The organism is Streptomyces sp. NPDC044719 (assembly GCF_056433405.1).
In genome coordinates, this window is the sequence record NZ_JBWKHE010000003.1 from 488,225 (window position 1) to 545,895 (window position 57,671).

The following is a 57,671-nucleotide window of genomic DNA, read 5'->3' on the forward strand; positions in this document are numbered from 1 at the left end:
ACGCCCGGCGTGAGCCTGGGGTCCGTCCTGAGGCCGGTGCCCGGCCGGGGCCTGTGGCTGGGGCTGAGCGTGTGGTCCGGCCTGAGTCCGAGTCCCGGCCCGTGGCCGATGCCCGGCCCGAGCCCGCGGCCGGGTCGGTGGCCGCGTCCGTGGCCGATGCCCGGCCTGAGCCTGCCGCCCGGCCTCAGGCCGGGCCCCGGCCCGAGCCCAAGTCCCGGCTTGAGCCCAGCGCTTCGCCCGAGACCGGCGCCTCGCCCCAGCCCGCGGACGTCGTCGCCGGATCGTTCGGCGAGGAGGCGGATGAGTTCGGGGACGACGCCATCGCGGTCGTCGGTTTGGGTATGGCCGTCGCCGGGGCGAACAGTCCCGATGAGTTCTGGGAGCTGCGGACGACCGGGGACGAACTCTTCGTCAAGGTGCCCCGGGACCGCTGGCGGCACGAGAGTTTCCACTCGGCCGATCTGGCCGCCGAGGACAAGGCGTATGCCGAACAGTGCGTGTTCATCACGGACTTCGACGCCACCGAAGGCGCCCTCGAGGGCATGCCGGGCGGCCCCGGTGAGCAGGAGCTCACCACCCAGTGGCTGCGCCACAGCCTGGTGCAGGCGCTCGACGGCGTCCGCCACCGGGACAGCGACCGCTGCTCCTTCGTGATCGGCTACACCCCGGACGGCAGCCAGCACCTGGAAGAGGCGGGCGTCCTGCAGAGCGCGACCCGGCTGACGCACCGAATCGTCGACGACCTCGCGCTCCCCGACGAGGAGCGGGACACCCTGCGCGAGGGCATCGACCGGACCCTCTCCGAACGGTACTGGCGCGGCGCCCGCTCGCCCGAGCGTTTCCTGCCGCACCGGGTCGGCGAGGTGGCCATGGACGGGCTGCTGCCGCCGTCCACCGAGCTCCACATGGTCGACACCGCGTGCTCCTCGTCCCTGTACGCCGTCGACATCGCGGCCAAGGGCCTGCTCATGGGCAAGCAGGACATCGCCGTGTGCGGCGGGGCGTTCGCGCTGGCGCCGCGCGGCACGGTGCTGTTCTCCAAACTCCAGGGACTGTCGAAGCGGGGCACCGTGCACGCCCTCGACGAGAGCGCCGACGGCGTGATCTTCGCGGACGGCGCCGCCCTGGTCGTCCTCAAGCGGCTGAGCAAGGCCCGCCAGGACGGCGACGAGGTGCTCGGGGTGCTGCGGGCCTTCGGCTCGTCCTCCGACGGCAAGGGCAAGGCGATCTACGCGCCGAACGCCCGCGGGCAGGGCCTCGCCGTGCAGCGGGCACTCCAGGGCGGTGAGGTCGACAGCGCCGACGTCGGGTGGATCAACGCGCACGCGACCGGTACGCCCGCCGGTGACCTGGAGGAGTTCACCACGCTGCGGGAGCACTTCGGTACGTCCGCTCCGACGGCCGTCACCTCCAACAAGTCGCTGCTGGGCCACACCGGCTGGGCCGCGGGTGTCGTCTCACTCATCGAGAGCCTGAAGGGCCTGGAGCACGACACCATCCCCGGTCAGTACCGCCTGGACACGCCGCGCGCCGACTTCCGGCTGGACGATACGGGCCTGGAGGTCACCTCGGAGCCGAGGCAGTGGAAGGCCGACCGGGAGCGCCCCCGGCTGGCGGCCGTGTCCGGTTTCGGCTTCGGCGGCACGAACGCCCATCTCATCGTCTCCGAGAACCGCGCCGACGAGACCGAGACGGCACAGACCCCCGCGACCAAGGCACCGGCGGCCGACAGCCGGGTGGTCCTCGTCGGCTGGTCGGCGCACCTGCCGGGCCTGGAGGGGCGCACGGACGTGACGCGCTGGCTCCGGGGCGGCGACGGACCGCTCGACAGCTTCGGCGCGGACTACCCGGTGCCGCCCTTCAACCGGGTCCGGCTGCCCCCGAAGACGATCCGCGCCCTCGACCGGTGCCAGCTGATGGTTCTGGAGTGCGCGCACGAGCTGCGCGACCAGATGCCGGACTTCTGGAGCGCACAGGCGGCGAAGACCGGGGTGTTCGTGGGGCACATGGGGCCGACCAGGGCGGCGATGCAGTACGCGAACCGGTGCTACCTCGACGACGTCGGGGAGGCGCTCACCGCGTCGCCGCCCGCCGGGTCCGCCGAGGTGCCCAAGGTGCTGGACCGGCTGCGGGAGCAGGTGCGGTCGGCGATCCCGGAGTCCAACGAGGACTCCTTCCCCGGCCAGATGCCCAACATCATCTCCGCCCGGGTCGCCAACTACTTCGACCTCCACGGCTCCAACATGACCCTGGACTCGGGCTTCGCCTCCGCGCTGTCCTCCCTCACCCTGGCGGGCCGCTATCTGCGCACCGGTGAGCTGGACTTCGCCCTGGCCGGCGGCATCAACGGCAACAGCCTCCCCGAGTACCGCTCCCTCATCGGCGACCTGCTGCCCGACCCCCGGACGGAACTCGCCGAGGGCGCCTTCCTGTTCGCCCTGACGACCGAGGAACTGGCGCGGAACGCGGACCTGCCCGTCCTCGCCTACCTGGACGAGAACGTGGACGAGACCGAGACCGAGGGCGGCACGGCCGCGGGCGACGCCGTCCGCTGTGGCGCCGACGCCCCGGAGAACGCCCGCTATCTGGGAGCCTCCGGCGGCCTCGCCGTCCTCCGCGCCCTGCACGGCCCCGCGGGCCGGTCAACGGTGTGCGGCACCGGCGACGCTGGCCGTGCGGGAGCGAGCCTCAGGCTGACGATCCCGGGTGACAAGAGCGATAGCCCGGAGAACACCCCGTCCGCCCCTTTGCGCGCCCCCTTCCGCTCCACCACCCACACCGAAGCCGGTGAGCCGCTGCGCGTCCGGCGGTGTGTGCCGGTGCTGGAGGAGACACCGGCCCGCCCGGTGCGGGAGCGCGTGCCGTTCCTCCCGGACGGGGCCGTCGTCGTCACCGACGCTCCCGGTCTGGTGGCCCGGGCGGCCGGTCCGGACACCGCGATCACGGTGCTGTCCACCCGTCCGCTCGACGCCCCGCGCCCCGGCTGGCATCACCTGGCGCGGGTCACTCCGGAGACGGTCCGTGAGGCGCTGTCGGGCGTGGAAGGGCCGGTCACACGGCTGCGGGTGCTGAGCGACCTCAGCCGCGCCGCACCGCCGGAGCAGACCCTCGCCCCGGACGGCACCCCCGCCCTGCTCGCCCTGCACGACGCGACGTACCTGGCCGTCCAGCACGCCTACGACGATCTGGCCCAACCCGGTTCGGACCTGACGATGCTCCTGCTCGGTGCCGTGCCGGACGGCATCCCGCACCCCTTCTCGGGCCTGTTCACCGGCCTGCTGAAGAGCGCGGGCCTGGAGCTGTCCGAGGGCGGCAGCCTCGCGTTCCTCACCTCCGGCGACGACGTGACGGCGGCGGTCCGCAGCGTCGAGGAAGAGAGCCGCGCCGAGCGGGACTTCCCGGTGGTCGTGGAAGCCGGCGGGACGCGCCGCACGTACCGACTGCGCGAGGAGCCCGTCGCCCTGGACGAGGCGACGCCCGCCGCGCTGGAGCGGGACTCCGTGGTCGTGGTGGCCGGCGGCACCCGGGGCATCACCGCCGAGGTGACCAAGTCCCTCGCCAGGGAGTTCGGCCCGCGCATCCACGTGCTCGGCAGCAACGACCTGGACGCCTACCCGCCGTCCGTCTTCGAGGGAACCGACGAGGAGTTCGCCGCCGGCCGGGCGAAGTTCATCTCCGCCGAACTCGCCAAGGGCGGGGGACGCAACGTCGCGAGCATCACCAAGGACTTCGACCGGATGCTCAACGCCCGCGAGTCCCGCCGGAACCTGCGCGAGATGGCGGAGCACAGCGGCCCCGGGCGCGTCACCTACCGCGCCTGCGACATGCGCGACGGCGCCGAGGTCGAGAAGGCCCTCGGCGAGATCCTCAGGGAGGACGGGCGGGTCGACCTGCTGGTCAACGCCGCCGGGCTGCAGCGGTCGGCGCTCATCAAGGACAAGGACTTCGCCGAGTTCACCGCCATCCGGGACCTGAAGGTGGCGTCGTACCTGAACCTGAAGTACGCCCTGCGCGACACCCCGCCGCGCCTGTGGTGCAACTTCGGTTCGCTGCTCGGGTACTTCGGGCAGCTCGGCGAGGCGGACTACGCCGCCGCCAACGACCTCCTGGGCACGGCGGCCACCTACGCGACGGCCGCCTCGGACCACCCGGAGGTCACCATCGGCTGGACGCTGTGGGCGGGCGTCGGCATGGGCGCCGGCGAGCTGACGAAGGCGTACTACGAACGGGCCGGCTCCTACAGCAGCATGCCGGTGCCCGAGGGCGTCCACCACTTCGTGCAGGAACTGCACACCCCCGTCCGGCGCCCCTCCGTCGTGCACCTGGGCGACGCCGAGGAGGCCACGGTCGAGAAGTTCTACCCCGGCTATCTCGCCGAGGCGCCCGTGGATGCGCCCCGGGCCGGCGGGCCCGCCGGGTTCTTCCTGCGCCGCGAGGTGTCCTCGGACGGCCGCTCGGCCGTGTTCGAGTGCCCCTTCGACCTGCGCACGGACAGCTATCTGGAACACCACACCGTGCGCGGCGAACCCACCCTGCCGGGTACGTTCGTGACCGAACTGGCGGCCCAGGCTGCCCGCCGTCTGGTGCCGGGCCGGCAAGTGGTCGCCTTCGAGGACCTGACGTTCGAGCACTTCCTGCGGGTGTACCGCGACGTCCCCACGGCGCCGAAGCGCATCACCGCCGAGATCGTCGAGGACGAGGGGGAGACGACCGTCGTCCAGGTCCGGGTCTCGGAGGACGTGGTGTCGCCCAGCGGCGTCGTACTCGTCAAGGACAGGCCGCACTTCACGGCCCGGGTGCTGCTGGCGGACACGTATCCGCACGCCCCCCGCTGGGACGCCTGGGACCACGCGGACGACACCCCGATTCCCGACCCGTACCACCAGCCCGGCTCCCCGGTCCGGCTGAGCGGACCGTTCGTCTCGACGAGCGGCACCGCCCTCCACCCCCGGGGCAAGCGGGCCCGCTACGACCTCGGCCTTCCCTCGGACGACCCGGTCTGGCAGGGGTTCACCGTCCCCTGCGTGCTGCTGGACGGCCTGGCCCGGGTCGGCGTGCTGGACCTGGTGGACGACCGGCTGATCCCGGTGGCCGCACCGCTGTCGATCCGCCGGATCGACCTCTATGAGGAGGCCAACGACCACACGCTGTCCACCGGCCGGGACCGCATCGACCTGTACGCGACACCCCCCGGGTTCGGCTTGGCCGCCGAGGGGGCCGAGAACCGGTTCGTGGCGGCCCGGCCCGACGGCCGGATGGTCCTGCAGATGAAGGACCTCAGGGCGGCCCTGATCGGCTATGTCGATGCCCGCACGGGCGAGGCCGTCCCCGCCGACGGCGTCTGACCGGCGCGACGAGGAAGGAACACGCGACATGCTGACGTCCCCGCCACAGTCCCCGCCGCAGTCCCCGCCCGCCCCCACCGGGAGGGCGACGGCCGAGGACCCCTCGGTGCAGCCCACGACCAGGATGGTGTGGCGGCCCGCCGCCCTGCCGCCCCTCACCGGGGTGGCGCCCGGCCTGTCCGGGACGCGGGTCCTGCTGCTCGCCTGCGACGACGAGAGCGCCCGGGCGGTGGAGCGCGAGCTGACCGCCCACGGGGCACGCGTACGCCGGTGCACACCCGCCACGAGCCCGCCGGGCCCCGGCGACGACCCCGTGGACGCGATCGTCGACCTCACGGTGGGCGACGCCACGGACCTGGTGGACGGGTGGCGCGAGCCCCTGCTGCGTACCGTGGCCGCGCTGCGTGGGCAGTACGAGGACTGGTCCGCCGAGACCACCGCGCGGCGGCTGTTCTATCTGGCCGTCACCTATCTCGGCGGCGGCATGGGACACCACCCCGACGACGACCTGGCGCAGCCGCTGGGCGGCATCTGGGCGGGCCTGGCCAAGACGCTGCACCGGGAGTTCCCCAACTGCAACGCCCGGGTCGTCGACACCGCGCTGTCCGCCGCCGCGGATCTGCCCGGCGTCGTCGCGAGCGAGCTGGGCCGGACGGGGGAGATCGAGGTCGGCCACCGCGAGGGCCGCCGCCTGACCCTGTCACCGGCCGCCCGGCCCGTCGGCCCGCCTGCGCTGGACCTGGGCGCCGACGACTGCGTCCTGATCTCCGGCGGCGGCCGGGGCATCGGCTGGGAGCTGGCCCGCACCCTCGCCGAACGGCACGGCTGCCGGGTCCTGGTGACCGGACGGGAGCCGTTCCCCTCCGAGGGCGAACCCTGGTTCGGCGCGGACGAGGCGGAACTGAAGGCGTACGAGAAGCGGCTGTGGTCGGACAGCGGCCGGGGACGCCCGCTGCCCGAGATCCGCCGCGACATCGCCCGCACCCGCCGCCTGTGGGAACTCGCGGGCAACATCACCGCGGCCCGCAAGCGCGGACTGCGCGTCGAGTACGTCCAGTGCGACTTCACCGACCCGGACCAGGTGCGGGCCCTGCTGCGGCGGGAGGGCGGCGCACTCACCGGCGTCGTCCACAACGCGGGCGTGGACCACGCGGCGCGGCTGCCCAAGAAGTCCGACGAGGACATCCTGCGGACGGTGGGGACGAAGATCGGCAGCTTCGTCCACCTCTTCGGCGAACTCGCCGGCAGCGGGCTCAAGTTCTTCTGCAACGTGGGCTCGCTCACCGGACGGCTGGGCGGCATGGTCGGACAGCTCGAGTACGCCGCCGCGAACGAGGGACTCGCCCGGCTGGGCCGGTGGGCCGAACGCCGCGCGGACTTCCCGGTGATGACCCTGGCCTGGCCGACCTGGGACCGCATCGGCCTCATCGCCAACTTCGCGGCGACCCGGCGCTACATGGCCCCGCTCGGCGTCGCCGACGGTCTCGCCAAGTGGCAGGACGAGCTGCTGGCCGGCTCCGCCGGTGAGATCACCTTCGTGGGGCCGCTCGGCGCCGCCGTCGACCCTGGCCAGGCCACCGGCTACCCCGTCGTGCCCGACCTGCCGGGACACTCCGAGGTCTACCCGAAGATCCACCACCTCGGGGAGGTGACCTCCTACGAGCCCCACACACGCCTGGTGTCGCGGGTCCGTTTCGACCGGGACACCGCGCCCGTGCTGACGGACTTCCTGGTGGACGGCGCCGAGGCGGTCCCGGTGAGCCTGCTGCTGGAGAGCGCGGTGCGGGGCGCGGAGTGGGTCGTGCCCCCGGACTTCCCCGAGCTGCGCGTCGACTGCCTGGAGGACATCGTCGTCCCCCTGGGCCTGCTGCGGCTCGACGGCCCGGCGACGGTCCTGGAACGCGAGGTCCGGGGCGCGTACGACGGACGGTCCTGGACCGTCGACGTCCGCTTCCGGCGGCCGGGAGAACCCGGCGGCCCGGAGAGCGGCCAGGACACCGAGGCGAGGGTCCGGATCGTCCACGCGTCGGGCGACACCCGCTCGCCCGCCCCGCCGCGCAGCGGCGTCACCCCGATGACGACCTGGCGTTCAGGTCCGGCCCGGCTGCGCTGGCGGTCGTCGGTGGTGCCCCGCGCGCGGTGGACCCGTGCCGGGCGCGGCGGCTGGCGGGGCGAGGTGCGACCCTGCGCGCCCGGCGACCTGTGGGCGACACCCGCCGCCCCGCGCACCGCCCTCGCCGTGTCCGCGCTGGAGAACGTGGTGCGGCTGTCCGCCCGGCAGGGGGCGGGTCTCTCGGTCGCGGTCGACCCGCTGACCATCGGCCGGATCACCCTCCACGCCGAGGAGGACGGAGACTCCCTCATCGAGGGGGACCCCGTCCTCGGCACCTGGAAGGTGAACAGCGCGTCGTCCGGCATCCGCGTCATGACGCTGATCGGATTCCAGGGCCCGGTCGCGACCGGCTGACGCCCACAGGCCACATTCCCGAGTTTCCGCATTACCGAAGCCTGAGAGAACAGGAGTGAAGAAAATGTCGAACACCCTGAAGAACAAGGCGGTTCTGGAGCGCTACTACGAGGAGTGCCTCAACAAAGGAAACCTCGACGTCATCTACGAGGGTGCGGCCCCCGACCACATCAGCCACGGAACCGCCCCGAACAGCGAGGAGGGCGTGGAGCATCTGAAGGAATGGGTGCGGATTCAGCGTGCCTCCTTCCCCGACCTGCACGTCACGGTGGACGACTGGATCCTGGAGGGCGAGAAGGTCGTCAGCCGTTTCACCGCACGGGGCACCCACACCGGGGAGCCGTACGAGGGGATTCCGGCCCAGGGGCGGGAATTCGCCGTTCCCGGAATCGTCATCGACGAGTTCCGGGACGGGGTGATCGTGGAGAGCTGGTTCTCGCTCGACGCGTTCGACCTCGCGAAGCAGCTCGGTGCCTTCGGCTGAACGCGCGACGGCACCGGCACCCCACGTCCGGGGTGCCGGTGCCGGCCGGGCGTCACAGTGTGGATCTCGGTGATGCGCGCCCACTTGAGGTACATGAACTGGGCCCTGGTCAGCCAGGGACCGCCGGAAATGATGATCTCCTGCGGTTCGAACTCCGCCTCGGGAATGAGCCGGAAGACCCGCTGCCACCACAGGCTCATGGATTCGACGGTGTGCCGTTCGCCGGACAGCGCGTGCTCTCCGTAAAACACATAGGTGAATTCAGGGGCGAGCGTGTCCACCATGGACTGCCAATTGCCGGAGTTGATGTCGGAAAACGCCTTGCGCAGCTTCGCTGCCACGATCCGGTGATACATACCCGCCTCCTCGCCGAAATGCCCTGCCCGAAACGGGAGATGAGGGAGACTTGACCACCAAACCGAACCCGGTACTGATCACGGGTTGTTCATCCGGAATAGGCCGCGCCTGCGCGCTCAGGATGCACCGCGCGGGAATGATCGTGTACGCCACCGCGCGCAGGCCCGAAACGCTCGCCCCGCTGGCCGCCGAGGGCATCCGCACCCTGCGTCTCGACGTCACCGACGAGGACAGCATGCGCGCCGCCGTCGACACCGTCGAAGCCGAACACGGGTCGGTGGGCACGCTCGTGAACAGCGCGGGGTTCGCCGCCTCCGGCGTCGTGGAGGAGATCGGACTGCCGCAGATGCGGCGGCAGTTCGAGACCAACGTGTTCGGGCTGGCCCGCCTGAGCCAGCTGGTCCTGCCCGGCATGCGGGCCGCGGGGCGGGGCACCGTCGTGAACATCTCGTCGATCTTCGGCCGTTACGCGGTCCCCGGCGGCGGCTTCTACCAGGCGTCCAAGCACGCCGTCGAGGCACTCAGCGACGCGCTCCGGCTGGAGACGGCCGACTTCGGCGTCAGGGTCGTCCTCGTCGAGCCCGGCCCGGTACGCACCACCAACTTCGGCACCACGTACGTGGACAACCTCCCGTCCGACGGCGAGGTCTACGACGAGTTCCGCAGGCGCACCGCCGAGTACTTCGAGGCGATCTACACCGGCAACCGCCGCACGCTGGCCGGCACGTTCGCAGTCCAGGCCGACGACGTGGCCCGCGTCGTGGAACGGGCGGTATCGAGGCGACGCCCCCGCGCCCGCTACACCGTCGGCTTCCTCGCCCGGAGCACCATCGCGCTGCGCCGCCTGGCCCCGGACGTCGTCTTCGACCACCTCTTCGTACGGCGTGCCTTCCCCGTGCCGCGCAGGAGCGCCGTACGGCCCGCCCCGGCCGGAGCCGACAGTGCCCAGCGGCCGGCGGCGGCACCCCTGGCCCGCACCGCCTCACCCGACAAGGACCCCCGATGAGCACCCTCACCGCCACTCCCACCGCCCCCGGCCCGAAGGGCGCCCCCCTCCTGGGCAGCCTCGGCCCGTGGCGCCGCAACACCGCGGAGTTCCTGCTCGGCCTCCAGCGCGACCACGGCGAGCTCGTCCGCATGCGGCTCGGGCCGATGACGGTCCACCAGGCCACCAGCCCCGACGCGGTCCACAGGGTGCTGGTGAAGAACAACGCCAACTATGTGCGCGGGCCGCTGTACGAGCAGTTCGGCGTGGTCATGGGCAAGGGGCTGCTCACCACGGACGGCGAGTTCTGGCGCGGGCACCGGCGCGCGGTGCAGCCGGTGTTCCTCAAGAACGCGGTCACCGACATCGTCCCCAACATCGTCTCCGCCACCAGCGAGATGCTCGACGAGTGGGAGGCCAGGGCCGCGCGCGACGAGCCCGTGGACCTGATGGCCGAGATGCTGCGGCTCACCCTGGTCACCCTCAGCCGCTCGCTGTTCGCCTACGACATCAAGCCCGCCTCCCATGTGCTGAAGCAGATCGTCGACGACGTGGTGGAGGTGATGTTCCGGCGGGGCACGCCGTCGGAGATGCTGCCCTCCTGGCTGCCCACCGCCCGCAACCGCAAGATCGCGAACATCCACCAGGTCTTCGACAAGGTCGTCGCCGACGTCCGGGAGAACTACGCGCGCACCGGCGAGGGCCCGCTGATCGCCCTGATGGAGCAGGCCGAGGACCCCGCCACCGGCGAGCCGTGGACCGACCGTCAGCTGCGGGACGAGCTGCTCACCATCTATCTGGCGGGCCACGAGACCACGGCCGTCTCCCTGTGCTGGACGCTGCTGTCGATCGCCAACCACCCGCATGTCCAGGAGGAACTGGACGGCGAGCTCAGCGGTGTGCTGGGCGGCGGCACCCCCGACGCCGACAGCTCGGCCGGGCTGACGTACACGCGGATGGTCGTGGACGAGAGCCTGCGGATGTACCCGCCGATCTGGATCTTCCCGCGGGCCGCCGTCGGCCCCGACACCCTCGACGGCTACGACATCGAGGCCGGCTCGTCGATCCTGCTGTCGCCGCTCGCCTCGCACCACAACCCGCGGCACTGGGACAACCCGGTGGCCTTCGACCCGTACCGCTTCACCCCGCAGGCCGTGCGAGAGCGGCCCCGCATGGCGTACTTCCCCTTCGGGGCGGGTCCGCGGCAGTGTGTCGGCAACTCCATGGCGCTGCTCGAACTGCGGATCATCGTGGCGATGATCAACCAGCGTTTCAAGATCAACCTCGTCCCCGGCGACGCGCTGCGCTACGGCTCCCCGGTCATCTCCCTGCGCCCCCTGCGCGACGTGATGGTCCGCCTGCGCGCACGCGAGGGAAGGCCGGGGACGGTGACGCTGGTGGCGTCAGGTGCCGGGCCGTCCCGCCCGGAGGCCTCGGCGTGCCCGTACACGGCGGGGGAGGCGTAGGCGGGCAGGAGCCGTCGCGGCGAGGCCGTCGAGCGGCCCCGTCGCTCACGCCTCCCTCGGCCTCACCCGCCCTCGCCCGGCGTGACCAGCCCCGCCTCGTACGCCACGATCACCGCCTGGGCCCGGTCGCGGACCTCCAGCTTGGTGAAGAGGCGGTTGATGTGGGTCTTGACCGTGTGGTCGGTGATCGTGAGGTGGTCGGCGATGTCCGCGTTGGAGTGGCCCTGCGCGATGAGGAGGAGGACCTCGATCTCGCGGGCCGTGAGGCGGTCCAGGAGGGGCCCCGGGGTGGTGACCGGGCGGCGGGGGGCGAACTCGGAGATGAGGCGGCGGGTGATGCCGGGGGCGAGCATGGCGTCGCCCGCGGCCACCACCCGCACGGCGTGCAGGAGTTCGGGGAAGGTGGCGTCCTTGAGGAGGAAGCCGCTGGCTCCGGCCGCGAGGGCGTCGAAGACGTACTGGTCGAGGTCGAAGGTGGTGAGCATCAGCGCCTTCGTGGCGCCCTCGGTCTCCCGGAGGATCGTGCGCGCGGCCTGGATGCCGTCCAGCCTGGGCATCCTGATGTCCAGCAGGGCCACGTCGGGCCGGTGGGCCAGCGCGAGGGCGACGGCCTGTTCGCCGTCCTCCGCCTCGCCGACGACGTCGATGTCGTCCTGGGTGGACAGCAGGTTCACGAAGCCGGTTCTCACCACTGCCTGGTCGTCCGCCACGATCGCGCGGATCGGTTCCCCCGCCGTCACTCGTACACACCCTCCGCGAAGCTCTTCGCGCCCGCCCGCACCGGGAGTGCGGCCTCGACCAGGAAGCCGCCCCCGGGGCCGGCAGGCCCGCAGGTCAGACGTCCGCCGAGTAGCGTCGCACGCTCTCGCATACCGCTCAACCCGTGGCCTCCAGAGCCGAGTTGGTGACCCTGCGGGCCGGGGCCGTCATCGGCGATCCGGAGGCGGAGCTCGTCCTCCTCGTAGGTGAGGAGTATGTCGACCGCCGCGCCCCTCGCGTGGCGGCGGGCGTTCGTCAGGGCCTCCTGGACGATGCGGTAGGCGGTGAGTTCGAGGGAGGGCGGAAGCACGGGGGGCCGGGTGCCCTCGGTGTGCAGGGTGACCTCTCCGCCGCCCGACCGGTGGGCCTCCAGCAGGGCGTCCAGGGAGTCGAGCGTGGGCTGCGGCAGCACCGGTGCGGGGTCCTTGGCCCCGGCGTCGTCCGCGTGCAGCACGCTGAGGAGCTGGCGCAGTTCGGTGAGGGCCGAGCGGGCGGACGAGGCGATCTGCTGGAAGCCGTCGCGCGCGGGCGGGGACAGGTCGGGCGTGGTGTACGTGGCGCTCTCCGCCTGGACCGCGATCACCGACACCGAGTGCGCCACGATGTCGTGCAACTCCCGTGCTATGGCCGCTCGTTCCTGAGCTGCCGCCTGCCTGCGCTCCATGGCGATCAGCTCCCGCTGAGCCGCGTCGCGCGCCTGCCGGGACTCCTCGCGGCTGCGGAAGGCGTCCGCGATGCCGACCGTGGCCACGACGCCCACGGCCAGGACGAACGACTCCGTGAAGTACGACAGCGAGCCGTCGGCGCCGAGGGCGGGCGACCGGCCGCCGAGGTCGTACACGCCCGTCGCCACATGGCCCGCGTTGACGAGGAGCGCGCCCGCGATCGCCGCGGCGCTGAGCAGCGCCGGGTGCAGGACGCGGTGACGCGCGAGGGTGTAGAGGCCCATGACCCCGGCCACCGCGACCGCCATCAGCAGCTCGGGCCGGAACAGGAAGTTCAGCAGTGCCGCCGGTACCACCAGGAGCCCGAGCCGGGGTTCGCGCTGCCGCCACAGCAGCGGGAGCAGCACGAAGGGCAGGGTCGCCAGCACCGTCGTCGAGGTGATGCGCGCGTGCAGCACCTCGGTGGCGGCCAGGAGGGTCAGCAGGACGCCGGTGACGTACGGGTAACGGGGGGAGCGCGGCCAGGCGGTGGGGCGCAGGGTCGGCTTCTGACGCATCCCCACATTGTCGGCCAGGGCCCTTTGGACCGCGTCGCCGTACGGGTTGACCCGGGCGCCGGACGAGTACCACGGGTTGACGCCCAGGATCGGAATCCGGTGTGACGCTTCTCGACCGCCCCTTGCGAAGACTTGCCGGCAGTGGACCGACACCGGCCGGCAGGGAACAGGGGGAGCGGGATGCGGGGCGCTTCGAGAGGGCTGTTCGACTCGTTGGTGCCGTCGGCGGTATCCGTGGGGACCGCCCCGCCGGTGCGTGCGGCGGCGCTTCCCGTCTCCCTCCCGAGGCCCGGGCACCGTACGGGCCGTACCTCTAGCCGCCCGTGGGAGACCCTCTGCTGGACCGGCTGCGCGGTGTTCGCGCTGCTGCTCTGTCTGCGGACGACCATCACCCCGCACCAGGTGTGGGGCGCCTGCGCCGCCGCCGGATACGGACTCGCCGCGCTCGTCGCCCACTTCTCCGCGCGGCCCTGGGGCCGGGCGAGCGCGGCGGTGGCCGCCGTCGGGTCGGTGCTGGTGCCCCTGGTGTTCCTGGTCGCCGACGGGGCCCGGCAGATGGAGGTCACGGTCGTCGAGCGGTCCGGCACCCTGCTGCTGGACTCAGGCACCCCGTACGTGCCCGACCCGGCCGAACTGCGTGACTACAACCCGTACCTGCCCGGCATGGCCCTCTTCGGCCTGCCCCACGCATCCCTCGGCGACGTCCCCCTCGCGGACGCCCGGCTCTGGTTCGCCCTGGTGTCACTCGGGGCGATGGGACTCGCGGCGTCCCGGCGGCGCACCGTCCCGCTCTCCGGGGGCGACCCGTCGGCCCGGCGCGGCGCCGCTCTGCCCCTGCTGTGGCTCGCCGCGACCCCCGCCGTCGCGCTGCCCCTCGCCGTCGGTGGGGTCGATCTGCCGGTCATCGCTCTGATGTGTCTCGCGCTCGCCCTCGGGGGCCGGGGCCGTGCTGTCGCCGCCGGGCTCGTGCTCGGTGCCGCGGCGGCGTTGAAGTGGACCGCCTGGCCGCTGCTGCCCGTCGGGCTCGCGCTGCTCGCCGTGACCGCGGGCCGCCGGGCCGCCGTACGGGCCGGTGCCACGGCCGTCGCGCTCGCCGTACTGGCCGTGCTGCCGGTCGCGCTCGCCGGCCCGGGGGCGTTCGCCGAGCATGTGCTGCTCTTCCCGCTCGGCGAGGGGGACACCGGGTCCCCGGCGACCAGCCCACTGCCGGGCCATCTCCTGGCGACATACGTGCCGGGGGGTTTCGCCCTCGCGGTGGCGGCGCTGGCGCTGAGCGCGGTCGCGGTGGCCGTGTCCCTCGTGACGCGCCCGCCGCGCACCACCGTCGCCGCCGCCGACCGGCTCGCGCTGGGCCTCGGGATCGCCATGTGCCTGATCCCCGCCACCCGCTTCGGATACGTCGTCTACCCGCTGGTGCTGTTCGGCTGGTTCCGGCTCGTGCCGGCCGGCTCGTCGGGGAGCTGCGGGCCGCGGGCTGCTCGATGTTCCTGTGGCGGGAGGGCCGGTGGACTCCCGTGGACCGGGTCACCGGGGCGCACCGCGACTACCTGTTCACCGTGAAGCCGCTGGAGGACTGACCGACCATGCCGCGCACGCTCGTCGTCACCAACGACTTCCCGCCCCGCCAGGGCGGCATAGAGACCTTCGTCCACGCGATGACGGTCCGCTTCCCGCCCGACCGGGTCGCCGTCTACACCTCCAGCACACCGGGCGACCGGGCCTACGACGCCCGGCTGCCGTTCCCCGTGGTGCGCGACCGCGCCCACATGCTGCTGCCGACCCGGCGGGTCACCGCCCGGGCGGCGGAGCTGGCCCGCCGCTTCGACTGCGACAGCGTCTGGTTCGGGGCCGCCGCCCCGCTCGGGCTGATGGCCGGCGAACTGCGCCGCCGTACGGAGGTGGAGCGGCTGGTCGCCACCACGCACGGGCACGAGGTGTGGTGGGCGCGCACGCCCGGCGCCCGCGCGCTGCTGCGCCGCGTCGGTGCCGGGGTGGACAGCGTCACGTATCTCGGTTCGTACACCCGGGCCCGGATCGCCGCCGCCGTCGGCCCGGAGGCCGCGGCCCGCATGCGGCGGCTGGCGCCGGGCGTGGACCCCGAGGTCTTCCAGGGTTCCGGGGCCGCCGCGGCCCGGGTGCGGGAGCGGTACGGCCTGGGCGACCGGCCGGTCGTGCTCTGTGCGGCACGGCTCGTCCCGCGCAAGGGGCAGGACACGCTCATACGGGCGTTACGCCTGGTGCGCCGCACCGTGCCCGACGCGGTCCTGCTGCTGGTCGGGGACGGCCCGCACGCCCGGGCCCTGCGCCGGCTCGCCGCCGAGGAGCAACTGGCCGGGGCGGTGGTCTTCGCGGGGGGCCACCCGCACGAGGACATGCCCGGGTTCTACGCCGCCGCGCAGGTGTTCGCGATGCCCTGCCGGACCCGCCGGGCGGGCATGGAGGTGGAGGGCCTCGGGATCGTGTTCCTGGAGGCGGCGGCGGCCGGACTGCCGGTCGTCGTGGGCGCCTCGGGCGGGGCCCCGGACACGGTCCGCGACGGTGAGACCGGTTTCCTGGCCGACGGCCGCGACGTCCCGGCACTCGCCGACCGGCTCGCGCTGCTGCTGGGCGATCCGGAACTGGCCGGGGACATGGGCCGCAAGGGCCGCGCATGGGTGCGGGAGCAATGGGGGTGGGGCGGGGCCCATGAGCGGCTGACGTCCCTGCTGGGGGTGGGCTGAGGCCCCCAGGCACCGAGGTGGCCCCGGCCGCCACTCTCCTCACCGGGCTCTGGGAGCCCCGGGCCGGCGCCTGAGCGGCCCGGGCCGTCCGGTCAGCGCTTCTCCACGGCCTCCACCATCCGCAACGCGCGCCTGACGGTCTCCGCCAGGGACGGCCCCGCCGTCGCGTCGGACCGCAGCGCCCAGTCCTCCACCGCGATGCGCATCGCGGTGTTCAGCACGCCCGCCTCCACCCGGACCGCGAGATCGCCGACGGGCCGGCCCGTGCGGTCCGCGATCATCGCGGCGAACGTCGCCTCCGCGTCGTAGTGCGCCTCCAGCCACACCGCGCGCAGCCCCGGCTCGTCACGGCACAGCAGCAGCAGGTCGCCCAGGGTCCGCAGACGGGTTGTGGTGTCGTCGTCGTACCGGACGCTCAGGATCGCCTCGGCGAGCGAGCCGTGTTCGCCCCGGTCCTCCCGCAGATGCTCCGTCAGCAGCTCGAGGCCCGCGGTGAGCAGGGGGCGTACGCACTCCTCCTTGGAGCGGAAGTACCGCCACAGCGTGCGCGTCGACACCCCCGAGGCGGAGGCGATGTCCTCCGCGGTCACCGCCGTCACGCCCTTGGCGGCGAAGAGCCGGACCGCCTCCTCGGCGATTTCCATACGCGTTTCGGCGCGCCGCCGCTCCGTCAGCGGTGGCCGCCCCGTGGCACCACCTGCTCGTCCGGCCATGCGCCCTCCTCGACTTGCCGTGCTCACCCTATTTTACGTCGCGCCATGTCTTACTGGCGTGAAACGACCTTCTGGCACGCCACGTCTTTATGTCGCACTGAGACAAAAACCAGTACTGTGCCTGCCAACGCGACGAGCAGAGGAGCCGCATGGGAGCCACCGGTCTGTCAGGCAAGAGCGTCATCGTCACCGGAGCCGCCTCCGGCATCGGCCGTGCCGCCGCCCTGCGGTTCGCCGCGGAGGGAGCGAAGGTCGTGGTCGCCGACCTGAACGCGGAGGGCGCCAAGAGCGTCGTCGAAGCCATCGAGTCCGCGGGCGGCACGGCCGTCGCGGTCACGGGCGATCTGAGCGACGCCGCGGTGGCCGACGCGGTCGTGACCGCCGCGACCGGCACCTTCGGCGGCATCGACGTCCTGGTCAACAACGCGGGCGTCATGGACAGCATGTCCGCCACCGCGGACGTCACCGACGCCGAGTGGGAGCGGACGCTGCGGATCAATCTCACCGCACCGTTCCTGCTGACCCGGGCCGCCCTGCCGTACATGATCGCCGCCGGCGGCGGAGCCATCGTCAACACCGCGTCCGAGGCGTCGCTGCGGGGCAGCGCGGCCGGGACGGCGTACACCGTCTCCAAGCACGGGGTCCTCGGCCTCACCCGCTCCCTCGCGGTGATGTACCGGGACCAGGGCATCCGCGCCAACGCCATAGCCCCGGGCGGCACGGCCACCGACATCACGGCCGATGTCCACATCGACCGGGAGGCCCACGGGCCGTCCGTCGTCGGCAGGCACTTCGTCAACATGGGCCGCATCTGCGAACCCGAGGAGCAGGCCGCCGCCATCGTCTATCTCGCCTCCGACGCGGCGAGCGGTGTCAACGGCGTCGTCCTGCCGGTGGACAACGCCTGGGCCGCCGTCTGACCGCCCCGCCCCCAGACCCCCCGCCTCCGCGAGAGGTACGCGAGGTACGAGAGGAAGAGGACCCCATGTCCACCCCCCACACTCCCGTGTCAGACCTGGGCTTCGACCCGGACGCCCTGCGCGAGCGGTACCGCGCCGAGCGCGACCGGCGGATCCGCCCGGACGGCAACCGCCAGTACCGCCGTACAGCGGGCGAGTTCGGCCACTTCGACGAGGACCCGCACGCCGAGCCCGGATTCACCCGGGAGCCGCTGCACGACCACGTCGAGGTGGTGGTCGTCGGCGGCGGGTTCGGGGGCCTGCTCGCCGCCGCCCGGCTGCGCCAGGCGGGCCTGCGGGACATCCGGATCATCGAGAAGGGCGCCGACTTCGGCGGCACCTGGTACTGGAACCGCTACCCGGGCATCCACTGCGACATCGAGTCGTACGTCTACATGCCGTTGCTGGAGGAACTCGGCTACGTTCCGAAGTGGAAGTACGCCCCGGGCGAGGAGATCCGGGAGCACGCCCAGGCGATCGCACGCCACTTCGGCCTCTACCGCGACGCCTGCTTCCGCACCCGGGCGACCGAACTGCGCTGGGACGAGGCCGAGTCCGTGTGGGGCATCGGCACCGACCGCGGCGACCGGATGACCGCCCGGCACGTCGTCGTGGCGACCGGCCTGCTCAGCCAGCCCAAACTGCCCGGGATCGAAGGCATCGAGACCTTCAAGGGGCACATGTTCCACACCAGCCGCTGGGACTACGACTACACCGGCGGCGACGCGAACGGCGGCCTCACGGGGCTCGCCGACAAGCGTGTGGCCCTCATCGGCACGGGCGCCACGGCCATCCAGGTCGTCCCGCACCTCGGCCGGGACGCCCGGCACCTGTACGTGTTCCAGCGCACCCCGTCCTCCGTGGACGTGCGCGGACAGCGCCCCACGGACCCCGAGTGGGCCGGCTCGCTGAAGCCGGGCTGGGCCCGTGAGCGCAGGGACAACTTCCTCGCGGTCGTCACGGGCGGCCGGGCCGAGGAGGACCTGGTCGCCGACGGCTGGACCAGCAGCGCCCGCCTCCAGCAGAAGCTCATCCCGACCAACAACTACGACGCCCTCACGCCCGAGGAGCGCGAACGCCTGGAGGAGATCGCCGACTTCCAGAAGATGAACGAGCTGCGGGCCCGGGTGGAGAGCATCGTCGAGGACCCGGAGACGGCCGAGAAGCTCAAGCCCTGGTACCGCTACATGTGCAAGCGGCCCACCTTCAGCGACCAGTACCTGGAGACCTTCAACCGGCCGAACGTCACCCTCGTCGACACGGCCGACCACGGCGGCGTCGAGCGCGTCACCGAACACGCCGTCGTGGTCGGCGGAGTGGAGTACGAGGTGGACTGCGTCGTCTTCGGCACCGGCTTCGAGGTCGGCGTCTCCGGGCTGCTGTCCGGGCAGCTCCCCGCGTACGGCAGGGACGGCACCGCCCTGCTGGACTCCTGGCGCAAGACCGGCCCGAGGACCCTGCACGGCTTCTACAGCCGGGGCTTCCCCAACCTGTTCATGCTCGGCTCCGTGCAGAGCGCCAGCTCCGTGAACTACGTGCACGTCCTGGACGAACAGGCCGGCCACGTCGCCGAGGTCATCGCGGAGGCGGTCAGACGCCAGGTCCCGTGTGTGGAGCCGACGGCCGAGGCGGAAGCCGCCTGGGGGGACACGATCCGTCGGAAGTCGGCGGACCTGTACACGTTCCAGTCCGAGTGCACCCCCGGCTACTACAACGCCGAGGGCATGCCCCGGCCCCGCAGCGAGTCCTACGGCGACGGCCCGGTCGCGTTCTACGAGCTGATCCGGCGCTGGCGCGCGGAGGGCGGCATGGCCGAGGTGCTGGGATCGTGACGTCTCCAGCGCATCCGACCCGGTACGACACGCCCGGCGTGCGCAGCACCCGCCGGCAGGCCACGCGCCTCAACCCGCCGAACCCCCTGTGGGGTTCCAACGGCGTGGCGTTCGGCCCGGACGGGCGGCTCTACGTCGCCCAGTTCCTCGCCGGGAAGATCAGCGCCGTGGACCCGGCCACCGGGGACGTCGAGGTCGTCGTCCCGATGGACAGTCCCGTCGAGTCGCCCGACGACCTGGCCTTCGGGGCGGACGGCTCGATGTACATCGCCGACCTGGTCCCCGGCCGGGTGTGGCGCCGCGGCCCCGACGGCGAGTACACCCTGGTCTCCGAGGAGGTGAAGGTCCCCAACGGCATCACCTGCGTCGGTGACCGGCTCTTCGTCAACGAGATGAGGATGAACGGCCGTCTGCTGGAGCTCTTCCCCGAGGGCGGCGACCCCGTCGTCCTCACCGACGGGCTGGCCTTCGGCAACGCGATGCAGCTGGGCCCGGACGGGTGCCTCTACTACCCGCACATGATCAGCAGGCAGGTCTGGCGCATCCCGCCCGACGGCGGGGTGCCCGAGGTGGTCGCCGAGGACGTGCACGACCCGGTCGCGGTCCGCTTCGACCTGGGCGGCGTCCTCAACGTCCTGTCACGCGGCCCCGAGGGCATCGTCACCCGCCTCGACCTGCACGGCACGGGCTCGCGCTCACTGGTCACCAGCGGGGTCACGGGCCTGGACAACGCCGCGTTCGACGCGGAGAACCGCATGTTCGTCTCCAGCTTCGCCAGCGGCGGCATCACGGAACTGCGTCCCGACGGACGCACCCGCCCGGTCGTGCCCCGCGGCCTGGACGGCCCCTACGGCGTGACCATCGACCTCGGCGGCACTGTGTACGCGGCCGACCACTACCGGCTGGCCCGGCCGGAACAACCCGACGAGGGCCGCTCGGGCGACGTGGCGACGGAGATCCTCCAGCCCTTCTTCCACGGCATCACCGCCGACGGTGAACTCCTGCACACCACCTCGCAGTTCGGCACCGTCCAGACCTACGACCCCGCCACCGGGACGACCCGGCTCAGGGCGAACGGCCTGAACCAGCCCCTGGGCCTCGCGACCCGGGCCGACGGCGCCCTGGTCGTCGCCGAGACGGGCGCCGGCCGGGTCGTCGCCATCGACGAGGCCGGCACGGTGACCGTCCTCGCCGAGGGCCTCGACCACCCCGTGGACGTGGCCTTCGACGCCGAGCAGCGCTGCTACGTCAGCGACGACCGGCGCGGGGCGGTCCTGCGCATCGACGACGGCGAGGCGGTGCCGGTCGCGGAGGGCCTCGGCGCACCCCAGGGCCTCGCCGCGCACGGCGGGGAACTCTTCACCGTGGACACCGAGCACCGCCGGCTGTGGTCGATCTCCCCGGCGACGGGCGCCACCCGTGTCGAGGCCGAATCCCTCGCTGTCGGCCTCCCCCCGGGCACCGGGCCGCGCCCGGCGCCGGCGCTCTTCACCCACCAGGTCCCCGGCCTGGCCCACCGGTTCGCGGGCCTCACCGCGGCCCCGGACGGCTCCCTGCTGCTGTCCGCGAACGGGGAGGGCACGGTGGTGCGCCTGTCACCGGCCGGGGGTCACACGTAGGGGAGCGGTTCAGCGCCGGCGGCCCCGGGAGGGGCGGCCGCGCCGGGCGCGCTGGGCGGTACCCGTGCGGGCGGGGCGGTTCTCGGCGGGCGGCGGGGTGAGGACGACGGGCACGCCCGAGGGCGCCTGGGCGCCGGTGATACGGCTCAGCTCCGCCTCGCCCGAGCGGACCCGGGTGATCCGCGGCGTGATCCCGGCGTCGGCCATCAGCCGGGCCGTCTCGCGCCGCTGGTGCGGCAGGACCAGCGTGACGACGGTGCCCGACTCGCCGGCCCGGGCGGTGCGGCCGCCCCGGTGCAGATAGTCCTTGTGGTCGCCGGGCGGGTCCACGTTGACGACGAGGTCGAGGTTGTCGACGTGGATGCCGCGGGCGGCGACGTTGGTGGCCACCAGGACCGTGACCTCGCCGTCCTTGAACCGGGCGAGGGTCCGGGTCCGCTGGGACTGGGACTTCCCGCCGTGCAGGGCCGAGGCGCGCACCCCGACGGCCAGCAGCTTCTTGGCCAGCCGGTCGGCGGCGTGCTTGGTGTCCAGGAACATGATCACGCGTCCGTCGCGGGCGGCGATCTGTGTCGTGGTGGCGTGCTTGTCGTCGTCCTCCACGTGCAGCAGGTGGTGCTCCATCGTGGTGACCGCGCCGGCGGACGGATCGACCGAGTGGACCACCGGGTCGTGGAGGTAGGTGCGGACCAGGCGGTCGACGTTGCGGTCCAGCGTGGCCGAGAACAGCAGCCGCTGGCCGCCGGGCTGCACCTGGTCGAGCAGGGCCGTCACCTGCGGCATGAAGCCCATGTCGGTCATCTGGTCGGCCTCGTCCAGGACGGTGACCGAGACCCGGTCCAGCCGGCAGTCGCCGCGGTCTATGAGGTCCTTGAGCCGTCCGGGCGTCGCGACGACGACCTCGGCACCGGCGCGCAGCGCGCTCGCCTGGCGGCCGATCGACATCCCGCCGACCACCGTCGCGAGCCGCAGGCGCAGCGCGCGGGCGTAGGGCGTGAGCGCGTCGGTGACCTGCTGGGCCAGTTCCCTGGTGGGCGTGAGGACGAGCGCCACCGGCTGCTTGGGCTCGGCCCGCTGCCCGTCGATGCGGGCCAGCACGGCGAGACCGAAGGCGAGGGTCTTGCCCGACCCCGTGCGGCCGCGGCCCAGGACGTCCCGACCGGCCAGCGAGTTCGGCAGCGTCGCCGCCTGGATCGGGAAGGGCTCCACCACGCCCTCGCCCCGCAGCGCGGTCAGCAGCCGCTCGGGCAGGTCGAGCTCGGCGAACGCCTCGACGGCGGGCAGTGCCGGGGTGATGGTGGCGGGCGGCGCGAATTCGCCGCCGGGCGCGGTACGACGCCGGGGGGTGCCGCGTCCCGCGCCGGCCGAACGGGAGGAATGGTTCCGGCCGCCCCCCGCCCTGCGGGCGTGCGACGAGCCGTTGTTCTTGCGAGCGGTGCGATCCAAGGGGATCCTTCCTCGATGCGGCACGTATCGGGGAATTCCCGGAGGTCAGACAGCCGCTGGGGGGCCGCACCAGGATTCGCAAGAATGAGCCGGGTAGGGAATGAAACATGCGGGGGCCCGCACCACGTGGGTGCGGGCCCCGAGCACGTCGGACGCGTCAGCGTCAGGCGGGAACGATGTTCTCGGCCTGCGGGCCCTTCTGGCCCTGCGTGACGTCGAAGGTGACCTTCTGGCCTTCCTGGAGCTCACGGAAGCCAGAGGTGGCGATGTTCGAGTAGTGGGCGAAGACGTCCGGGCCGCCACCCTCCTGCTCGATGAAGCCGAAGCCCTTTTCCGAGTTGAACCACTTCACGGTGCCGGTAGCCATACTGAATCTCCCTTGAGGGCAGTAACCGAGATCCGCACTTTACGGACTCGGAGTCGCCGAAATGATCGCCCTCGGAGAGATCCGAAAACCTCGGAAACTAAAAAGAGTGCTCGTCGACGAAGGTCGATAGAGCACTCGAAGTCTCTGGGAACCAAAACTGCAACGCCAGCCAAGGTAGCACAGGTCGCTCCGCAGGGCCCGGGATTGTCGTACCCGAGGCGGACCCGTCGGCCCGGTCGTACTGCGTTCTCAGTAGTCCCGATTGTCGGCAGCCGCACGACGACGCGGGGGCCTTGTCACGGACACGCTTGGCGGACGATCGACACCGGATGTGGAGACCTGCTGCCGTGGCAACTTTCCTGTATCGAGTGGGCCGTCTGGCCTTCCGGCGACGCTGGTACGTCGCCCTGGTCTGGGCGGCCGTCCTGGCCGCCGTAGGGCTCGGTGCCCTCAAGGCGCCGGGGGCCGCCGACGAGGAGTTCTCGATGCCCGGCATCGAGTCCCAGAAGGCGTTCGACCTCATGGAACAGCGCTTCCCGGGCGCCACGGCCGACGGGGCGACCGCCCGGGTCGTCTTCATCGCGCCAGGCGGCGAGAAGGTGACCGCCGCCGGGAACAAGGAGGCCATCGAGAAGGCCGTGTCCGGTATGGGCGACGGCACGCAGGTCGCGAGCGCCGTCGACCCGTTCCAGGCGAAGACGATCAGCAAGGACGGCTCGACCGCCTTCGCGACCGTCACCTACAAGGTCGCAGCCAACGACCTCACCGACGCCAGCCGGACCCAGCTGGAGCACACCATCGAGGGAGCCCGGGACGCCGGGCTGACGGTCGAGGCGGGCGGCACCGCGCTGGCCGAAGAAGGCGGGCCGGGCGGCATGGCCGAGGTGATCGGCGTCGCGATCGCCGCCGTCGTCCTCCTGGTCACCTTCGGCTCCCTGGCCGCGGCCGGGCTGCCCCTGCTGACCGCCGTCATCGGCGTCGGCGTCAGCATGGCCACGATCCTCGCCCTGTCCAGCGCCCTCGGCCTGTCCACCACCACCGGCACCCTGGCGATGATGCTGGGCCTGGCCGTCGGCATCGACTACGCCCTGTTCGTGGTCTCCCGCTACCGGGAGGAGCGCGCCAAGGGCAGTACGCCGCAGGAGGCGGTCGGCATGGCCGTGGGCACGGCCGGGTCCGCGGTGGTCTTCGCCGGGCTCACCGTCGTCATCGCGCTGGCCGGGCTCGCCGTGGTCGGTATCCCGATGCTCACCAAGATGGGCCTGGCCGCCGCGGGCGCGGTCGTCGTCGCCGTGCTGATCGCGCTGACCCTCGTCCCGGCGTTCCTCGGCTTCTGGCCGAACGCGGTGCTCCCGAGGCGGGCCCGCAAGAGCGGCCGGATCGAGGAGGGCACCGAGACCAACGGCGGAGCCCGCTGGGCCCGGTTCGTCCTGCGCCGCCCCATACCCGTCCTGCTGCTCGGCGTCGTCGGCCTCGGCGCCCTCGCGCTGCCCGCGGCCGATCTCCAGCTGGGCATGCCCGGCGACGAGGCCAAGCCGACCTCCACCACCGAGCGCCGGGCCTACGACGCGCTCGCCGAGGGCTTCGGGCCGGGCTTCAACGGGCCGCTGACCATCGTCGTGGACGGCAAGGGCGCCGCCGACCCCAAGGGGGCCGCGGACTCGATCGCCAAGGAGATCGGCGCCACCAAGGGCGTCGTCTCCGTCTCCCCGGCGCGTTTCAACGACGCCGGCGACACCGCCGTCTTCTCCGTCGTGCCCTCCACCGCGCCGACCGACGAGAAGACCAAGAACCTGGTGACGACCATCCGGGACGAGCGGCCCGGCATCGTGTCGGGCACCGGAGCGAGCTACGAGGTGACCGGCACGACCGCGCTGAACATCGACATCTCCGAGAAGGTGCAGGCCGCGCTCGTCCCGTATCTGATCGTCGTGGTGGGTCTGGCGATCGTGCTGCTGCTGGTGGTCTTCCGGTCGCTGCTCGTCCCGCTCAAGGCGGCCCTCGGCTTCCTGCTGTCGGTGCTGGCCTCGCTCGGCGCGGTCGTCGTGGTCTTCCAGCAGGGGCACGGCGCGGAGCTGCTCGGTGTCGAGCAGACCGGACCGATCATGAGCCTGATGCCGATCTTCCTGGTGGGCATCGTCTTCGGCCTCGCGATGGACTACGAGGTGTTCCTCGTCTCCCGGATGCGGGAGGCCTACGTCCACGGCGAGTCGCCCGCGCAGGCGGTCACGTCCGGCTTCCGGCACAGCGCCCGGGTGGTCGCGGCCGCGGCCCTGATCATGATCGCGGTGTTCGCCGGGTTCATCGGCGAGAGCGACTCCATGATCAAGATGATCGGCTTCGGACTGGCCGCCGCCGTCCTCTTCGACGCCTTCGTCGTACGGATGGCGATCGTGCCCGCCGTGCTCGCCCTGCTGGGCGACAAGGCGTGGTGGCTGCCGAAGTGGCTGGACCGGGTGCTGCCCCGCGTGGACGTGGAGGGCGAGGCGCTCAGCCGCGGGACCGGGACGGAACCGGCCCCGGACGCCGCGCCGGATCTGGAACCGGCCCGCACCTGACGCACCCCTCACCAGGGCCGCCCGTGGCGAAGGACACGGGCGGCCCCCCGGGCGTTCCCGCCCGGGGTCGACCACGATGGTTCACAGCCCATCGACCGGAGAGCCCGATGAACATCAGTCTGGAGCGGCGCTACCAGGATCGCCTCGAGGAATTCTCGGCACGCCACACGTTCCTCGTCGACCTCGCGCTGGTGATGGCGCTGATGGGCTGCGCGACCCTCGGCGGTTCGCTCACCATGCCCGGTGCCGACCCGCCGGACCAGGACAAGACCGCCACCGCCCTCATGGGGGTGGCCTGTCTCGCCCTGCTCAAGCACCGCACGCACCCGCGCACCGTCCTCGTCGTCGCCGGGAGCTGCACGGTGGCGGCGGTCGCCCTCGGCTACCTGGTGACGCCCCTGCTGCTGGCACCGGTCATGGCGGCCCTCTACTGGCTGGCCGCGCTCACCGACCGCAGGTCCACCCGCGCCTGCGGGCTCACCACCCTGCTGGCGGTGACCCTCGCGGCCGTGTTCTCCGGCTCCATGAACCACGTCTCGCTGCTGCTCCGGACGATCGGCCCGGTCTTCTGGCTGATGCTGCCGCTCGCCGCCGGCAAGATGACCCAGCTGCGGCGCGCCTACCTCCAGTCGGTGCAGGCCCGGGCCGAACGCGCCGAGCGCACCAGGGAGGAGGAGGCCCGTCTGCGCGTCACCGAGGAGCGCGTGCGCATCGCCCGGGAACTCCACGACGTGGTGGCCCACCACATGGCCCTGGCCAACGCCCAGGCCGGCACGGCGGCGCATCTCGCCCTCACCAACCCCGAGCAGACCCAGAAGATCCTCACCGACCTGACCGGCACCACGTCCTCAGCGCTGCGGGAGCTGAAGGCCACGCTGGGCCTGCTGCGTGACAACGACGACACCCCCGGCTCTCCCGGGCTGGAACCGTCCCCGGGCCTGGCCCGCCTGCCCGAGCTGGTCGCGGCGTGCGAGTCGGCGGGCCTGGAGGTCACCGTCGCGACGGAAGGGGAGCCGAAGCCGCTCTCACCGGGCGTGGATCTGACGGCCTTCCGGATCGTGCAGGAGGCCCTCACCAACGTCACCAAGCACGCCGCCGCCGAGGCCGCCCACGTCCGTCTCGAGTACACCCACTCCCGTCTGCTGATCACGGTCCTCAACGAGGGCCCCAGCAAACCGGAGCCCGCCCGGGGACGCGGCTTCGGCGTCATGGGCATGCGCGAACGCGCCCACTCCATCGGCGGCGAGCTGTGCGCGGGCCCCCGCCCCCAGGGCGGTTTCGAGGTCACCACCGCGCTGCCGCTGCAGCCCTCCACCGACCTCGCGGAAGGAACGACGCCATGACCATCAGGGTGCTGCTGGCCGACGACCAAGCCCTGCTGCGGGCCACCTTCCGGATCCTCATCGACTCCTGCGCGGACATGGAGGTGGTCGCCGAGGCCTCCGACGGCGCGGAGGCGGTGGAGCTGACCCGCGCCCACCGCCCCGACATCGTCCTCATGGACATCCGCATGCCTGGCACCGACGGCCTCACCGCCACCGCGACCCTGTGCGCCGACCCGGAGCTGTCCGCCACCCGCGTCCTCATCCTGACCACCTTCGAGACCGAGGACTACGTCGCCGAGGCCCTGCGCGCCGGTGCCAGCGGCTTCCTCGGCAAGGACGTCACCGCCGACACCCTGCTGACCGGTCTGCGCACGGTGGCCTCCGGCGAGTCCCTCCTCTCGCCCGTCGCCACCCGCTCCCTCATCACCCGTTTCCTGCTGGCCCCCGCTCCCGGCACCCACCTGGCACCGCCGGAGCGCCTCGCCGACCTCACGGTCCGCGAACGCGAGGTGATGGCCCTGGCCGCGGAGGGCCGGTCCAACACCGAGATCGCCGAGGACCTGACCCTCAGCCCTCTGACCGTGCGCACCCACATCCACCGGGCCATGACCAAGCTGAACGCCCGCGACCGCGCCCAACTGGTCGTCATCGCCTACCAGACGGGGCTGGTGCGGGCGACTCCGCCCGCGGGGTGAGGGGGGGGCTAGGGCCTGCCGTAGGTGGCCACCATGATGTCCTGGGCCACCTTGTTCATGCCCTGGCCCTTGGCGTTGGTGGAGTTGACGCTGTAGACGAGGGTGCGGGAGCCGTTGCGGGTGGAGGCGATGGCCGCGTTGTAGCCCCAGCGGCCGCCCGTCTTGCCCCACACCTCGCGGCCGCCCAGCTCCATCATGGACAGCCCGACCGAGTAGGCGGCCGGCTTCCCGGTCTTGAAGTCGGTCACCTCCGGCAGGGTGAACATCTCCTCCAGCAGCGGCCCACGCACGATCTTCCCCTTGAACAGGGCTTGGGTGAACCGTTCGAGGTCCTCGGTGCTCGAGATGATGTCCCCGGCCGCCCAGCCGTCCGTCGACCCCCACACGGTCACGTCGCGGAGCCCGACCGTGCCGTCGTCGAGCCGCATCGTCTGGTAGCCGTGGTTGTGCGGCCCGACGATGCGCGGGTTCGTGCCCGGGTAGTAGGTGTCGCACAGCTCCAGCGGCCTGAGCACCCGCCGGGCGACCTGGTCCTCGTACGAGTCGTGGGTGACGCGCTCGATGAGCAGGCCGGCGATCGTGTACCCGATGTTGAGGTAGTGCTGTCGCTCGCCCGGCGCGAACTCCGGTGTCTTGGACGTTGCCGAGCGGACCATCTCCCTCGGGTCGTACACCTGGAAGCGGTTCTCGTACACCTCCTCGACGGTGGTGCCGGAAAAGTCGGGGGCCGGGATGCCGTGCGTGTGGTCGAGGAGCTGCCGGACGGTGACGTCCTTGTACGACGCCGGGATCAGGTCCGGGAGGTAGGAGCGGGCGGTGCGGTCGAGGTCCAGCCGGCCCTCCTCGGCCAGTTGCAGGGCGACGGCGGCGGTGAAGACCTTGGTCACGGAACCCGCGCGGAAGCGGGCGGCGGGGTCGGCGGGCCGGTCGGTCCGCAGATCGTGCACGCCCGAACTGCCCCGCCAGATGCCCTCCTTGCCGCCGACCCGCACGAGGGCGGCGGTCGCGTCCGCGGTGGGGAGGCCCGCGATGGCGGCCTCGAGAGCGGGGCTCGGGGACCGCTCGGACACCACGGCGGACGAGGCGGCCGGGGCGGCGGCAACGGCCGGGAGGGCCGACGGCCCCGCCACGGCTCCCACGACGAGCACGGCGACGGTCAGCAAACGGGCACGGGGCATGGTCGACTCCGTTGATCGGAAGCGGTGTTCTGGACGGCTCCATCCTCCGGACCAGCCACGTTCCGCGGATCGCCCCCGCAGGTGGTTCCGGCGGGTCAGTTCCTCGCCGACGCGGGGGAGGATCCGGCCCGGCCGGATCCCCCGGGCGGGGGATCACCGGCCGCGATCAGACCCGTCTCGTACGCGCAGATCACGGCCTGGATCCGGTCCCGCAGCCCCAGCTTCGCCAGCACATTGCCGACATGCGTCTTCACCGTGTGGTCGCTGACCACCAGCTCGGCGGCGATCTCGGCGTTGGACAGGCCCCGCGCGAGCAGCAGCAGCGTCTCCCGTTCCCGCCCGGTCAGCACGTCGAGGCGGGGATCGGGGCGACGGGGCCGGGCGGCGGCGAGCCGGGTGTACTGCTCGACCAGACGCCGGGCCACGGACGGCGCGAGCAGCGAGTCGCCCCGGGCGACGACCCGCACGGCGTGCACGAGATCGTCCCGGCGTACGTCCTTGAGCAGGAAGCCGCTCGCGCCCGCGTGCAGCGCCTCGTACACGTACTCGTCGGAGTCGAAGGTCGTGAGCATCACCGTCCGGCAGTCGCCCAGGGCGCTGATCGCGCGGCAGGCCTCGATACCGTCCACGCGCGGCATCCTGATGTCGAGCAGCACCACATCGGGCGCGTGCCGCCGCACCGCCTCGACCGCCTCGGCCCCGTCGCCCGCCTCGGCGACGACCTCGATGTCCGGCTGCACGTCCAGGATCATCGCGAAGCCGCTGCGCACCAGCTCCTGGTCGTCGGCCACCACGACCCGGATCATCACCGGCCCACCTCCGCGGCGGCCGGTACGGGGATCGTCACGCGCACCTCGAACCCCCGGCCGTCCGGACCCCGCCCGGTCACCGCGCTCCCTCCGTGTGCCGCGGCCCGCTCCCGTATCCCGGCGAGCCCGTGCCCGCGCCCGCCTCGGCCGGGTCGCGGGCCGTGGCCGTCATCGGTCACCCTGACCACCAAGTCGCCGCCTCCATAGGTGAGTTGTACCGCGACGGTATGTGCTCCGGCATGCCGGACGGTATTGGTGAGCGACTCCTGGACGATCCGGAACACGGTGGCGGCCACCGTCTCCGGCACGGGCCGGACGTCTCCCGCCGTCCCGTACATGACGTCGAGGCCCCCGGCCCGCACCCGGTCGAGGAGTGCGGGCAGCTCCGCGAGCCCCGGCTGCGGTGCACGCGGGGCGGCGCTGTCGTCGGCCCCCTCCCGCAGCACGCCCAGCATCCGGCGCAGCTGGGTCATGGCGTCCCGCCCGGTCGCGGAGATGGCGTCGAAGGCCGCCTCCGCCCGCTCGGGCGCGGCACGCACCGCCACCGGTCCGGCCTCCGCCTGCACGATCATCAGGCTCACGGCGTGGGAGAGGATGTCGTGCATCTCCCGTGCGATCCGGGCCCGTTCGCGGGCGGCGGCCTGCTCGGCCTCGACGCGGTTGGCCCGCTGCCGGGCGTCGGTGAGCCGTCCGAAGACATAGGCGGCCGTGAACACGATGAGGGAGAAGGTCAGTTCACGCGCGGACCGGGTGTTGAGCCACACCCCCACCGGCACGGCGACCAGCAGCACACCCGCGGTGACGAGCCGCTTCCGCGCGGTCGACAGAGCGGCGATGGTGTACGTGATCACGAGCCCGGTGTACGGCAGCGGCTGCCCGGGCCCGTCCACGGCCAGCCCGTACAGCGCGGTGGCGGCCAGCACCGCGAACAGCACGGCGACGGGGGCGCGCCGCCGCCAGACCAGGGGCAGCACGGTGAGCGTGCTCAGCCCGTAAGCGCCCCAGGTCGCGGGCGGCGCCCCGGCCGCGCGCGGCACGACGAACGGCATGGTCATCGCGCACTGCACGAGCAGCGCGATGCCGATGTCGACGACGAGCGGATTGGCGGCCGTCAACGCCCGCGCGTGCTCCCACCACCCTCGCGGGTCCCTGCGTATGCCCCCCATGCCTCCACAAGGTAATGCGCCCCGACGGCTGCCTACGCTCCAGGAGCGCGAAAGGCGACCTGCCGGCGGGTGGCCTCGTCGACCTCGTCGACGGTGAGCAGCGGGGTCGCCCGGGACTGCACGGCACCGCTGGCCTTGACGGTGAGGCTGACGGCGGCCATGGAGACGGTGTCGGGGAAGTCGATGATCATCACGAGGTCGTCCGCCCCGAAAGCGAAGTACATGACCTCGACCCGCCCCCCGAGACCGGACACGACCTGGTCGACGGCGGCCCGCCGCCCACTGGCGCCTTCCTCGAGCAGCCCCTTGGTGCCTTCGGGCGTGTACGTGGCCTGGATGAGGAACTTCGGCATGGGTCATGCCTTCCCGGGGCCGCGTCGGCTGCCCCGCGGAGCCGCCGTATTCACTCGTTGGCGCCATAGAGCCTGGCCGACGCGTCGACATGGGCCAGGCGGCGGAGTGCGCTGAAGACCGCCTCGCCGAGGACCGTGCCGATCACCACGCCCTCCACCTTCTCCTCTGTCGCCATGTGCCGGTCCACGTACTCGAGGTCGGCGCGGGCGACCTGTTCGGCGGCGTCGGCGTAGGTGTCGAGCAGATCGGCGAAGGCTCCGTGGCCCAGCCGGCCCATGGCCGCGAGAGCCTGGGACAGGTCGGCGGCGGCGGGGTTCGACTCGTGGGTGCGCCAGCCTCGCCGGGAGATGAGGTCGGTGACCGCGGCGCGGGCCGCATCCGACTCGGCGTCGTCACGTGCGGAGTCCGACCTGCCCATGCGGTCCGCGGCGGAGCCGAGCACCTTGTGCAGCGGGCGATCCGGGTCGTCGACGGCCGCCAGTACCTCCGCGATCTCGGCCACCTTCATGCCGCCCACGTCGAGCAGGGCGCGGATCAGCTGGAGCCGACGCTCGTGCGGTTCGCTGTAGCTGGCCTGGTTCCGGCTGGTCAGCTCGCCCGCGGGCAGCAGACCTTCACGGACGTAGTACTTGATCGTCGGCACCGGGACCCCGGTCTTCCGGCTCAACTCTCCGATACGCAACGCCGGTTCACTCCCTCATTTTCGGCCTGCCCCTCGCGTCGGCCCTTGCCGACCCGGCGCCAATGATAGATAGTTCAGCTATCGGATAGTGGATAGTGCCACTATCCATTCACCTGGGGGTGGGCATCGTGTTGTCCTTACGTACGTCGTCGTCCTGGCATCGACCGCTGGTGCTGTTCTCGGCCGCGATGGCGGTGACGGCGGTCGTGTCCGCGGCGGGTCTGCTGGTCGACGACCGTGTCCTCGTGGGGGCGCCGATCTGGGCCAAGCCGCTGAAGTTCGCGGTCTCGTTCGTGGCGTACGGACTCTCCCTCGCCTGGATGCTGTCGCTCCTCCCCAGCGGACGCCGCGTCGGCTGGTGGGCCGGGACCGTCGTGGCGCTGGCCAGTCTCGTCGAGATGGTGATCATCACCGGGCAGGTCGTACGCGGTAAGCGCAGCCACTTCAACCACGCGACACCGTTCGACGAGGCGCTCTTCAACGCGATGGCCGTCACGGTCGTCATCCTCTGGGCCGGCACGCTCGTCGTGGCCGTGCTGCTGCTCCGGGCCCGGATCGCCGACCGGGCATCCGCCTGGGCCATGCGATCCGGGATCCTCCTCGCGCTGGCCGGGGCCGCCATCGGCTTCTTGATGACCCAGCCCGCGCCGGGACAGCAGCGGGGCGTCTCCAAGGTGGTCGGCGCACACAGCGTGGGCGTGCCGGACGGGGGTCCTTCGATGCCGCTGACGGGCTGGTCCACCACCGGCGGCGATCTGCGGATCCCGCACTTCTTCGGTATGCACGCGCTGCAACTCCTGCCGTTGCTGGTCCTGTTGCTGAGCGTCCTGGCCCCGCGTTTCGCCCGGCTGGGGGACGACCGGGTGCGGCTGCGCCTGGTGCTGGTCGCCTCGGGGGCGTACGCCGCCGTGTTCGCGCTGGTGCTGTGGCAGGCGTTGCGCGGCCAGCCGCTGCTCCGTCCGGACGCGGCGACGCTGGCAGCGTCCGGCCTGATCCTGGCGGTCGTCGTGCTCGGGACGTACGCGGCCCTGCGGACGCCCCTTTCCGCCACGGCGTCCGACACCGAAGCCGTCCCCGCCCCGAAGGACCTCGTGCCATGACCGGATTCCTCTTCGAACTCTCCTTCCTGCTGGCCGCACCCGTCTGGCTGCTCATGATCTTCGCGCCGGGGTGGGGGCCGACCGCCCGTATCGCCGGGTCACCGTTGACCGTGGTGCCGGTGCTGCTCGTGTACCTCGCGCTCGCGGTCCCGGTGTTCCCCGAGCTGTGGAGCGCGGTCAGCAGCCCGGACCTGGGCACCTTCCGCGAGCTGACGGCTCTGCCGGACGGGGCCGGGGCCGTCTGGGCGCAGGTCATCGCCTGGGATCTGCTGATCGGGCAGTGGATGTACCGGGAGGGCAGGCGGCTGGAGATCTCCGCCCTGCTGATGGGGCCGCTGCTGGTGCTCACCGTTGTGCTGTCGCCGTTCGGGTTCCTGGCCTTCCTCGGGCTGCGCGCGGTGCGGTCGCGGCGGGCGGGGCCGAGGCCCGTCAGGGGCGGGCCGGTTCCGGGTCAGGCCCGGAGATAGGCCAGCACCGCCAGGACGCGACGGTGGTCGTCGGGGGCCGACGGGGGAAGGCCGAGCTTTTGGAGGATGCTCGCGATGTGCTTCGCGACGGCGGCGTCCGTGACGACCAGGCGGCGGGCGATCGCCGCGTTGGAGCGGCCCTCGGCCATGAGGGCGAGGACCTCGCGCTCGCGGGGCGTGAGCCGGTCCAGCGGGTCGCGGCGGCGGGCGAGGAGCTGGCGTACGACCTCGGGGTCGACGACCGTCGCCCCGGCGGCCACGCGGGTGACGGCGTCGGCGAAGTCCTCGACGTCGCCGATGCGTTCCTTGAGGAGGTAGCCCGTGCCGACGCTGCCGCGGCGGTCGTCCAGGAGCTCGTCCGCGAAGGTCTGCTCGACGTACTGGCTGAGGACGAGGACCGCGAGGCCGGGCTGCTCGGCCTGGAGCAGACGGGCCGTGCGCAGTCCCTCGTCCGTCTGGCCGGGTGGCATCCGGACGTCGGTGATCACCAGGTCCGGCCGGTGCTCCCGGGCGGCGTCGAGCAGCGCGGGGCCGTCGCCCACGGCGGCGAGGACCCGGTGGCCGAAGCGCTGGAGCAGATGGACGAGACCCTCGCGCAGGAGGACGGCGTCCTCCGCGATGACTAGGCGGAGTGACTGCCGCACGGAATCTCCGCCCTGAGGAGTGTGGGCCCGCCGGGCGGGCTGGACAGGAGCATTCTGCCGTCGGCCGCGGCGATGCGGTCGGCGAGGCCGACGAGGCCGGTACCGCGGGCGGGGTCGGCGGCGCCGGAGCCGTTGTCCTCGATGTCGAGGCGGAGCACACCGCTGTGGCAGCGGGCGGTGACGCGGCAGCGGCCGGCGCCGCTGTGCCGGGCGACGTTGGTGAGGGCCTCGGCGGTCACGTAGTACGCCGTCTGCTCGACGGTGGCCGGCAGCCGGCCGGGGAGGTCGAGGTCGAGGTCCGTGGGGACCGGGCAGCGTCCGGCGATGTCCCGTGCGGCGGCGGGCAGTCCGCGTTCCGTGAGGATCTGCGGGTGGATGCCCCGGATCAGTTCACGCAGCTCGGTGAGCGCGTCCTTGGCGAGAGCGTGGGCCTCGGCGACCTCTTTCGCCGCGGCGCTGCCGGGCGGCAGGTCGAGGCCGGCGAGGCCCAGCTTCATGGTGAGCGCGACGAGGCGCTGCTGGGCACCGTCGTGCAGGTCGCGTTCGATACGGCGGCGTTCGGTCTCGAAGGCGTCGACGAGACGGGCCCGGGAGCGTACGACCTCGCGCAGTTCGCGGTCCTTCGGGAAGAGCACGGCACGGGTCACGGCGGCTCGGACGCCGGCCCACGCGGCGACGGGGTACGCGGCCACGGGCAGCAGCAGCGCGCCCGCGAAGGGACCGGCCACGGCCTGCCAGGTCGTGGCGGTGGGCTGGAAGGGAGCGAGGAGAAGGAAGCCCGGGATGCCGAGCGAGACCAGGACGACGCCGAGGTCCATCCAGCCGACGGCCAGGACCGAGACGACGCCGTAGCCGACGGCCCGTGGACCGCCCGGGGGCTCCGGTCGTCCGCCGGCGTCGACGAGAGCGAGTCGGCGCCGCTCCACAGGGCCCGCGAGGGCGGCTGCGAAGGCCAGCACGGCCCCCGCGCAGAGCACCCTGGCGACCGTGCCGATGGGCGCGCCGAACAGTCCGCCGACACCGATGTACACGCCGGTCGCGAACGATCCGCCGGACAGCAGGTATCCCAGTGCGCGCCACGGCCAGGCGGTGCGGAGAAACCCCAACGGGCTGCGGGTGAGGGCCTCCAGGACGGTTCGGGGGGTGGTCACGCGGTCGACCGTAGCGGCGCGGGGCGGCCAGGGCAGTAGTGCCAGGTGGAGTTTCGGCTCTCGCCCGGGCGGCAATGTGCCGGGCCGTGCCCCTGCCGTTGCCTTGAAGGCATGACCACGACCAACTCAAGTACCCGGCACGGCACTTCGGCGGCCGTGCTGCCCGTCCGGCTCCGGTCGGTGACGAAGCACTACGGCTCCGGCGATCGCGCCGTCACCGCTCTCGACGACGTGACCCTCGACTTCGCGGCCGGGACGATGACGGCCGTCATGGGCCCCTCAGGTTCCGGCAAGTCCACCTTGCTGCACTGCGCGGCGGGCATCGACCGGCCGAGCGCGGGGGAGGTGCTGATCGACGGTACGGAACTGGGCGGGCTGGACGAGGACGCGCTGACGGTGCTGCGCCGGGAACGGGTCGGGTTCGTCTTCCAGGCGTTCAACCTGGTGTCGGCACTGACCGCCGCGCAGAATGTGGAACTGCCCCTAAGACTGGCGGGGTCACGCCCGGCGCCGGACGAGGTGCGCGCGGCCCTGGCCGCCGTCGGGCTCGCGGACCGTCACGCACATCGGCCGAGTGAACTCTCCGGCGGCCAGCAGCAGCGTGTCGCGATCGCGCGGGCGATGATCGCGCGGCCCGCCGTCCTCTTCGCCGACGAGCCGACCGGCGCGCTGGACAGCGCTGCCTCGAGGGTCGTGCTGCGGCTGCTGCGCGACCTGGTGGACAGCCGTGGGCAGACGGTCGTGATGGTGACGCACGACCCGGCCGCGGCGGCGTACGCGGACCGGGTGCTGCTGCTGGCCGACGGCCGGCTCGCGGACGAACTGCCGGGTGCCGAGGGCGCCGAGGCCATCGCGGCGCGGACGGCCGCCCTGGAGGTGCGGCCGTGATCAGCCTGGCGACGGCGAGGGAACGGTGGACCTCGTTCCTGGGGTCCTTCGTGGCCGTGGCGCTGGGCGTCGCGGTCGTCACGATGAGCGCGCTGGTCCTGCTGTCGGACGGTACGGGTGTGCCGCGGCGGCTCGCGGGGGCGCCGGTGCTCGTGCAGAGCCCGGCGGGGGAGCGGACCGGCGGGGTGTTCACGGAGAACCCGCCGTGGGCACCGGAGCGCGCCGAGGAACTGCGACGGAAGCTGGCCGCACTGCCGGGAGTGGCCGCCGCGGTGGCCGACCGGTCGTTCTACGCCCAGGTTCCGGGCAGTGAGCAGCGCGAGGGAGAGCGGCAGGGCCACCCCTGGTCGAGCGCGGCGCTCGCCGCCTACGGCCTGAGCGCGGGCAGGCCGCCGGCGACGAGAGGCGAGATCGTCGTGGACGCGTCCCTCGGGCACCGGCCGGGCGAGCGCGTCACCGTGCTGACGGCACGCGGGCCCCAGCGCTTCTCGGTGTCCGGGACGATGGACGGCCCCGGCTACTACGTCACCGACCGGCTGGCCGCCGAACTGGCGGGCGGGGTACGGGCCATCGGCCTGGTCCTCGAACCCGGCACCGGCACCACCCGGGTCGCGCAGGCCGCGCGGCGCGTCACCGACGGCGACGGCACAGTTCTGACCGGTGCCGCGCGGGACGCGCTCGCGCCGCGACAGGACGAGATGACCCGCTGGATCGGTGGCCAGGTGCTCACCGCCATGGCGCTGCTCTCCGCCTTCGTCACCGTCTTCAACGTGGCTTCGACGTTCGCGTTCGCCGTCGCCCAGCGGCGCCGCGAGTTCGGACTGCTGCGGACGATCGGCGCCACACCGCGTCAGGTGCGGCGGCTGGTGTACGGGGAGGCCTTGGCGGTGGGCGTCGTCGGCGCCGGGGCGGGGGCGGTCGCGGGAGTGGGGCTCGCGCCCGCGATGACCGGGTTGCTGATCGACGCGGGCTTCCAGCCGGCGGGGTTCGAGGTGGGCATCCGCTGGTGGGTGCCGGCCGCCGCCTGGGCCCTGGGTGTGACGGTGGCACTCGCCGGCGCGGGTGCCGCCTCGCGACGGGCGTCCCGGGTGAAGCCGCTGGAGGCGATGCGGGAGGCGGCCCTGGACAGCCGGCCGATGACCCGCCGCCGGTGGGGCACGGGGCTCGCGGTGACGGGCGTGGGCGCGGTCTGCTCGGTGGGTACGGCCTTCGCGGGGGCCGACGCCATGGTGCTGCTGGCCTTGGGCGCGGCCATGGGTTTGACGGCCGGACTGACCCTCCTCCTGCCGGCGTTGGCCCGGCCCCTGACCGGGGCGCTGACCCGGCCGCTCGCCCGGCGCCCCGGTGCGACCGCCGTGCTCGTGCGCGAGAACATGATCACCGCTGTGCGCCGCACGTCCGCCACGATCGCCCCGGTGCTGGCGACCGTCGCCTTCGCCGTGCTGATCACCAGCGCCGTGCAGACCACCCAGAGCGCCGGCACCACGCGGCAGGCCGCGGCCGTGCGGGCGGAGGCGGCGGTCGTGCCCCGGGGGACGCCGGGGCTGTCGGACGCCGCGGTCACCCGGGTCGAGGGCCCGGCGCCGCTGTCGACGACGGTCTACGGCGGCGAGGGCGGGGCGGCCCTGTCGGCGGCCGGGGTGACGCCCGGCATCGAGGAGGCGTACGGGATGCGGGCGCCCCGCGGGAACACCGTCGTCGTCACCGCCGCGGTGGCCGCCGCGCACGGCTGGCGGGAGGGCCGTACCGCCGTACTCACCTTCGAGGACGGCCGTGTCGGGCGCCCGCGGGTGACCGCCGTGGTGGACGACTCGATGCCGTACCAGGTCTTCCTGCCGCGCGAACCGGTACGCGCCCACGACCCGTCGGCGCTGGCGGACGTCGCCTATCGCACCGGTCCCACCCCGGCCGATGTCCCCGCCGGACTCGGCGCCGAGGAGGTGTCGGTGGCGGCGTACGCGGCCTCGGACGACGCCGAGGAGGACCGGCTGGTGTGGCACTTCACCCTGATCCTCGTCACCATCACGGCGGGCTACACCATGATCTCCGTGGCCTCCACCCTGCTGGCGGCGACCGCCGGACGGACAAGGGACTTCCGTGTGCTGCGCCTGTCCGGTGCGACACCGCGCCAGGTGCTGCTGACGCTCGCGGCGGAGACGTGCTGCGTCGTCGCCCTGGGCGCCGCTCTGGGACTGGTGGTGGCCGCCCCCGCCCTGTTCGGCACGGCCCACGGGCTGCGCGAGGAACTGGGCCTGCCCGTCGAGTTGTCGGTGGCCTGGCCCTGGGTCGCCGGTGTGATCGCCGGCTGCCTGCTGCTCGCCACCGCGGCCACCGTCCTCCCGGCCCGGGCCGCGCTGCGGCGGATGCGGCGGGCGTGACGGGCCGGGAGGCCAGAGGTGCGGTCAGCGGCCGAGGGCCGGGCCGAAGGCGTTGCGTACGCCCGACTTGGATGTGGAGACGAACTGGTCGCCCGGCCCCAGGTCGTAGGTGCCGTAGGACGTGTAGCGCAGGACGCTCGGGCAGCTTCCGCCGCCGATCTGGACCGAGCGGGGGTCGAGGCGCTTGCCGGTGCGGAGTTCGTAGATCTTCAGGGGGACCTTGACCTTGTAGAAGGTGACTTGGTGGGGGAGGTACGCGGACTTCTTGTTCTCGTAGGGGCAGGTCTGGACGGCGGCCCCGTTCTCCGCCTCGTCGGCGCAGACCACGAGGGCGGCCTTGGCGGGGTCGCCGGTGCGCCAGGAGGCGGGGAGGTCGTCGGTGTACTCGGTGTCGCCGAGGAACAGGGCGCGGCCGGAGCCCTTGCGGTACGGCGGGGCTCCGCCGTATTTCGCCGGCTCGGCGCAGTAGCCGGACCGGGCGTTGTACGCGTCCTCGACCAGGCCGCGCACCTGGTTCAGTTCGATGGCGAGCGTGGCCTCGCGCACGCCGTCGCGGGCCTCGCCCGTGCGGGTGTCGTCCGGGTAGGTGTCGAGGAGCCGCTGGTAGTGCGTGCGCGCCTGCCGCCAGGCGTCCTCGGTCATCAGGTGGTCGCCGCACCCCACCAGGGCGGCGGGTTCCGTGCGGGCCGCCGTGCCGGCGGAACGGTCCAGGACGTCGTGGCTGGGGCCGCGGTCGCGGAGCCAGGCGGTGAGGGCGGCGGTGTCGCAGGAGTCGTCGGTGGGCAGGCCGTCGAGGAAGGTGTCCAGGACCGATCTGACCGTCTGCTCGTTGCCGGGCTCGTTGAGGACACCGGCGAGCGTGCCGAAGCCCCGCCCCAGGTCCTCGGTGTTGCCCCCGCGCGCGGCGCGGGCCAGGGCGGCCGCCGCCCCGTCGAGCCGGCGGCACGCCTCCACCACGGCGTCGCCGGGTTCCACCACCGGCGCGCCCGCCAGGCGGTGGCCCCACCCCACCTCGCCCTGCGCGGCCACGGCCGCCGCGCAGTCGCCGCCCTCGCGGGCCTCGGTCACACGGTTCTCGATGCCGTACGCGTCGATACGGAGCAGGGCGGCGGTCAGGACGACCGCGAGGGCGAGGGTGAGTGTTCCCGCGCGCTGTCCCCGCCGTACCGCCCGTTCCGGGCCGCGGCGGGCCAGGAACCAGCCGTGGGCGATGCCGGCCGCCCACCACAGGAGCAGCAGGACCTCGCACCAGGTCTCGGCGGTCTTCGCGGTGAGGTCGACGAGCACGACCGTGCCGATCACGGCGATCACCGTCAACCGCCGTCGGCGCAGCAGCAGATAGCCGGCGCCGAGCAGCGTGGCGTTGCCGAGGGCCACCGCGAGTGGGTCGGCGGGGGCCTGCGCCCGCGGAGGTTCGTACGCCGGGTGGGTCATGGTGTGGTCACCCCCGGCGTCGCGGAGCGTACGGAGAAGTAGCGGCGGCCCGTCTCGCCGCTCACCGTCCACAGGGCCGCGACGTCCATGCAGGCGAACAGGAACGCCGGGAGGCTCGGTGCTCCGGCGGTCAGCGAACCGAGGAAGGCGAAGACCATCCCCAGGGCCGCGAGGGACAGGCAGACGATGAGCGCGACCCGCACCCAGAAGTGCCGCCCGCGCGCCAGCGCGACACAGGTGATGTGGAGCGCCGCCAGTCCGCAGCAGAACAGCGCCAGCAACCAGGCCATCGCCATCGGCATCAGGGGGTCCTGCCCGTGGTCCAGCCTGCTCTGGTTCTCGTCGATGATCGCCCAGCCGCCGAAGAAGCTTCCGATCGCGTGCACGCAGACCAGGACGAGGATCCAGACCAGGGATTTCGGCATACGTGTCGTCGTGGAGTCCCGCATCGCCCTCACCTCACACCTTCGTCGTCGGGCAGGGCGTAGACCCGCGCCCAGTCCACCTCGTAGACCGCGCTCTGCAGGCCGTCACCGTGGAAGTTGTCGAGCTGGATGGTCTGGTGCATCGACGGGGCGCACTGGATGCAGTCGCGGTCCTCGTTCGCGCCGCCGGAGAAGCGGAACCACTCCTCGCCGTCGAGGAAGCCGCGCAGATGGTCCGGGGTCCACTCGACGGCGACGTTGTGCCACTGCGACAGGTCCACACCGCACCGGCGCGCGTGCTCCTGCTGGACGGGCACGTCCTCGGGGTGCGGGTAGTGCAGGAACGCCTCCGCGCAGTCCTCGCCGGGGGCGCCGTTCTCCAGGAAGTCGTACTCGCCGTCCTCGGGGTGCTCGCCGGAGTCCGGCCACAGGATCAGCAGCGGGTGGTAGGTCCGGCCGTTGTCGGGGGCGGTGGCCCGGGAGCGCACTCGGGCCTCCCACCGGCCGTACCGCTGCCCGTACCGCGAGGCGAGCCAGCCGGTGTCGCCGCCCGTCTCACCGGTCATGCGCAGGATGCCGCCGACGACCCGGGCGTTGGCGTCGCAGCGGCGGCCGTTGCCGGCGTGGCCGGGCCAGCAGGCGCCGGGGCCGCCGCCCGCCAGGCGCCACCTGGCGCGGTCGGGCACGGCCGGGCCGGCCTCGCTGCCGTAGCCGAACTCGTCCGACCACGCGGGGAGCGGGTCTCCCCAGCCGTACCGCTCCGCCGCGGTTCCCGCCGGGGCGGGTGCCGTGAGTGTCAGCGCGAGGACCGCCGCCCCGAGCCCCACGGCGAGATGCCGATGTCTTCCGTACATGACTCTCCCTCTCCTGGATGCGCGGCGGGCCCGAGCCCTCCCCTCGCCGGGCTCGGACCGCGCCGTGGCCCACCGGAAGTCGACCGCCGTACGGGGTTGTTCAGCAGGCCCCCTCCCCGCACCGAACAACCCGGGGGCGCACGCGGAGCCCAGTGGCCTGGAGGAAGCGTGAGGAATGAGTGAACGCCGGTGTCCCGCCCGCCGATTCGGCCGAAGGTCGGGGGGAGGGCGTACGAGGGGGAGGGGGCGGGGACGTGCCGGGACAAGCGGGACCGGGCAGGGCCGAGGGCGAGCTGGATCCGGGGGCCGGGCCGGTGCCGCGGTTCGCCGCCGGGCTGCGCGCGCTGCGGGAGTCCGCGGGCAGGCCCACGTACCGGGAGATGGCCCGGCGGGCGCGGTACGGAGTGACCACCCTGTCGCAGGCGGCGGCGGGCAGACAGCTGCCCACCCGGGCGGTGACGCTCGCCTATGTGAAGGCCTGCGGCGGCGACCTGGCCGAGTGGGAGCGGCGCTGGCGCGAGGCGTCGGACGAACTGGCCGCCGAGGCCGCCGCCGACGAGACCGCCCGACCGCCCTACCGGGGCCTGACCCGGTTCGAACCGGGCGACGCCGAACTGTTCTTCGGCCGCGACCAGCTCGTGGAGCGGCTCGCCGAGCTGAACCGCAAGCACCGCTTCACCGCCGTCTTCGGCCCTTCCGGCAGCGGCAAGTCCTCCCTGCTGCGCGCCGGTCTCATCCCCCGGCTGCGGGCGGCCTCCGACGACGTGCCGCCCGCGGCCGTACGGATCCTCACCCCCGGCGCGGACCCGCTGCACACGCACGCCGGCCGGCTGGAAGCGGTCCCCGGCACCGAAGCCGACACCTGGCTGATCGTCGACCAGTTCGAGGAGCTGTACACCCTCGGCGCCGACCCGGCCGTCCGGGACGCCTTCATCGACCGCCTCGTCGCCGCCACCGACGCCGACAGCCGGCTGCGCGTCGTCATCGCGGTCCGGGCCGACTTCCTCGGCCGCTGCGCCGAACACCCCGGGCTCACCGCCGCGTTGCAGGACGCCACGCTGCTCGCCGGGCCGATGAGCCGGGCGGAACTGCGGGACGCCATCGTCCGCCCGGCCGCCACGGCCGGCCTGATCGTCGAACGCGCCCTGACCGACCGCCTCCTGGACGAGGTCGAGGACGCCCCGGGCGGGCTGCCGCTGATGTCGCACGCCCTGCTGGAGACCTGGCGCCACCGCAGCGGCCGTGCCCTGACCGAGACCGCGTACGAGGCGGCCGGCGCACTGCACGGCGCCGTCGTACGGACGGCCGAGGAGGTGTACGGCGAACTCACCGCGGCGCAGGCCGAGCTGGCTCGCCGCGTTCTGCTCCGGCTGGTCGCCCCCGGCGACGGGACACCCGACACACGGCGCCCCACCGACCGCGCGGAGCTCGACTTCGGCAGCCCCGCCGACACCCGGGTGGTCCTGGAGCGGCTGGCCCGGGCCCGTCTCGTCACCTTCGACGACGGCACCGTCGACCTCGCCCACGAGGCCCTGATCACCGCCTGGCCCCGGCTGCGCGGCTGGATCGACGCCGAGCGCGACCGGCTGCGCGTCCACCGCGCCCTCTCCGAAGCCGCCCGCACCTGGCAGAGACTCGGGCAGGAGAACGCCGCGCTCTACGCCGGCTCCCGGCTGAGCGCCGCCCGCGACGCCTTCCCGCACGAGACCGGTGCCGAGGAACTGACCTCCCTGGAGCGGCGGTTCCTCACCACCTCCCTCCGGCGGCGGCACCGTGCCGTGCTGCTGCGCCGCACCGTCGTGGCCGTACTCGCCGCGCTCGCCCTGCTCGCCACCGGCACCGCCGTCCTCGCCCTCCAGGCCCGCGCCACCGCGCAGGCCGAACGGGACGAAGCCGTCTTCGGCCGGCTCACCGCCGAGGCCGACCGGGTCCGCGAGACCCACGCCGGGCTGGCGGCCCGGCTCGATGTGGCCGCGTACCGCATGCGCTCCACCCCGGACCTCAGGACCCGGCTGGCCTCCGACGCGGGCCGGGTGCTGCCCACCCGGCTGCCCGGCGGGCACGACGGGGTCGGCAGTTCCGTGGCGTACGCGCCCGACGGCCGCGTCCTCGCGAGCGGCGGTCATGACGGCACGGTCCGGCTGTGGGACGCCACCACCCAGAAGGCGCTGAGCGAACCCCTGCGCCTCGGCACGGCCCGGGTCAGTGCGGTCGCCTTCGCACCGGCCGGCGGGAACCTGCTGGCGGCCACCGGGGAAGGCGGTGCCATCCGGCTGTGGGACGTGAGCGACCGGAAGCGGCCCCGCGCCCTCGGCCGCCCACTGGTGAGCCACGACGAGGAGAACGTCGTCTCCACCGCGTTCGCCCCCGACGGCCGGACACTGGCCACCGCGGGCGACGACGGAACCGCACGGCTGTGGAACCTGACCGGCCCGGCCGGCCCCACACCGCTCGGGGAGCCCGCCGAGGCCGACGCGTCGGACGACGGCAGTGTCCGCGCGGTCGCGTTCGCGCCGCAGGGCCGCACGCTGGCCACGGCCGGCTACGACGGCACCGTACGGATGTGGCGCTACGGCGAGGACGACGGCCCCGCACCACTGGGCAAGCCCCTGCGCGCCCACACCGCGCCCGTCTGGACCCTGTCCTTCTCACCCGACGGCCGGACGCTGGCCACCGCCGGCTTCGACGAGACCGTACGCCTGTGGGACACCTCCCGCCCGGGCCGCCCCGAACCGCTGGGCGAACCGCTCACCGCGCACACCGCGCCCGTCATGTCGGTCGCGTTCAGCCCCGACGGCGAGATGCTGGCGAGCGCGGGCGAGGACGACGCGCCCATCCTGTGGAACGTGGCCAACCCCGCCTATCCGCAGCAGCTGGGGGAGCCGCTGACCGGCCACACCGAGGCCGTGTGGGAGGTGGCCTTCAGCCGCGACGGCCGTACCCTGGCCAGCACCGGCGCCGACGGGAGCGTCCTGCTCTGGCACCGGCCGCCGGGCGTCCTCACCGACTTCACCAACCCGGTGACGGCCCTCGCCTTCAGCCCCGACCGCCGTCTCTTCGCCGCCGCGAGCACCGACGACGGGCTGATCCGCCTGTGGGACGTCCGCAGACCGGACCGCCCGCGCCGGCTGCCCCGGCCGCTCGCCCACGAGGACCAGGTGGCCGCCCTGGCGTTCGCCCCGGACGGCCGTACGGTGGTCAGCGGCAGCGCGGACGGCACCCTGCGCCTGTGGGACGTCTCCAGGCCCGACCGCCCCGCGCCCCTGGGAGCGCCCCTGCCCGCACACGACGGCGGCACCTCCGCCGTGGCCTTCGCGCCGGACGGCCGCACGGTGGCCACGGGCGGCGAGGACGACACGGTGCGGCTGTGGGACGTCCGGCGACCGGACCGGGTCCGGCCGCTCGGTGAGCCGCTGCGCGGCCACCGGGACACCGTCACCTCCGTGGCCTTCGCACGCGGCGGCCGTCTCCTGGCCACCGCCTCCGAGGACTCCACGACCCGGCTGTGGCACGTGGGCGGCGGAACACCGGCCCGCCCCGCGGGCGCCGCCCTGCGCGGACACGACGAGGCGGTCAACGCGGTGGCGTTCGCCCCGGACGGGACGACGCTGGCGACGGGCAGCGACGACCGGACCGTGCGGCTGTGGGACGTCGGGAAGGGCGGCCGGGTACGCCCGTGGGGAGAGCCGCTGACCGGTCACCGCGGGGAGGTCAGGGCCCTGGCGTTCGCCCCGGACGGCAAGACCCTGGCCACCGGCGGCGGCGACCACGCGGTCCGGCTGTGGGACGTGGCCGACCCGGCCCGTGCCGAGCCCGCCGGCCAGGAACTCACCGGCCACCTCGACACCGTCACCACCGTCGCCTTCAGCCCCGGGGGCGACGCCCTCGCCTCCGCGGGCTACGACCTGACGGCCCGCGTCTGGACCCTGGACCCGGCCCGCGCGGCGGACTACGCCTGCGCCCGCACGGCCGGAGTCCTCACCCGGGCCGACTGGGAGGAACGCCTGCCGCGACTCGGGTACCGGGAGGTGTGCGAGGGGCGTTGAGGCTCAGGGGGTGCTGAACTTCAGCACGGCACCGTCCTCGTTGTGCGCGACGACCGTCGCCTTCAGCGCGTCGCCGAACCCGGCCTCGCCGCCCGTGCCGCCGAGCTGCATCACCGTGCCGTCCGTCTGCAGGGTGACGTGCTCGTCCGCCACGGTGACATGGACCGTCGTCCCGTTCGCCGTGATCTCCGCCGTGTAGGTCACCAGGACCTCGCACCCGCCGTCCGAGCACGCGGCGTAGTTCTTGCCGTCCGCCGCCTTGGGCAACGGGCCGGTGGGTTCGGGCGCCGGCGCGTCCGCATCGCCGGTCGCCTCGCCGGGCTTCCAGCCCGGGGCGCACTGGCCGGCCTTCCGGTACGCGGCCGCGAGCCGGGGGTCCTTCTCGGTGAGCTCGGGCAGGTCAGGCTTCGGCGGGGTGAGGGACTGGACGAGCTTGTCGACGTCCGCGGCCTCGTCCGCGGCGTCCTCGAGAGCCACCGCCGGTGACACCCCCTCGAGCTTCGCCGCGACACCGTTCACCTTCTTCCGCAGGGCGTCGAGCATCCGGTCGGCCGCGGGAACGCCCGACGGGTCGAGGTCCTTCAGGCTGCTCTGCACACTGTCCACCGCCGACGGTGTGCTGAACAGGTAGCCGACGGCGGTGGCCCGGGCGACGAGATCCCTCTCGTCCGCGCCCCGGATCTCCTTCAGATCGGCGGCGCTCTCCGCCCGCAAATCCTTGAGGGCGACCGTCGACTCGCAGACACCGCCGGCCCACTTCACCAATTCCTCTGAAGGCGGCGGAACCGGCGTGTCCGAGGCCGATTTCCTCCCGGCCGGACCGACCGAACCGGCCGAACCGGCCGAACCGGCCGACCCGGTCGGCCCGGTCAGCCCGTCCGAGTCGCCGCCCCCGCACCCCCCGACGGCCAGCACCACCCCGGCGACCACGGCCGCGACGCTCCCTCTGTTGCCCATCCGACGACCCCTCTCCCTGCCACGACCCGTATCCGTAGGCACAGTTCAGCCCTGCCACGGATTGTTCGGCCACCCGGTCCACCGCCCTGAACAACGCGGCGGGCGGCCGTCGGTGGTGGTACGCATTCCGCAAGTGAATTATTCATGGGATTTCGAGCCCAATTCCCTTCCGCCTCTGGGGAATCTCCCGTCCGTCGAAAAGGAATTCGAGCAAGGTGAAATCCCGTCAATGGGGGTGATCGATGTTTTCAGGACTTTATCCGCCGGTAAAACCACGAAATCGTTTCGCCATATCTACGATCGCTGGCTATGACCGACACTTCTCGGGACAGCTCCGCCACCCGTGCGCGCTGGCAGACCTGTCTCAGGCTCGCCCGTGAACTTCTGCTCGTCGGGCCGGACGGCAAGGACCTCAAACTCGACTATCTGCACACCCTGATAGACACGGGCCGCCTCGGCCCCACCCCGCACCCGCGCAAGAAGATCCTCGTCATCGGCGCCGGAATCACCGGCCTGGTCGCCGCGCGATTACTCAAGGACGCCGGCCACGAGGTCACCGTCCTGGAGGCCAACGCCAGCCGGGTCGGCGGGCGCGTCAAGACGTTCCGGGCCACCAAGCACCACCAGCCCTTCGACGATCCGGCCCAGTACGCCGAGGCCGGTGCCATGCGGCTGCCCGACTTCCACCCGCTCGTCCTCGCCCTGGTCGACAAACTCGGGCTCGGCCGCCGCCAGTTCTACAACGTGGACGTGGCCCCCGGCACGGGCAGCGGCCCCGACGTCCCCGTGCCCCCGGTGACGTACTCCTCCTTCACCGGCCGGACCTGGTCCTACGGCGACGACAGCCCCGACTTCCGCGAGCCCGACAAACGCGGCAACTCCTGGATCCGCGTCAACCGCGTCCAGGTGCGGCGCTCCGACTACGCCGCCGGGCCGGAGCGCGTCAACGAGGGATTCCACCTCACAGGCGACGAAGTCCGTTCCCCCGTCGTGAAAATGGTCGACGACGCGCTGGAATGCGTGCGCGACTACTACTCCGACGTCGTCGACGGCCGGCGCGTCAACAAGCCGTTCGAGGAGTGGGTCGAGGGCTGGGCCCGGGTGATCCGTGACTTCGACGGCTACTCGATGGGCGGCTTCCTGCGCGACCACGCCGGGCTCAGCGACGAGGCGATCGAGGCCGTCGGAACGCTGGAGAACATGTCGTCGCGGCTGCATCTGTCCTTCTTCCACAGCTTCCTGAGCCGTAGCGACATCAACCCCGGCGTCCGCTACTGGGAGATACCCGGCGGCAGCTGGCGTCTGCCGCACGCCCTCCACCAGGGCCTGCGCGACGAGGTGCGCCTCGGCCACCGCATGATCCGCCTCGAGTACCACGACCCCGGCCGCGACACCGACCCCGAGGGCACCGGCGCCGTCGGACCCGACGGCTGGGGCGTGGCCGTGCAGACCGTCGCCGAGAACGATCCACAGGCCCCGCCCCGCCTGTGGACGGCGGACCTGGCGATCGTCACGATCCCGTTCTCCGCCCTGCGCTTCGTGGAGATCGTCCCCTCGATGTCGTACAAGAAGCGCCGCGCGATCATCGAGACCCACTACGACCAGGCCACCAAGGTGCTGCTGGAGTTCAGCCACCGGTGGTGGGAGTTCACCGAGGACGACTGGCGCGAGGAACTGGACCGCATCTCGCCGGGGCTGTACGAGCACTACCGGCAGGGCGGTGACGCGGACACCGCTCTCACGGTCGTCAGCACGGACTCCGGGCCCAGCCTTGCCTTCGCCGGGCTGCTCGGCGCCGCCGTCAAGGACAGCAGCGTCACCGAGGAGATGCGGGAGCTGAACAGCAGCCTGCCGCTGCGCGGCCCCGCCGTCCGCCCCGCCACCCACTGCTTCGGCGGGGGCTCCGCCGCCGACAATCCCAACCGGTTCATGTACTACCCCTCACACCGGGTCGAGGGCAGCACCGGCGGCGTCGTCCTCGCCTCGTACTGCTGGTCCGACGACGCCGCCCGCTGGGACTCCATGAGGAGCGCCGAGCGCTACGTCTACGCCCTGCGCAACCTCCAGGCCCTGCACGGGCGCCGTATCGAGGTGTTCTTCACCGGGCAGGGCGCCACCAAGAGCTGGGCCCGTGACCCGTACGCCTTCGGCGAGGCCGCCATCTACACCGCGCACCAGATGACCAGCTTCCACCTGGACGTCTCCCGGCCCGAGGGCCCGGTGCACTTCGCCGGGGAGCACACCTCCCTCAAGCACGCCTGGATCGAGGGCGCCCTGGAGAGCGCCGTGCGGGCCGCGCTCGCCGTCCACCAGGCCCCGCCGGTCACCGTCCCTGGGGAGGGGGCATGACCGCGATCGTCCGGGAGTGCACGGTCGCCCGCTACCTCGCCCTGCGGCTGGCCGAGTTGGGCATCACCCACCTGTTCGGCGTCCCCGGCAACCACCTCGGCCCGTTCCTGACCACCCTGCGGGAGGAGGACGACATCGAGTGGGTCGGCACCCCCACCGAGGGCGGCGCGGGCCAGGCCGCCGACGCCTACGCCCGTATCCACGGCGTGGGAGCGGTCGCCGTCACCTACAGCGTGGGCGCGTTCAACCTGCTGGGCGCCTGCGGCGGCGCCTACGTCGAACAGGTCCCGCTGGTCGCCGTCAACGCCTCCCCGCCGTACGAGCAGTGGCAGAACTACCGTGCCGTCGGGCTGCTCACCTCGCACATGAGCCCCCGCGCGGAGAGCAACCTGGACGTCTACCGGCAGGTCACCGTGGACGCACAGGTCGTCTCCCACCCGGGCCTGGCCCCCGGCCAGATCGACGCCGCGCTCACCGCCTGCCTGTCCGAGCGCCGCCCGGTCTACCTGGAGATCATGGAGGACCTCTGGGACGAGCCCTGCCCCGAACCCGAGGTGCCGCTCGTGCCCCGCGAGCGGCCGTTCAGCGAACGCAACCAGACGATGCTGGACCACGCCGTGCAGGCCGTCCTCACCCTGGTCGAGGAGCACCCTGGCCCGGACGGCAGGCCCCGCCCGATCGTGTGGGCCGGTGAGGAGATCGACCGGTTCCGCCTCGGCGAGCAGCTCACCGGCCTGGTGGAGGCCACCGGCGTGCCGTTCTGCACCACCGTCGGCGCCAAGGCCGTCGTCGACGAGGACCTGCCGCAGTTCCACGGCGTCTACAACGGCCCGGCCAGCCACCCGGACGTGCACCGCGTCTTCAAGGACTGGGCGACCTGCCGGATCGGGCTCGGTGCCTGGTCCACGTCGAAGAACCTCGGCGGCGAGCAGTCCGTCGGCGGCGACTGGGTGATGGCCGCGCTCGGCGGCGTCAGCGTCGGCACCTCCTACTTCCCCGACGTCCAGCTCCGCCACCTGCTGCCCGCCCTCCAGGACGCGCTGGTGAAGGCCTACGGAACCGGGGGCCTGGCCGCCGACTACTACGCCGAGTCCTACGACCACCACGGCTCGCCGGGCGACCGCCCCGCGGCCCTCCAACAGCACCGCTCCTCCCTCCGCGCCGGCGCCGCGCGATCCCGCCGGCCGAACGGAAAGCACCTCACCTACGACGGCGTCTTCGACCGGATCAACCACTTCCTGAACCACGACACCGGCGAGGACTGGACGGTCGTCTCGGACGCCGCGTTCTCCCTCATCGGCTCGATGAACCTGTCCCTGCCCGCGGGCGGGTTCCTGTCCCAGGTCAGCTGGCTGTCCATCGGTTGGTCGGTCGGCGCGGCCACCGGCGCCGCGCTCGCCCCCGAGCGGGAGAACGCCCGCCCGATGGTCTTCGTCGGCGACGGCGCCTTCCAGGAGACCTGCCAGGAGCTCTCCACCCACACCAGGCTCGGACTGCGCCCGGTGGTGTTCGTCATGGACAACGGCCACTTCTACGGCATCGAACAGATGCTGGTGCACCCGGAGTTCTACGCGGACCGGGACGCCGTCGACCCGGACTTCTACAACGTCCTGCACCCCTGGCACTACGACCGTCTCCCGGCCGTCTTCGCCCACGGGAAGACCCCGGCCGACGGCGTCAGCGTCACGCACACCGCTGAGCTGGACGACCTCCTGGACCGGCTCACCGACCCGGCCGACCCGGTCAACGCGGGTCCCCTCCTGGTCCGTGTCCGCCTGCACCGCCACGACTACCCGCGAGCGATGGCCTACAAGGTTCCGAAGGAGAAGGAAAATGGCTGATCTCAATGTCCTGATCGCGTTCGACGCGGCCACGATCGTCGAGCAGAACCCCCACGCGTCCAGGAACCCCGACGCGCCGACGTACGTCGACGAGAGCCTGATCTACATGACGACCCGCCACGACCACATCGTCGGCACGTCGGGCGCCGAGCTGAACCTGCGCGCGGAGCCCGGCGACACCGTCAAGTGGCGCGAGACGACCGTCTCGCTGGGCAGCGACTACAAGGCCCTGCTGTACCGCTACGTCAGCAGCGACAGCCGGCACGAGCTCATCCGCACACCGGAGATCGAGGTGATCGACGGCATATACCCCCTGCCGAAGGAGGGCAGCGAGGGCCGGCCGGAGTTCGACACCCAGCGGTACCAGGACCACTACTGGCGGACGACCGTCAAGCGGGCCGGCAAGGTCACCTACCACTTCTCCTTCCAGATCCTGGACCGCCACCGCCAGTTGAAGGGGTACTTCCAGTGGGACCCCTTCATCACCATCGAGGACGCCTGAGGCGTCCCCGCCCGGTCAGCGGCGCCGCAGTGACGGGTCGAGCAGCGCGGGCGGGGTGTCGTGCTTCTCGTGCGGGGCCAGGTCGGTGCCGGGCGGGACGATCGCGTCGATCGCGTCGAGCACGTCGGCGGTGAGCACGGTGCCGGCGGCGGCGAGCTGCGCGGTGAGATGGTCCGGTGTGCGGGGGCCGATGAGCGCGCTGGTCACGCCGGGGTGCGCGGTCACGAAGCCGAGCGCCAGCTGGATCAGGGTCAGGCCGGCCTGGTCGGCGAGTTCGGCGAGCCGCTCGACGGCGTCGAGCCTGGCCCGGTTGGCGGGCAGGGAGGTGTCGAAGCGCTCCGGCATGAACGCCGAGCGGTTAGTGGTGATGTCCCGGCCCTCGCGGACGGCGCCCGTCAGCCAGCCCGAGGCGAGCGGGCTCCACACCAGCACGCCGAGCCCGTACTCCTGCGTGACGGGCAGGACATGGGTCTCGATCCCGCGCTGGAGGATCGAGTAGTCGGGCTGTTCGGTGACGTAGCGGCTCAGGCGATGCTCGCGGGCGGCCCACTGTGCCTGCACGATGCGGTACGCGGGGAAGGTCGAGGAACCGAAGTACCGGATCTTCCCCGCGCGTTGCAGGTCGGTCAGCGCCGACAGGGTCTCCTCGTCGCCGGTGCGCGGGTCCCAGCGGTGGATCTGGAACAGGTCGACGTGGTCGACCCCGAGTCGGCGCAGGCTGCTCTCCAGCGCGGTGACCAGCCAGCGGCGCGAGGCACCCTGGTGGTTGCGCTCGTCGCTCATCGGCATGCTCGCCTTCGTGGCCAGCACGATGTCCTCGCGGCGCCCCGCGATGGCCTTGCCGACCATCTCCTCGGACTCGCCGCGGCCGTACATGTCGGCCGTGTCGATGAGGTTGATCCCCGCCTCCAGGGCGGCGTCGACGAGGGCGGTGGCCTCGTCCTGGGTGGTGCGTCCGATCTGTCCGAAGTTCATCGCGCCGAGCGCGAGGGAGCTGACCTGTACGCCGGTGCGGCCCAGGGTGCGGTACTGCATGACCGTGTCTCCTCTGGCATCATACGGAAAGCGGAACGACGTTCCGCTTACGAGGATACGGAACACTGTTCCGTTTCTGCAAGGGTGAGTCCCGAGGAGAGTGACGCGGTGAACGGCAGTGGCGAGGACGAAGGGCGCGCGGCTCCGTCCCGGCGGAAGGACGCCCGGCGCAACAAGGCGGCCCTGCTCGACGCCGCCGCCGCGGTCTTCGTCACCTCGGGCGTGGAAGCACCGGTGCGTGACATCGCCGCCAGGGCCGGGGTCGGGGTGGGCACGATCTACCGCCACTTCCCCAACCGGGCGGACCTCGTCATCGCCGTCTACCGGCACCAGGTCGACGCCTGCGCCGAGGCCGGCCCGGCCCTGCTGGCGAGCGCCGCGACCCCGCACGCCGCACTGCGGCAGTGGATCGACCTCTTCGTCGACTTCCTTGTGACCAAGCACGGCCTCGCCGCCGCCCTGCACTCCGACGACGCCGGTTTCGACGCGCTGCACGCCTACTTCATCGACCGGCTCGTGCCGGTCTGCGCCGACTTGCTGGCCGCCGCGGCCGAGGCGGGCGAGCTCCGCTCCGACATCGAGGCGTACGAACTCATGCGCGGCGTGGGAAACCTCTGCATCGGCGCGGACAGCGATCCCCGTTACGACGCACGCCGGCTGGTCGGCCTCCTCGTCGCGGGACTGCGCCGGCCGTGCTGAACCTCGGGCCGGGCGCTCAACGCCTCTTCCCCTTGACCGGCTGTCCGGATTCGCTGTTTCTCCGACGCGGCGTTGATGGCACCCTGACGAGCACTTCGGAACGGGTCGGCAGAGCGGAAGCGGCAGCATGATCAAGTGGATGCCCCTGGGCACCGGAGCCAGACCCGTCCCCCGGCCGGTGGCGACCCCGCTGGTCTGGGCCGGGGCCTTCGCGGGCGCTTTGGCGCTGGTGGCGTGCCTCAACACCGTGGTGGGGCCCGACCGTCCGGAACTGGCCCTGCCCGCGCTGTCCCTGCTGGCCGCCGTGCTCGGCCTGGGCGCACGCTTCACGGCCGCCCCCGGTACGGCCCTGCTCTGCTGGCTGTTCCTCAACGGCTTCGTCATCCCGCCCGCCGGCACCCTCACCTGGGCCGGGCACCGCGACACCACATGGCTGGCCTGTCTGCTCGCGGCCGCCCTGCTGGGCACGGCCCTGGCCCGTCTCGTCCACGCCCGCGCCGCCTACCGCCGCCTCGCCCCCGGGCAAGGCCCCGGCGACGGACCGTACGACTCCTGACGGCCCTGGTCGACGGGCGACAGGTTCAGGTCGGCGTGGTGGGGTAGCTGCCTGCTGGCTCTGGCGACGCAGCGGCGACGCGGCCAGAACTCCCAGATCCAGACCGCTCAGAACCCCAGGAGTCACCCATGGCGAAGATCCTTTTCCTGATGACCGGCGCCGATCACTGGACGCTGGCCGACGGCAGCAAGCACCCGACCGGCTTCTGGGCCGAAGAGGCGGTCGCTCCCTACGAGGCGTTCAAGGCCGCGGGCCACGAGATCACCGTGGCCACCCCGGGCGGCGTCGTCCCGCCGGTCGACCAGGGCAGCCTGGCCCCGCAGGCGGCCGGCGGCGAGGAGAACGCCGCGAAGATCAAGGCCGTGGTGGAGGGCGCCCCGGAGTTCCGCACCCCGCTGGCCCTGGCCGGCGTACGCCTCGAGGACTTCGACGCGGTGTACGTCCCCGGCGGCCACGGCCCGATGGAGGACCTCGCCGTCGACACCGACTCCGGCCGCCTCCTCGCCCGCGCGGTGGACTCCGGGCTGCCGGTGGGCGTGGTCTGCCACGGCCCGGCCGCGCTGCTGGCCGCGGTGCGGGAGGACGGCACCAACGCCTACGCCGGCTACCGGATCACCGCCTTCACCAACGCCGAGGAGCGGCTGGCCGGCAGCGCGGACAAGGCGAAGTGGCTGCTGGAGGACCGGCTGAACGAGGCCGGTCTGACGGTCGAGACCGGGGAGCCCTGGGCGCCGCACGTCCGGGTCGACCGCAACGTCGTCACCGGCCAGAACCCGGCGTCCTCCGCCCCGCTCGCCACCGAGCTGCTCAAGAAGCTGCCCTGACAGCTACCGCACGGGCCCCGCGGCCCGTCACTTCGCCGCCGGATCCCGGGCCTGAGCGCCGCGAGGGTGCTCAGGCCCGGGCGTTCGTGCCCGCTACCGCGAGGGCTGCCGCCACCACGCGGCGGAGGCGTCGCGCAGGGTGTTGGTGCCGCAGTGCACCTCGCCCATGCCGAGGTGGTACGTGTACCAGTCGTCGATGTACGACACCTTCATGCCGACCCGCGTGTAGGCGGCGTTGACGGCCTCCGTGAAGATGTCCTTGCCGGCGATGACGGGCCCCCACTGGCGCGGGGCGAGGTAGCGGTCGCGGCCCAGGAGCACGCCGTTGACCGCGCCGGGCACGTACGCGCTGGTCTCCACCGTCGCCGGAGCCGCCGCACGCGGGGCCGCCGGGTTCTCGGCGAGCCACTTCTGCTGGCCGCGGTCCCTGAGGCTGTCCACGAGGCCGGACGCGGCGCCCATGCGCGTCAGACGCGGCACGGGAACGTCCTGGCCCTCGGCGCTGAAGGCCTCCGACTCACGGGTGTACAGCGCGGGAACCCGCACGATCTCGGCGTCGGTGACACCCGTCTCGCGCTTGAGGGTCTCCAGGTTGGCCGCGATGCGCCGGGCCGCCATCTCGTTGTCGGACACCAGGTGCCGGGAGGCGAGCGCCTGGTCGATGGTCTCCTTGGGCGCGGGGCTGTCGCTGCGGCCCGGGACGGAGAACATCTTCGTCTTGCCGTGGCCGTCACGCTTGGCGTCGCGCAGCAGCCGCAGCCCCGCCTCCGGGTCGGCGACGCCGACGCGCCAGCCGCGCGGGGTGTCGGCGGGCAGGAACTGCACGAACTCGTCGACGTGCCCGACGCCCAGCCAGGAGGTGTCCAGCAGCAGCGGGTCCTGCATGCCCTGCGACGTGAGCATCGTCCGCATCACCTTGGACGGGCGTGCCCCGCTGTCCTTGCGCTCGCCCATGATGATGCGCCCGGCCGGGAAGGAGCGCCCGTTGTGCGCGTAGGGCGGGATGGTCTCCAGGTTCCCGAAGGAGTTGAGCGACCAGTCGTCCGGCTCCGCCGGGTCGGTCACCTGCACGACGCCGATGTCCCGGCCGCGGACCTTCTCGAACAGCTCGCGGCCCGCGTCCCGGTCCGGCTGGGCGGAGCGCAGCATCACGCGCATCACCTGCGGCTGCCCGCCCGGCCCGGTCATGTTGACGTAGGCCGGTTCGACGAAGTCCTGCGCCCAGGGGTCGGCGTACTTCGTGAACTTGACCAGCGGCGTGGTGACCCCGGCCTTCTTGACCTCCTTCCCGAGTTCGGTGACGAACTTCTGCTGGAGGCGGCTGTACTCGCCCTCACCCTGGACCTCGGTCACCATCACCTGCTGGGTGTTCTGCAGGTGATGCTGGGTCAGCAACGGCGCGACGCGCAGGGTCACGGCGTCGGAGGTGGTCTGCTGCCCGGACTTCACCGTCAGCCGGACCACCGCACGGCCGTCCCACTTCGCCGTGTCCCGGACGATGTCGGTGGCCTCGATGCCGAACTCCACGCCGGCCCGCAGCTCGGCGGCGGTCAGCCGGGTCGCCGGCGTCACCAGGACCCACTTCCCGGCGCGCTTGAGGAAGAGGTGCGCGTGCTTGCCGCCCGTGGTCACCTTCAGGCTGCCCTCGGCGTTCGCGGGGAGACCGGGCAGGGGCACGGAACGGACCCGGGCGAGGTCGGCGGCGTCCGCGCCGCTGTTGACCTTCGTGTCGCTGCCGTCGTTGCACGCGGCCAGCTTGGCGTCGGGCAGGGGTCTGCCGCCCGGTCCGGTGGCGGGACACCGCTTGGTGTCGTCGTCGATGTTGGGCAGGTAGACGGCCCCGCGCCCGACCGACCAGGCGTCCTCGCCGCTCTTGTCGCTGCCGCCGGTGACATCGACCCGCCCGTCGCGGTTCACGTCGACGCGCAGATCGGCACGGCCGGCGGTCTCGGCGGCGGAGGCGGATCCGGCCGGCCCGGCCAGCACGGATCCGGCCGCGGCGAGGGCCAGGACCAGCGACCCGGCCGGAATCAGACGTGGACGTATGGGAGTACGTGAACGCACAGCGCGGTCCTCTCAATCGGGGGGTGACGCTGTGCAAGAGGCGGAAGAGGGCCTGTGCGTTGCTTATGAGGCGGCGGTTACCGCTCGGGCGCCGTGTGCCGTGAGCGGAACGTCCGGCGGTAGGAGTCCGGAGGCACGCCGACCGTCCGGTTGAAGTGCCGGCGCAGCGTCGTGGCGGTGCCCATGCCGGTGGCCGTCGCGATGACGTCGACGGTGTCGTCGGTGGTCTCCAGCAACTCCTGGGCGCGGCGGATCCGTTGGGTCAGCAGCCGGCGCAGGGGGTGGTGGGCCACCGCGTTGGCGACGGACGAGCCGTGGTCGAGGCGGACGAGGTGCAGGCACAGGTCCATGGCGGCGGCCTTGCCGGCGGAGGTGAGCACGCTGCCGTTGTCGACGTAGAGCACGTCCGGATCGACCTCCACTCGCGGGTGGAGGCCGGCCAGGGCGTCGGTGTGGGCCCAGTGCGTGGTCGCGCGCCTGCCGTCCAGCAGCCCGGCCGCCGCCGGCACGAAAGCGCCCGTGCACAGGGAGGCCACACGCGCATCCGCCTCGTGGGCGCCCCCGACTTCCTGCGCGCCCTGTCCCCGCACATCACTCTCGACCCGGTCCCGACGCAGACGGCGTCCTGACGGTGTCCTGACGGCGGGAACGGGCGCTGCGTCCGTCCGACGGGTGCGTGCTCCCGGTACCGGCGAGGTTCGGCGGGGTGGCGGGGAGGCTGGCGCAGAGTGGCCGTATGCGGTATATGCGGCGTATGGCCGGTACGGGACCGTCCATGCTGACGCGCGTGGTGCTGGCGACGACCATCGGCACCGCGCTGGAGTGGTACGGCTTCATCCTGTTCAGCACCATGAGCGCGCTCGTCCTGAACCGGCTGTTCTTCCCGCCCGGCGATCCGGTCGCGGCGACACTGGCGTCCTTCGCCACGTTCGCGGTCGGGTTCGCCGTCCGGCCGCTCGGCGCACTGGTCATCGGGCACTACGGGGACCGGCTGGGCCGCCGGCGCATGCTGGTGATCACGTTGGTCACCGTCGGACTGGCCAGCGCCCTGATGGGCGCGCTGCCGACGTACGCGACCGCCGGGGCGTGGGCGCCCGCCCTGCTGGTCGTGCTGCGGATGATCCAGGGGTTCGGCGCGGGCGCCGAGTACGCGGGCGCCTCCCTCACCCTGGCGGAGTTCGCCACGCCGGAGCGTCGCGGGCGCTACGCCGCGATCCCCCCGGCGGGTGCGGCGGCCGGCGCGCTGCTCTCGGCCGGGGCCGTCGCCGCCGTGGCGGCCCTGCCCGCGGACGACTTCCTCGACTGGGGCTGGCGCATCCCCTTCCTGGTCACCCTTCTCGTCACGGCGACCGGCTTCTACATCCGCGTCAGCGTGGCCGAGAGCCCGATGTTCGAGGCGGTCAAACGGGAGCGGGGGGTCGCCCGGGCACCCGCCGTGGAGCTGGCCCGGGAGGCTCCGCGCACCCTCGTCCTCGGGGTGATCAGCAGTATCGGGCCGAATGTCGCCGCGTACATCCCGGTGGTGTTCGCGCTCGCCTACCTCACCGAGCAGCTCGGCGTCTCCCGTACGGTCACCCTCGTCGGCGCGCTGATCTACTTCGCGTGCAGCGCGGCGGTGACGCCGGTGGCCGGGGCGCTGGGCGACGTGGTCGGCCGCCGGACGGTGCTCGGCTGGGCCATGGTCGGCGCGGCGGCGTTCGCGTTCCCCTTCTTCTGGCTGCTGGACACGGGGGAGGCCGGGTACGTGTGGTTCGCGTTCGGCTTGAGCGGGCTGCTGCTGGGGGCTCAGCTCGGCGCCCAGGCGGGCTTCCTGGCGGACCTGTTCACGACCAGGACCCGGTTCAGCGGGGTCGCCCTCAGCCGCGAGGTCGCGGCCGCACTGGCGGGCGGCACCGCACCCCTCATCGCGGCGGCCCTGCTGGAGGCGGCCGGGGGAGAACCCTGGCCGG

The 57,671-nt window shown here is 72.9% G+C and carries 43 protein-coding genes and 2 pseudogenes (1 of these 45 cut by a window edge); 25 read left to right on the forward strand and 20 right to left on the reverse strand.

All coding sequences use genetic code 11. The features are described from left to right. The first annotated feature begins 101 nt into the window (after positions 1 to 101). From AC07DF_RS13745 to AC07DF_RS13755, 3 genes are all read left to right on the forward strand, one after another. On the forward strand, positions 102 to 5,345 hold the full coding sequence (locus tag AC07DF_RS13745) for an SDR family NAD(P)-dependent oxidoreductase (RefSeq protein ID WP_478970222.1): 5,244 nt from the start codon (positions 102 to 104) through the stop codon (positions 5,343 to 5,345). Between the two features lie 28 nt (positions 5,346 to 5,373). Beyond that, the gene (locus tag AC07DF_RS13750; protein ID WP_478970224.1) at positions 5,374 to 7,812 is read left to right on the forward strand and encodes a KR domain-containing protein; all 2,439 of its coding nucleotides are present in this window, start codon (positions 5,374 to 5,376) and stop codon (positions 7,810 to 7,812) included. 64 nt (positions 7,813 to 7,876) lie between these two features. Further along, positions 7,877 to 8,296, forward strand: a complete 420-nt coding sequence (locus tag AC07DF_RS13755) for an ester cyclase (protein WP_478970226.1) — start codon at positions 7,877 to 7,879, stop codon at positions 8,294 to 8,296. Between the two features lie 50 nt (positions 8,297 to 8,346). Here the strand turns inward: AC07DF_RS13755 and AC07DF_RS13760 are convergent. Beyond that, positions 8,347 to 8,652 (reverse strand): annotated as a pseudogene (locus AC07DF_RS13760) (nuclear transport factor 2 family protein); the annotation flags it as partial. 50 nt (positions 8,653 to 8,702) lie between these two features. Between AC07DF_RS13760 and AC07DF_RS13765 the strand changes: the two are divergent. Beyond that, positions 8,703 to 9,659, forward strand: coding sequence for an SDR family NAD(P)-dependent oxidoreductase (locus AC07DF_RS13765; protein ID WP_478970228.1), 957 nt, complete (start codon positions 8,703 to 8,705; stop codon positions 9,657 to 9,659). Then, positions 9,656 to 11,104 (forward strand): cytochrome P450, encoded by a 1,449-nt coding sequence (locus AC07DF_RS13770; protein ID WP_478970229.1) that lies wholly within the window; start codon positions 9,656 to 9,658, stop codon positions 11,102 to 11,104. The genes AC07DF_RS13765 and AC07DF_RS13770 overlap by 4 nt, the downstream gene beginning before the upstream one ends. Before the next feature lie 62 nt (positions 11,105 to 11,166). Here AC07DF_RS13770 and AC07DF_RS13775 read toward each other — a convergent pair whose 3' ends face one another. Together AC07DF_RS13775 and AC07DF_RS13780 are read right to left on the reverse strand one after the other, a co-directional pair. After that, complete coding sequence (locus tag AC07DF_RS13775; protein WP_399021803.1) at positions 11,167 to 11,844, reverse strand: response regulator; 678 nt, start codon at positions 11,842 to 11,844, stop codon at positions 11,167 to 11,169. Next, the gene (locus AC07DF_RS13780) at positions 11,841 to 13,085 is read right to left on the reverse strand and encodes a sensor histidine kinase (protein WP_478970233.1); all 1,245 of its coding nucleotides are present in this window, start codon (positions 13,083 to 13,085) and stop codon (positions 11,841 to 11,843) included. The genes AC07DF_RS13775 and AC07DF_RS13780 overlap by 4 nt, the downstream gene beginning before the upstream one ends. 180 nt (positions 13,086 to 13,265) lie before the next feature. Between AC07DF_RS13780 and AC07DF_RS13785 the strand changes: the two genes are divergently transcribed. Together AC07DF_RS13785 and AC07DF_RS13790 are read left to right on the forward strand one after the other, a co-directional pair. Next, positions 13,266 to 14,645, forward strand: a complete 1,380-nt coding sequence (locus tag AC07DF_RS13785) for a glycosyltransferase 87 family protein (RefSeq protein WP_478970235.1) — start codon at positions 13,266 to 13,268, stop codon at positions 14,643 to 14,645. Positions 14,646 to 14,668: 23 nt separating this feature from the next. After that, the gene (locus tag AC07DF_RS13790; RefSeq protein ID WP_478970237.1) at positions 14,669 to 15,805 is read left to right on the forward strand and encodes a glycosyltransferase family 4 protein; all 1,137 of its coding nucleotides are present in this window, start codon (positions 14,669 to 14,671) and stop codon (positions 15,803 to 15,805) included. Positions 15,806 to 15,897: 92 nt separating this feature from the next. Here AC07DF_RS13790 and AC07DF_RS13795 read toward each other — a convergent pair whose 3' ends face one another. Then, positions 15,898 to 16,518: a TetR/AcrR family transcriptional regulator gene (locus tag AC07DF_RS13795; protein WP_478970239.1), complete on the reverse strand. Its 621-nt coding sequence runs from the start codon at positions 16,516 to 16,518 to the stop codon at positions 15,898 to 15,900. A 149-nt stretch (positions 16,519 to 16,667) separates the two neighbouring features. Here AC07DF_RS13795 and AC07DF_RS13800 point away from each other — a divergent pair, with 149 nt between their 5' ends. The 3 genes from AC07DF_RS13800 (at position 16,668) to AC07DF_RS13810 (ending at position 20,928) form a co-directional block, all read left to right on the forward strand. After that, on the forward strand, positions 16,668 to 17,438 hold the full coding sequence (locus tag AC07DF_RS13800; protein WP_478970241.1) for an SDR family NAD(P)-dependent oxidoreductase: 771 nt from the start codon (positions 16,668 to 16,670) through the stop codon (positions 17,436 to 17,438). 65 nt (positions 17,439 to 17,503) lie between these two features. Next, positions 17,504 to 19,309, forward strand: coding sequence for a flavin-containing monooxygenase (locus tag AC07DF_RS13805; RefSeq protein ID WP_478970243.1), 1,806 nt, complete (start codon positions 17,504 to 17,506; stop codon positions 19,307 to 19,309). Beyond that, positions 19,306 to 20,928: a hypothetical protein gene (locus AC07DF_RS13810; RefSeq protein ID WP_478970245.1), complete on the forward strand. Its 1,623-nt coding sequence runs from the start codon at positions 19,306 to 19,308 to the stop codon at positions 20,926 to 20,928. Before AC07DF_RS13805 ends, AC07DF_RS13810 begins: the two co-directional genes overlap by 4 nt. Before the next feature lie 9 nt (positions 20,929 to 20,937). Here AC07DF_RS13810 and AC07DF_RS13815 read toward each other — a convergent pair whose 3' ends face one another. Together AC07DF_RS13815 and AC07DF_RS13820 are read right to left on the reverse strand one after the other, a co-directional pair. Further along, the gene (locus AC07DF_RS13815) at positions 20,938 to 22,374 is read right to left on the reverse strand and encodes a DEAD/DEAH box helicase (RefSeq protein ID WP_478970247.1); all 1,437 of its coding nucleotides are present in this window, start codon (positions 22,372 to 22,374) and stop codon (positions 20,938 to 20,940) included. A gap of 163 nt (positions 22,375 to 22,537) precedes the next feature. After that, positions 22,538 to 22,741, reverse strand: a complete 204-nt coding sequence (locus AC07DF_RS13820; RefSeq protein WP_003991681.1) for a cold-shock protein — start codon at positions 22,739 to 22,741, stop codon at positions 22,538 to 22,540. Between the two features lie 347 nt (positions 22,742 to 23,088). On the opposite strand from AC07DF_RS13820, the gene AC07DF_RS13825 reads away from it, so the two are divergent. The 3 genes from AC07DF_RS13825 (at position 23,089) to AC07DF_RS13835 (ending at position 27,319) form a co-directional block, all read left to right on the forward strand. Then, positions 23,089 to 25,299: an MMPL family transporter gene (locus AC07DF_RS13825; RefSeq protein WP_478970249.1), complete on the forward strand. Its 2,211-nt coding sequence runs from the start codon at positions 23,089 to 23,091 to the stop codon at positions 25,297 to 25,299. Positions 25,300 to 25,406: 107 nt separating this feature from the next. Beyond that, positions 25,407 to 26,642: a sensor histidine kinase gene (locus AC07DF_RS13830; protein ID WP_478970251.1), complete on the forward strand. Its 1,236-nt coding sequence runs from the start codon at positions 25,407 to 25,409 to the stop codon at positions 26,640 to 26,642. Then, entirely contained in the window at positions 26,639 to 27,319 is a 681-nt protein-coding gene (locus AC07DF_RS13835) for a response regulator transcription factor (protein WP_478970254.1), read from the forward strand. The genes AC07DF_RS13830 and AC07DF_RS13835 overlap by 4 nt, the downstream gene beginning before the upstream one ends. An 8-nt stretch (positions 27,320 to 27,327) precedes the next feature. Here the strand turns inward: AC07DF_RS13835 and AC07DF_RS13840 are convergent, their stop codons facing one another. The 5 genes from AC07DF_RS13840 to AC07DF_RS13860 form a co-directional block, all read right to left on the reverse strand. Continuing rightward, positions 27,328 to 28,497, reverse strand: a complete 1,170-nt coding sequence (locus AC07DF_RS13840; protein WP_478970255.1) for a serine hydrolase domain-containing protein — start codon at positions 28,495 to 28,497, stop codon at positions 27,328 to 27,330. A 95-nt stretch (positions 28,498 to 28,592) separates the two neighbouring features. Further along, complete coding sequence (locus tag AC07DF_RS13845) at positions 28,593 to 29,306, reverse strand: response regulator (protein WP_478970257.1); 714 nt, start codon at positions 29,304 to 29,306, stop codon at positions 28,593 to 28,595. Further along, on the reverse strand, positions 29,303 to 30,472 hold the full coding sequence (locus AC07DF_RS13850) for a sensor histidine kinase (RefSeq protein ID WP_478970259.1): 1,170 nt from the start codon (positions 30,470 to 30,472) through the stop codon (positions 29,303 to 29,305). Before AC07DF_RS13850 ends, AC07DF_RS13845 begins: the two co-directional genes overlap by 4 nt. Before the next feature lie 32 nt (positions 30,473 to 30,504). After that, on the reverse strand, positions 30,505 to 30,825 hold the full coding sequence (locus AC07DF_RS13855; protein ID WP_478970261.1) for a GYD domain-containing protein: 321 nt from the start codon (positions 30,823 to 30,825) through the stop codon (positions 30,505 to 30,507). Positions 30,826 to 30,875: 50 nt separating this feature from the next. Then, complete coding sequence (locus tag AC07DF_RS13860; RefSeq protein ID WP_478970263.1) at positions 30,876 to 31,508, reverse strand: MerR family transcriptional regulator; 633 nt, start codon at positions 31,506 to 31,508, stop codon at positions 30,876 to 30,878. Between the two features lie 188 nt (positions 31,509 to 31,696). On the opposite strand from AC07DF_RS13860, the gene AC07DF_RS13865 reads away from it, so the two are divergent. Continuing rightward, positions 31,697 to 32,608, forward strand: a complete 912-nt coding sequence (locus AC07DF_RS13865) for a hypothetical protein (protein WP_478970981.1) — start codon at positions 31,697 to 31,699, stop codon at positions 32,606 to 32,608. Next, complete coding sequence (locus AC07DF_RS13870; RefSeq protein WP_478970265.1) at positions 32,605 to 33,075, forward strand: ABA4-like family protein; 471 nt, start codon at positions 32,605 to 32,607, stop codon at positions 33,073 to 33,075. The genes AC07DF_RS13865 and AC07DF_RS13870 overlap by 4 nt, the downstream gene beginning before the upstream one ends. On the opposite strand, the gene AC07DF_RS13875 is transcribed toward AC07DF_RS13870, so the two are convergent. Beyond that, the gene (locus AC07DF_RS13875; protein ID WP_478970267.1) at positions 33,060 to 33,719 is read right to left on the reverse strand and encodes a response regulator; all 660 of its coding nucleotides are present in this window, start codon (positions 33,717 to 33,719) and stop codon (positions 33,060 to 33,062) included. The two genes, AC07DF_RS13870 and AC07DF_RS13875, sit on opposite strands and share 16 nt — an antisense overlap. Further along, positions 33,698 to 34,870 (reverse strand): sensor histidine kinase, encoded by a 1,173-nt coding sequence (locus AC07DF_RS13880; RefSeq protein ID WP_478970269.1) that lies wholly within the window; start codon positions 34,868 to 34,870, stop codon positions 33,698 to 33,700. The genes AC07DF_RS13875 and AC07DF_RS13880 overlap by 22 nt, the downstream gene beginning before the upstream one ends. A 111-nt stretch (positions 34,871 to 34,981) precedes the next feature. On the opposite strand from AC07DF_RS13880, the gene AC07DF_RS13885 reads away from it, so the two are divergent. Both AC07DF_RS13885 and AC07DF_RS13890 read left to right on the forward strand, forming a co-directional pair. Then, positions 34,982 to 35,758, forward strand: a complete 777-nt coding sequence (locus tag AC07DF_RS13885) for an ABC transporter ATP-binding protein (protein ID WP_478970271.1) — start codon at positions 34,982 to 34,984, stop codon at positions 35,756 to 35,758. Continuing rightward, complete coding sequence (locus AC07DF_RS13890) at positions 35,755 to 38,136, forward strand: FtsX-like permease family protein (protein WP_478970273.1); 2,382 nt, start codon at positions 35,755 to 35,757, stop codon at positions 38,134 to 38,136. The genes AC07DF_RS13885 and AC07DF_RS13890 overlap by 4 nt, the downstream gene beginning before the upstream one ends. 24 nt (positions 38,137 to 38,160) lie before the next feature. Here the strand turns inward: AC07DF_RS13890 and AC07DF_RS13895 are convergent, their stop codons facing one another. The 3 genes from AC07DF_RS13895 to AC07DF_RS13905 are packed head-to-tail and all read right to left on the reverse strand — an operon-like array spanning position 38,161 to position 40,849. Then, positions 38,161 to 39,570, reverse strand: coding sequence for a hypothetical protein (locus tag AC07DF_RS13895; RefSeq protein ID WP_478970275.1), 1,410 nt, complete (start codon positions 39,568 to 39,570; stop codon positions 38,161 to 38,163). Beyond that, a complete protein-coding gene (locus AC07DF_RS13900) occupies positions 39,567 to 40,019 on the reverse strand; it encodes a hypothetical protein (RefSeq protein WP_478970277.1) in 453 nt (150 codons plus the stop codon). The genes AC07DF_RS13895 and AC07DF_RS13900 overlap by 4 nt, the downstream gene beginning before the upstream one ends. 5 nt (positions 40,020 to 40,024) lie before the next feature. Continuing rightward, entirely contained in the window at positions 40,025 to 40,849 is an 825-nt protein-coding gene (locus AC07DF_RS13905; protein ID WP_478970279.1) for a glycoside hydrolase family 16 protein, read from the reverse strand. Positions 40,850 to 41,103: 254 nt separating this feature from the next. Here AC07DF_RS13905 and AC07DF_RS13910 point away from each other — a divergent pair, with 254 nt between their 5' ends. Further along, positions 41,104 to 44,895 (forward strand): nSTAND1 domain-containing NTPase, encoded by a 3,792-nt coding sequence (locus AC07DF_RS13910; RefSeq protein WP_478970281.1) that lies wholly within the window; start codon positions 41,104 to 41,106, stop codon positions 44,893 to 44,895. A gap of 3 nt (positions 44,896 to 44,898) precedes the next feature. Here the strand turns inward: AC07DF_RS13910 and AC07DF_RS13915 are convergent, their stop codons facing one another. Next, positions 44,899 to 45,852 (reverse strand): hypothetical protein, encoded by a 954-nt coding sequence (locus AC07DF_RS13915; protein ID WP_478970283.1) that lies wholly within the window; start codon positions 45,850 to 45,852, stop codon positions 44,899 to 44,901. Positions 45,853 to 46,161: 309 nt separating this feature from the next. Between AC07DF_RS13915 and AC07DF_RS13920 the strand changes: the two genes are divergently transcribed. The 3 genes from AC07DF_RS13920 to AC07DF_RS13930 are packed head-to-tail and all read left to right on the forward strand — an operon-like array spanning position 46,162 to position 50,544. Further along, complete coding sequence (locus tag AC07DF_RS13920; RefSeq protein ID WP_478970285.1) at positions 46,162 to 48,201, forward strand: flavin monoamine oxidase family protein; 2,040 nt, start codon at positions 46,162 to 46,164, stop codon at positions 48,199 to 48,201. Further along, the gene (locus AC07DF_RS13925; protein ID WP_478970287.1) at positions 48,198 to 50,042 is read left to right on the forward strand and encodes a thiamine pyrophosphate-binding protein; all 1,845 of its coding nucleotides are present in this window, start codon (positions 48,198 to 48,200) and stop codon (positions 50,040 to 50,042) included. The genes AC07DF_RS13920 and AC07DF_RS13925 overlap by 4 nt, the downstream gene beginning before the upstream one ends. Further along, the gene (locus AC07DF_RS13930; protein ID WP_478970289.1) at positions 50,035 to 50,544 is read left to right on the forward strand and encodes an inclusion body family protein; all 510 of its coding nucleotides are present in this window, start codon (positions 50,035 to 50,037) and stop codon (positions 50,542 to 50,544) included. The genes AC07DF_RS13925 and AC07DF_RS13930 overlap by 8 nt, the downstream gene beginning before the upstream one ends. A 15-nt stretch (positions 50,545 to 50,559) precedes the next feature. On the opposite strand, the gene AC07DF_RS13935 is transcribed toward AC07DF_RS13930, so the two are convergent. After that, complete coding sequence (locus AC07DF_RS13935; RefSeq protein ID WP_478970291.1) at positions 50,560 to 51,579, reverse strand: aldo/keto reductase; 1,020 nt, start codon at positions 51,577 to 51,579, stop codon at positions 50,560 to 50,562. 108 nt (positions 51,580 to 51,687) lie between these two features. Here AC07DF_RS13935 and AC07DF_RS13940 point away from each other — a divergent pair, with 108 nt between their 5' ends. The 3 genes from AC07DF_RS13940 to AC07DF_RS13950 all read left to right on the forward strand — a co-directional run bounded on the left by AC07DF_RS13940 (position 51,688) and on the right by AC07DF_RS13950 (position 53,658). Next, entirely contained in the window at positions 51,688 to 52,278 is a 591-nt protein-coding gene (locus tag AC07DF_RS13940; RefSeq protein ID WP_478970293.1) for a TetR/AcrR family transcriptional regulator, read from the forward strand. Positions 52,279 to 52,405: 127 nt separating this feature from the next. Continuing rightward, positions 52,406 to 52,834 carry a hypothetical protein gene (locus AC07DF_RS13945; protein ID WP_478970294.1) on the forward strand — a complete coding sequence of 143 codons (429 nt, stop codon included), beginning with the start codon at positions 52,406 to 52,408 and terminating at the stop codon, positions 52,832 to 52,834. A gap of 128 nt (positions 52,835 to 52,962) precedes the next feature. Continuing rightward, positions 52,963 to 53,658, forward strand: a complete 696-nt coding sequence (locus AC07DF_RS13950; RefSeq protein WP_478970296.1) for a type 1 glutamine amidotransferase domain-containing protein — start codon at positions 52,963 to 52,965, stop codon at positions 53,656 to 53,658. A 93-nt stretch (positions 53,659 to 53,751) separates the two neighbouring features. On the opposite strand, the gene AC07DF_RS13955 is transcribed toward AC07DF_RS13950, so the two are convergent. Beyond that, on the reverse strand, positions 53,752 to 55,722 hold the full coding sequence (locus AC07DF_RS13955; RefSeq protein WP_478970298.1) for a protein-arginine deiminase domain-containing protein: 1,971 nt from the start codon (positions 55,720 to 55,722) through the stop codon (positions 53,752 to 53,754). Positions 55,723 to 55,799: 77 nt separating this feature from the next. Continuing rightward, a pseudogene (locus tag AC07DF_RS13960) lies at positions 55,800 to 56,288 on the reverse strand (DJ-1/PfpI family protein); the annotation flags it as partial. 209 nt (positions 56,289 to 56,497) lie between these two features. Between AC07DF_RS13960 and AC07DF_RS13965 the strand changes: the two are divergent. After that, positions 56,498 to 57,671 carry the 5' portion of an MFS transporter gene (locus AC07DF_RS13965; RefSeq protein ID WP_478970300.1) on the forward strand. The gene runs 107 nt beyond the window's last position, so the window shows 1,174 of its 1,281 coding nt (coding positions 1-1,174); the start codon lies at positions 56,498 to 56,500; the stop codon falls past the right edge of the window.

What these genes read in the sequence shown, in the direction of transcription:
- AC07DF_RS13750 (WP_478970224.1), top strand. Translation starts at nt 5,374, where the DNA reads ATGCTGACGTCCCCGCCACAGTCCCCGCCGCAGTCCCCGCCCGCCCCC.
- AC07DF_RS13755 (WP_478970226.1), top strand. Translation starts at nt 7,877, where the DNA reads ATGTCGAACACCCTGAAGAACAAGGCGGTTCTGGAGCGCTACTACGAG.
- AC07DF_RS13770 (WP_478970229.1), top strand. Translation starts at nt 9,656, where the DNA reads ATGAGCACCCTCACCGCCACTCCCACCGCCCCCGGCCCGAAGGGCGCC.
- AC07DF_RS13780 (WP_478970233.1), bottom strand. Translation starts at nt 13,085, where the DNA reads ATGCGTCAGAAGCCGACCCTGCGCCCCACCGCCTGGCCGCGCTCCCCC.
- AC07DF_RS13785 (WP_478970235.1), top strand. Translation starts at nt 13,266, where the DNA reads ATGCGGGGCGCTTCGAGAGGGCTGTTCGACTCGTTGGTGCCGTCGGCG.
- AC07DF_RS13790 (WP_478970237.1), top strand. Translation starts at nt 14,669, where the DNA reads ATGCCGCGCACGCTCGTCGTCACCAACGACTTCCCGCCCCGCCAGGGC.
- AC07DF_RS13795 (WP_478970239.1), bottom strand. Translation starts at nt 16,518, where the DNA reads ATGGCCGGACGAGCAGGTGGTGCCACGGGGCGGCCACCGCTGACGGAG.
- AC07DF_RS13800 (WP_478970241.1), top strand. Translation starts at nt 16,668, where the DNA reads ATGGGAGCCACCGGTCTGTCAGGCAAGAGCGTCATCGTCACCGGAGCC.
- AC07DF_RS13805 (WP_478970243.1), top strand. Translation starts at nt 17,504, where the DNA reads ATGTCCACCCCCCACACTCCCGTGTCAGACCTGGGCTTCGACCCGGAC.
- AC07DF_RS13820 (WP_003991681.1), bottom strand. Translation starts at nt 22,741, where the DNA reads ATGGCTACCGGCACCGTGAAGTGGTTCAACTCGGAAAAGGGCTTCGGC.
- AC07DF_RS13830 (WP_478970251.1), top strand. Translation starts at nt 25,407, where the DNA reads ATGAACATCAGTCTGGAGCGGCGCTACCAGGATCGCCTCGAGGAATTC.
- AC07DF_RS13835 (WP_478970254.1), top strand. Translation starts at nt 26,639, where the DNA reads ATGACCATCAGGGTGCTGCTGGCCGACGACCAAGCCCTGCTGCGGGCC.
- AC07DF_RS13840 (WP_478970255.1), bottom strand. Translation starts at nt 28,497, where the DNA reads ATGCCCCGTGCCCGTTTGCTGACCGTCGCCGTGCTCGTCGTGGGAGCC.
- AC07DF_RS13850 (WP_478970259.1), bottom strand. Translation starts at nt 30,472, where the DNA reads ATGGGGGGCATACGCAGGGACCCGCGAGGGTGGTGGGAGCACGCGCGG.
- AC07DF_RS13855 (WP_478970261.1), bottom strand. Translation starts at nt 30,825, where the DNA reads ATGCCGAAGTTCCTCATCCAGGCCACGTACACGCCCGAAGGCACCAAG.
- AC07DF_RS13865 (WP_478970981.1), top strand. Translation starts at nt 31,697, where the DNA reads ATGGCGGTGACGGCGGTCGTGTCCGCGGCGGGTCTGCTGGTCGACGAC.
- AC07DF_RS13870 (WP_478970265.1), top strand. Translation starts at nt 32,605, where the DNA reads ATGACCGGATTCCTCTTCGAACTCTCCTTCCTGCTGGCCGCACCCGTC.
- AC07DF_RS13885 (WP_478970271.1), top strand. Translation starts at nt 34,982, where the DNA reads ATGACCACGACCAACTCAAGTACCCGGCACGGCACTTCGGCGGCCGTG.
- AC07DF_RS13895 (WP_478970275.1), bottom strand. Translation starts at nt 39,570, where the DNA reads ATGACCCACCCGGCGTACGAACCTCCGCGGGCGCAGGCCCCCGCCGAC.
- AC07DF_RS13900 (WP_478970277.1), bottom strand. Translation starts at nt 40,019, where the DNA reads ATGCGGGACTCCACGACGACACGTATGCCGAAATCCCTGGTCTGGATC.
- AC07DF_RS13905 (WP_478970279.1), bottom strand. Translation starts at nt 40,849, where the DNA reads ATGTACGGAAGACATCGGCATCTCGCCGTGGGGCTCGGGGCGGCGGTC.
- AC07DF_RS13915 (WP_478970283.1), bottom strand. Translation starts at nt 45,852, where the DNA reads ATGGGCAACAGAGGGAGCGTCGCGGCCGTGGTCGCCGGGGTGGTGCTG.
- AC07DF_RS13920 (WP_478970285.1), top strand. Translation starts at nt 46,162, where the DNA reads ATGACCGACACTTCTCGGGACAGCTCCGCCACCCGTGCGCGCTGGCAG.
- AC07DF_RS13925 (WP_478970287.1), top strand. Translation starts at nt 48,198, where the DNA reads ATGACCGCGATCGTCCGGGAGTGCACGGTCGCCCGCTACCTCGCCCTG.
- AC07DF_RS13930 (WP_478970289.1), top strand. Translation starts at nt 50,035, where the DNA reads ATGGCTGATCTCAATGTCCTGATCGCGTTCGACGCGGCCACGATCGTC.
- AC07DF_RS13935 (WP_478970291.1), bottom strand. Translation starts at nt 51,579, where the DNA reads ATGCAGTACCGCACCCTGGGCCGCACCGGCGTACAGGTCAGCTCCCTC.
- AC07DF_RS13945 (WP_478970294.1), top strand. Translation starts at nt 52,406, where the DNA reads ATGATCAAGTGGATGCCCCTGGGCACCGGAGCCAGACCCGTCCCCCGG.
- AC07DF_RS13950 (WP_478970296.1), top strand. Translation starts at nt 52,963, where the DNA reads ATGGCGAAGATCCTTTTCCTGATGACCGGCGCCGATCACTGGACGCTG.